This is a genomic window from Microbacterium sp. LCT-H2 (assembly GCF_001866135.1).
Classification (GTDB): domain Bacteria; phylum Actinomycetota; class Actinomycetes; order Actinomycetales; family Microbacteriaceae; genus Microbacterium.
Genome location: NZ_MODW01000002.1, coordinates 341405 through 397466 on the forward strand (window position 1 = coordinate 341405; position 56062 = coordinate 397466).

The window sequence follows — 56062 nt, forward strand, 5'->3', positions numbered from 1 at the left end:
CTTGCTCGTCGGCACGGGTCGCGGTGCCCAGATGGGCATCCTCATCAAGGGCCCTGAGGTGCTCGAGTCGACTCGGAAGGTCGACACGATCCTGCTCGACAAGACGGGGACCGTCACCGCCGGCCGCATGACGCTGACGGCGGTGCACACCGACGACGGCGTGGATGGCGAGGAGCTGCTGAGGCTCGCCGGTGCCCTCGAGGACGCCTCCGAGCACCCCATCGCGCAGGCCGTGGCGGCCGCGGCCACCCGGGAGCTCGGTGCCCTGCCGAGCGTCGAGGAGTTCGCGAACGTCGAGGGCAGGGGCGTCCAGGGCATCGTGGACGGCCACGCCGTCGTCGTGGGACGCGCCTCGTTGCTCGCCGACTGGTCGCAGCACCTGTCCCCGGGGCTGGCTGCGGCCAAGGCCGAGGCGGAGGCCCAGGGCAAGACCGCGATCGCGGTGGGCTGGGACGGTCGTGCCCGCGGGGTGCTCGTCGTCGCCGATGCGGTCAAGGCCACGAGCGCGGAGGCGGTGGCGCAGCTCCGGGCGCTGGGACTGACGCCTGTCCTGCTCACCGGCGACAACCGCGCAGTGGCAGAGCAGATCGCCCGCGAGGTGGGCATCGCCGAGGTGATCGCCGAGGTGCTGCCCCAGGACAAGGTGGACGTGGTGCGCCGGCTCCAGGACGAAGGCAAGGTCGTCGCGATGGTGGGAGACGGCGTGAACGACGCCGCGGCCCTCGCCCAGGCCGACCTGGGGATGGCGATGGGGACCGGGACAGACGCGGCGATCGAGGCGAGCGACATCACCCTCGTCCGCGGCGATCTGCGCAGTGCGGCGGACGCGATCCGCCTGGCCCGGCGCACGCTCGGCACGATCAAGGGCAACCTGTTCTGGGCCTTCGCCTACAACGTCGCAGCGATCCCGCTGGCGGCACTCGGCCTGCTCAACCCCATGCTCGCCGGTGCGGCGATGGCGTTCTCCAGCGTCTTCGTCGTCGGCAACAGCCTCCGCCTGCGGTCCTTCCGCAGCAGGGCGGTGGACACCCCGTGAACGAGAGACAGAGGAGTACCGACATGTCCGATTCCCCCGCAGGATCCTGCTGCAGCGTTCCGCGCCAGAGCGGCGTCTCCGCCGAAGGGCGCACCGACCTGCTCGCCGCGCCGGCCGAGGGCATGGCCGAATGCCCGGTGATGGCCGGCACACCGGTGGTGATCGCCACGGCCGAGGCCGCGGGGCTGTACCGCGACCACGAGGGCACGCGCTACTACTTCTGCTGCGCGGGCTGCGGGCCGGCGTTCGACGCCGATCCCGCGAAGTACACCAGGGCGGCCTGAGCCCCCACCCGTGCGGGGCCGCGACAGATCCGGCCCCGCACGGCATCATCGACGTTGGAGGGAAGACATGAGCACCTCGCATCACGACCATTCCGCGCACGGCCACCCCGTTGAAGCGGAGGCCGACACGCACGCGGACCACACCGGCCACGGCGGTCACGGGGGACATGGCGGTCACGGCGACCACGTCGCGCAGTTCCGGCGGCTGTTCTGGATCATGCTCGTCCTGGCCGTGCCGACCGTGCTGCTCTCGGGCATGTTCGCGATGATCGTGGGCTACCCGCTTCCCGACATCCCGGGCCTGGTCTGGGTGTCGCCGGTCCTCGGCACGGTCATGTACGTGTGGGGAGGCAAGCCGTTCCTCACCGGCGCCGTCAGCGAGATCCGTGCGCGGCAGCCCGGCATGATGCTGCTCATCGGGCTCGCGATCACCGTGGCATTCGTCGCGTCGTGGGGAGCGAGCCTCGGCCTGCTGCATCATGAGCTCGATTTCTGGTGGGAGCTCGCGCTCCTCATCGTGATCATGCTGCTCGGGCACTGGATCGAGATGCGGTCGCTGGCGCAGACCACCTCCGCCCTCGACTCGTTGGCCGCGCTGCTGCCGGACGAGGCCGAGCGCGTCGAGGGCGATCAGGTCGTGCGAGTCGCCCCGTCGGACCTCCGCGTGGGCGATGTCGTCGTGGTGCGTCCCGGCGGCAGCATCCCCGCCGACGGGCGGATCGTGGACGGCCGCGCCTCGATGGACGAGTCCATGGTGACGGGGGAGTCCCGCACCGTCACCCGGACGACCGGCGATCCGGTGACCGCGGGAACCGTCGCCACCGACTCCGGCCTCCGCGTGGAGATCACCGCGACCGGAGACGATACGACGCTCGCGGGCATCCAGCGGCTCGTGACGGAAGCGCAGAACTCCTCGTCCCGCGCACAGCGTCTGGCCGATACGGCCGCCGGCTGGCTGTTCTGGTTCGCGCTCGGTGCTGCCGCGATCACCGCGGTGGTGTGGAGCGCGGTCGGCCTGCCGGACGACGCCGTGATCCGCACGATCACCGTGCTCGTGATCGCCTGCCCGCACGCGTTGGGCCTGGCCATCCCGCTCGTCGTCTCGATCGCGACCGAGCGCGCGGCCCGTGGCGGCGTGCTGGTGAAGGACCGGCTGGCCCTGGAGAGCATGCGTACCGTCGACACCGTGCTGTTCGACAAGACCGGCACGCTGACCAAGGGCGAGCCCGTCGTCTCCGCGGTGTCGGTGGCCGGTGCGGAGACCGCGGAGGAGGTGCTGGCGCTCGCCGCGGCCGCCGAGGCCGACAGCGAGCATCCGCTGGCGAAGGCCATCGTCCGGGCCGCTCGCGACAGGGAGCTCCGCGTGCCGGCGAGCCGCGACTTCTCGTCCTCGCCGGCAGTGGGGGTGACCGCGACGGTGGACGGTGCCGTGATCCGCGTCGGCGGCCCGCACCTGCTCACGGAGGAGGATGCCCGCGAGCTGCCCGTCGCGGAAGGGTGGCGTGCGGACGGCGCGATCATCCTGCACGTGCTGCGGGACGGCCGCGTCATCGGGGCGCTCAAGCTCGCGGACGAGGTGCGTCCGGAGTCGCGGGACGCGGTCGATGCGCTGCATGCGCTCGGCGTCCAGGTCGTGATGATCACCGGCGACGCGGAAGCCGTCGCGCACACCGTCGCGGCCGACCTCGGCATCGACCGTGTGTTCGCCGGCGTCCGGCCGGAGGACAAGGCCGCGAAGGTGCAGGAGCTGCAGCGTGAGGGCCGCAAGGTCGCGATGGTGGGTGACGGCGTGAACGACGCCCCCGCGCTCGCTCAGGCCGACGTGGGCCTGGCGATCGGCGCCGGCACGGACGTGGCGATCGCCTCCGCCGGCGTGATCCTCGCCGGAGACGACCCGCGTGCGGTGCTGTCGGTGATCGAGCTCTCCCGCGCCTCGTACCGGAAGATGAGGCAGAACCTCTGGTGGGCGGCCGGGTACAACCTGCTCTCCGTCCCGCTCGCCGCGGGTGTGCTCGCTCCGATCGGGTTCGTGCTGCCGATGTCGGTCGGCGCGGTGCTCATGTCGCTGTCGACGATCGTGGTGGCGCTCAATGCGCAGCTGCTGCGGCGGCTCGATCTCCGTCCGGAGGTCGTCACCGCGGACATCCTGCAGCGCTGAGCGCCACCACGCCGCCGTCTCGGTCCCGGCTCAGCGCCGACGGCCGAGGCGGCGGAGAGCGCGGACGCTCAGGACCGCCGTCAGCACCCAGGGCCCCACGACGATGATCGGGTCGAGCCAGGTGTGCCGGAGATCGATGCGGCCGCGTCCGAACCGCGACGCGAGCGGACGATGCTGCGGTTCCGCGAGGACGCCGGTCTGCGTGATGGGGTCGTCCGGCCGCCGGGTGATAAGGGAGCGGGCGTGCGCGGTCACGGCATCGACGCGGTCGCCCAGCACGAGCAGCAGCCAGCGGGTGTTCTTCGTCTCGCTGAACCGGTCGTAGGCCACGCGCCGGATGGCGCCGGACAGGCCGTGCAGCGGCTGGGCGGTGCCCCAGACGGGAGGCAGCATCCCGTGCTCGATCGAGCGCTCGCGACCGCGGTCGGGGCCCTGACGCTCGGGGAGGTCCCAATGCGCGCCGGTGTCGCCGACATCCTCCAGCTGCTGCCAGGTGCGGCGGTGCTCGGGGGCGAGGTCGGCGCCCCAGCCCGGGATCCGGGCACGCAGCTCATCGGGGGTCGGTGCGGGGATGGGTCGGGATCCTTCGTACGGCATGGTCATTCCTCTCCGACGACGATGAGCGGTTTGATGCAGTCGTCGAGCTTGGACGAGAACACGTGGTAGGCCTCCGCGATGTGCTCCAGCGGGAAGCGGTGCGTCAGCAGCTCGGACGGACGGATGTGCCCCGCCTGGATGTGTTCGAGCAGTCGCGGCCACTGCCTCTTCACGGGAGCCTGGTTGCCGCGCACCGTGAGCCCCTTGTTCATGATGTCGCCGAGGCGCACCGAGGTCACCAGCGGGCCGTAGGCACCGAGGATCGACACGGTGCCGCCCTTGCGCACGCTGTCGATGGCCCAGTTCACCGCGACGGGGGAGCCGCCCTGCAGCTTGAGCTTCGCGGCGGTCACGTGCTGGACGACGCTGCCGTCCGCCTCCGCGCCGACCGCGTCGATCACCACGTCCGCGCCGAGGTAGCCGGTCGCCTTCTTCAGCGCGAGCACGATGTCACCGGCTTCGTGCAGGTGCATCGTCTCGGCGAAGGCGAAGTCCCGTGCCTTCTCGAGCCGGTAGTCGAGGTGGTCGACGACGATGACCCGTCCTGCGCCGAGGAACCAGGCCGAGCGGGCGGCGGCCAGACCGACGGGCCCGGCGCCGAACACGACCACCGTGTCCCCTTCGGCGATGTCCGCCTGCTGCGCGCCGAAGTAGCCGGTGGAGAACGCGTCGGTGAGCAGCAGCGCGTCCTCGGAGGCGAGCCACTCCGGGATCACCGAGGGGCCGACATCCGCGAACGGCACGCGCACGCGCTCCGCCTGCCCGCCGTCGTACCCGCCGGTCGTGTGCGAGTAGCCGTAGATCCCCCCGACCGCGGTCGCGTTGGGATTCACGTTGTGGCAGTTCGAGAAGAGGCCGCGGCGGCAGAAGTAGCACGAGCCGCAGTAGATGTTGAACGGCACCATCACCCGGTCACCCGGGCGCAGCGTCTCCACGGAGGGACCGACCTCCTCGACCACCCCGACGATCTCGTGACCGAAGGTGTGCCCGATGCGGGTGTCGGGCATCATGCCGTGGAAGAGGTGGAGATCCGACCCGCACACGGCGGCTCTCGTGACCCGGACGATCGCGTCGTTGGGGTGTTGGATCGTCGGGTCGGGTTTCTCCTCGACGCGGATCTTGTACGGTCCGCGGTAGGTCATCGCCTTCATCGGGTGCTCCTTCGCTACGTGGAGTGACCGACGCTAGGCACCGCCTCGGGGATGACTCAGGGCATTGACGGATGGCGCAGGGGAGCGTAGAGGACCGAGGTCAGGCCCCGGGCGGGAGCCCGATCTCGGCGCGTGCCCGACGGCTGCGGGCCGCGAGCACGAGTCCGCCGAGGACCGCGGCGAGGAGTGAGCCGACGAGCACGCCGATCTTCACGTGATCGTCCGCGACGCTGCTGCTGCCGTACGCGAGCTCACCCACCAGCAGCGAGACCGTGAATCCGATGCCCGCGAGGAGGGACATGCCGGCGAGATCCGGCCAGCGCAGCGTCTCGTCGAGGCGCAGCGCCGGCACCCGGCTCAACAGGAAGGTCGTGAGCAGGATGCCGACCGGCTTCCCGAGCACGAGGCCCACGATGATCCCGATCGTGATCGGATCGGTCAGGGCCGAGACGAGACCCTCCACGCCGCCGATCTCGACCCCGGCTGCGAAGAACGCGAACACCGGCACGGCGACGAGGGTCGCCACGATGCCCCAGCGATCCGCGAAGTGCGCGGCGAGACCGTCGTACACCGGGGCGCCGTCGGCGTCCGTCCCCGTGCGCACCCGCGCGCGGGCCGTCGGACGCACCGGCACCATGAAGCCGAGCAGCACGCCGGCCACCGTGGCGTGCACGCCGGACGCATGCACGAACGCCCAGACGGCCAGGGCGAGGGGAAGCAGGATCCACCAGGACCGGATGCCGTTCTGCACGGCGAGTGCGAAGCCGGCGAGGGGGAGGAGCGCGAGGATCAGCCAGGGGAAGCTGATGGTCTCGGTGTAGAAGGTGGCGATGATGGTGATGGCGATGAGGTCGTCGATGATCGCGAGGGTCAGCAGGAACACCCGCAGCGCCGGCGGCAGGAAGCGGCCGACGACGGCGAGCACCGCGATCGCGAACGCGATGTCCGTGGCCGTGGGGATCGCCCATCCGCGGAGGACCTCGGCGCCGGAGGACGCGTTGATCGCGACGAAGAACAGGGCGGGGACGATGACGCCGCCCACTGCGGCGGCGATCGGAAGCGCGGCACGGCGGGGGTCGCGGAGGCGGCCGGCGACGAACTCCTCCTTCAGCTCCAGTCCGACGACGAAGAAGAACACCGCGAGCAACCCGTCGGCGGCCCAGGCGCCGACACTGAGCTCGAGGTGCCACTCCGGGATCCCGAAGCGGAAGTCCCTGACGGCCTCGTACCAGGAGGCGGCGGGGGAGTTGGCGAGGATCAGGGCGGCGAGCGTGGCGGTCAGCAGGAGACCGCCGCCCAGCACGTCGCTGCGGGCGGTGGAGCGGATGCCGCGCCAGAGCTCATGCGGCGCGAGACGGAAACGGGCAGGGGACGACGAAGAAGACACAGGGATACCTCACGGCAGATGGATGGGTGACGCGATGTCGCCGCACCCGTCCGGGCGCGGCCTATCCCCGTGGCGGCGGGCAGCCCGCGATCTCGCCGTGCGAGAGGGTGCCCCAGACGCTCGTCCACCCGTTGGTGCCGGGGTGCAGGACCACGCGCATCCACTCCGTCATCGGCGTCGCGGACGACAGACGGCGCGGAGCGCGCGTCGAACCGGCGATGTGGAGGGTGGGCACGGATCCAGGCTACCGCGACGAGCGCACCCGGGCGATCGCAGTCGCAGAGGCTGGACCGCGCTCGGGGCGTTCGCTACGTTCGAGGCATGGCGTCCAAGAGAGTGCTCACCGTCGCGATCGCCGTTCTCCTCTGCAGCTCTGTCGGGATCCCGGCCGCGGCGCTCGGTGCCGTCCCCGCTCCCTCCGACGGGACCGCGGTGGTGACGGTCCGTGCTGGCGGCGACCGCATCTCCGATGACGAGGTGGGCCCGCTCGCGGATGTCCAGCTCGGACTCTTCGCGTCGCAGTCGGCGACGACGCCGGAGGCTCTCTGCACGTCGGATGCCGATGGCGACTGCAGCTTCGTCCTCAGCGGCGCCCAGCTCGGCCGCACCTACTGGGTGGGAACGGTCGGGGTGCCGGCCGGATGGTATGCCAACGACGCCCTGCGCACGGGCCCGGCGAGCGGATCGAGTTCGACGGCCTCGGCGTACCGTTTCCCGACGCCGGCCGTGGAAGCCGGCCAGACCTACCGTTCTACGCGCGAATTCATGATCTCCTCCTCGAACTCGCTGCCGACGCGGTCGAACGGCGTCTGGCAGCAGTCCCGGGTGAACCCCGCTCTCGACGCGAAGTGCGGGTCCGACATCGCCATCGTGATGGACCTCTCCGCCTCGGTGGGGTCGGCGCTCCCGCAGCTCAAACAGGCCGCCGATGCCTTCGCGAACGCGCTCGTCGGGACGCCGTCTCGCGGGTCGGTGTTCAGCTTCTCCCGTCAGTCCCCGAGCATCGAGTCCGCCACCGGGGAACCCAGCGAGAACCGTCCGGAGTTGGTCTCGCTGTCCACGCAAGCAGGGGCGGACGCGTTCACGGCGCAGTACGCCGGGTGGAGCCTCGGCTCGGGGACGAACTGGGACCGCGCGTTGCAAGAGGTCGCCGCGGCGTCTCCCCGCTACGACGTCGTCGTCGTGCTCACCGACGGCAATCCCGACCGCTGGGGAGCCACGCACGGGGATGGCTCGAACACCCACTTCACCGACGTCGAGGCTGCGGTGTTCTCGGCGAACGCGCTCAAGGCCGAGGGCTCGCGGATCGTCTCCTTCGGGGTCGGCGCCGGAGTGCAGGGGGTCAGCGCCCTCAATCTCGCCGCGATCTCGGGGCCGGTCGCTTTCGACGGGGACAACCTCGCCGAGGCCGACTTCTTCCAGACCCCCGACTACGCGGGCGCCGCAGAACAGCTGGGGCAACTCGCCTTGGCCGGGTGCGCAGGCTCCCTGTCGGTGGTGAAGCAGATCGTGCCCGGCAACACGACCGAGGAGGACGTCACAGGCGCCGTCCCCGCCGGGGCCGGGTGGACGTTCGACGCCCAGCCCGCGACGGCGGGCACGGTCATCGCCCCGGCATCCGCGACCACCGTCGCGGATGGCACGGGTACGGTGTCGTTCGAACTCACGCCGCCCGCCGGAGCCAGTGCCTCCAGGGTCACGGTGGCGGAGCGGCAGCAGGATGGTCACACGCTCGTGACGCAGGGAGGGCAGAACGCACGCTGTGTCGATCTGCGGACGGGCGAACGAGTCCCGGTCACGTCGTCCGGCGCCACAGGATTCACGGTGGACGTGCCGGCGGCCGCTGCCGTCAGCTGCACGATGTACAACCGTTCCCCTGTACCGACGTCGGTCGTCGTCGACAAGGAATGGGTCGTCGACGGAGGCCGCTATCCGGACGGCGCGCAGCCGGCCGGAATCACGGCGGCACTCGGTCTCACGGGACCGGGGAGCGCCGGCACCACCCCGCAGCCATTCGGCGCGGTTCGCGACGGGTATCGCGCGGGCGACGCCGTGACGATCTCGGAGGTGACGACGCTGGAACCCGAGGAGTGCTCCCTCGTGTCCAGCTCGGTGAGGTCGACCACCGGGGTGACGATCGCCGAGACGGTACCGGCCGCCGTGACCCTCGAGTCCGGTGCCAACGCCTTCGTCATCACGAATGTGGTGACGTGTTCGTCGGACCCGACGCCTGCCCCGACCGAGCCGGGGTCAGGTGCGGAACCGCCCGCCGACACGGGGCCGCTCCCGGCGACCGGGCTCGACGGCTCGCGGCTGGCGCCCACGATCGCGGGCGCCCTGACGGCGGTGGCCCTGGGACTGACGCTCGCGCTCGCAACCCGCCGTCGTCGTGTCTGAATCGGAGAACCCCCGCCCGGATCGGGCGGGGGTTCTCGCTGTACGTGCCCCCGACAGGAGTCGAACCTGCGACCTACGGTACCGGAAACCGGCGCTCTATCCACTGAGCTACGGAGGCGTACCGATCGACAATATCACTCGTCGGGGGTGGTCTCCGACCCACCGGCCTCCGTGACCGGCGCGGCGCGCAGTTCGTCGAGCGCCGCGGCGAGCTTTTCGGCGAGATAGCGGTGGCCGTCGGTGGACGGATGCTTGCGGCCGACCTCCACGTCGATGACGGCGAGATAGTTGTCGTCGGTGATCCAGTCCCGCTCGATCGGGGAGATGTACCACCAGCCGCGAGCCGAGGCGAGAGCCGCGAGATCCCGGTCGATCCGTGCCGTCTGCGCGCCCACCGGCAGCTCGTGCGGCGCGGGACCGAGCACGACGATGGCCGCCTCCGGGTACAGCGCCGTCAGCGCGTCCCAGGCGGCGGTCACGGCCTCGCGGTAGCCGGCCGCGCCCTGCGCCCGGTCGTTGATGGAGCCCTGGATGATGACGAGGTCCGGAGCGAGAGTCGGGTCCAGTGCCGCGATGCGGTCGCCGAAGGTGGGGCCGTCGATGCCGGGCTTGAGGTAGCCGCTGCCCCGGACGCCGTCCACGATGGTCGTGCCATGCAGGAGGTCGGCGAGCACGTACGCGTAGCCGAGCGTGGGGTCGGAGGCGGCCGAGCCGTAGGTCCAGGAATCGCCGAACACGAGGACGGTCGGCTCGTCGGGGAGCACGAGCGGCGCGGGGGCGATCACCGCGATGGACTCGTCTCCGGCGGCGGCACCGGCGGGGAGGGACGACGGCGCCGGAACCCAGGGCCGCCAGACCCCGAGAACGCCCGCGGCGACGGCGACGAGGAGGGCCGCGGCGATGCCCGCGATGCGCAGTCGACGAGGGGCGGCGGGGGCGTTCATGGTGTGAGAGTAGATCACGGACGGCGGATCGCAAACTCCCCGGGACACGGGGCGACGGAATGGGCCCGCGCGCCCCCGTAAACTGGGGGATCTATGAATCCTGAAACGCTCGCCCACGCCCTCCTCGCCGTCCTCGCCCCCATCGCCGAGGAACGACGTCCGGGCGAGCCGTTCGACCTCACCGCCGCTGACATCGTGCTGGAGCGCCCGCGCAACCGCGATCACGGCGACTGGGCCTCGAACATCGCCATGCGCCTGGCCAAGCCCTTCGGCACGAACCCGCGTGAGCTCGCGCAGCAGATCGCTGACGGACTGGCCGATGTGGACGGTATCGCGAGCGTCGAGGTCGCGGGCCCCGGGTTCCTCAACATCCGCCTCGACGCGGCGGCCGCCGGCGCGCTCGCGAAGGTCATCGTCGACGCCGGCCCCGCCTACGGGACGAACTCCTCGCAGGAGGGCGTCAGCGTGAACGTCGAGTTCGTCTCGGCCAACCCCACCGGTCCGCTGCACATCGCGCACACGCGCTGGGCGGCTCTCGGCGATGCGATCGTCCGACTGCTCCTCGCGAGCGGAGCCCGTGCGGTGCGCGAGTACTACATCAACGACGCGGGCGTGCAGATGGACCGCTTCGCGGCGTCCGTGCTGGCTGCGGCGAAGGGGGAGCCCACGCCGGAGGGCGGCTACCCGGGGGAGTACATCGCGACGCTGGCCGGCCGCGTGCTCGAGGCCCGTCCCGACCTGCTCGACCTCCCGGGGGAGGAGCAGCTCACGGTCGCCCGCGAGCTCGGCTACGAGTACCAGCTCGCCGAGATCAAGAACTCCCTGGAGCGCTTCAACGTGCCGTTCGACGTCTGGTTCTCCGAGCGCACCCTGCACGCGAAGGACGCCTCGGGGTCGAGCCTGATCGACCAGGCCGTCGACCGTCTGCGCGAGCAGGGCCACGTGTTCGACGAGGACGGCGCCGTCTGGGTGCGCACGACCGACTTCGGCGACGACAAGGACCGCGTGATCCGCCGCTCGAACGGCGAGTACACGTACTTCGCGGCCGACGCCGCCTACTACCTGAACAAGGGCGACCGCGGCTTCCGCGACAAGATCTACCTGCTCGGCGCCGACCACCACGGCTACGTGCACCGTCTCAAGGCGGTCGCGGGGGCGGCCGGCGACGACCCCGCGAAGAACATCCAGGTGCTGATCGGCCAGATGGTCTCGATCAACGGCGCCCGCCTCAGCAAGCGTGCCGGCAACATCATCGAGATGGACGACCTGCTCGACTGGCTCGGCACGGACGCGCTGCGCTACTCGCTGGAGCGCTCGCCCGCCGACTCGCCGCTCGACCTCGACCCGGAGCTGCTGCAGAAGCGCACGAACGACAACCCGGTGTTCTACGTGCAGTACGCACACGCCCGCACCCACAACGTCGCGCGCAACGCCGTCGACTCCGGCATCGACCGCTCGGTCTTCGCCCCGGAGACGCTCACGCATGAGACCGAGGCGGCCCTGCTGGGCGCACTCCAGGAGTTCCCGCGCATCGTCGCGTTCGCCGCCGAGGTGCGCGAGCCGCATCGCGTCGCGCGCTACCTGGAGGAGCTCGCCGGGCTGTACCACCGCTGGTACGACAACTGCCGTGTGATCCCTCTGAGCGATGCCCCGGTGGAGGACGTGCACCGCACGCGCCTGTGGCTGAACGATGCCGCCGGCCAGGTCTTCCGCAACGGGCTCGACCTGCTCGGCGTCTCCGCGCCCGAGCGCATGTAGGGAGCGGCATGAGCGACGACAACCCGACCCTGCCGTACCCGAAGCCCTCGGACGAGCACCCGACGCTCGTCGTCCCGGACCCGGCGGACGGTCGGGGCAGCGCCGGAAGCCGTCGCCGACGGTGGCCGTGGGTCGTGCTCATCGTCGTGGTGGTGCTCGCGGCCGTCGTGGTGGCGGCGGAGCTCGTCGCCCGGGCGGTGCTGCCCGGCGTCGTGCGTTCGATCGTCATCGAGCAGCTCGATCTGCCGGCCGATCAGCAGCTGGACGTCGAGACCGAGGGGATGCTCCTCCCACAGCTCCTCGCTGACCGTCTCGACACCCTGCGGCTGTCGACGGACGCCGTCACGCTGCAGGGCATCACCGGTGCGGCTGACGTCACGGCGACCGGCGTTCCGCTGCGGGGCGGCGACCTCGACGGCGCCGACGGCACCATCCGCATCGACCAGGAGCAGTTCACCGCTCTGCTCGCCGACTCGGATCTCCCGGTCGACACTGTGGAGTTCGCGGCACCGAACGCGACGCTCGGGGGCTCGTTCGACGTGCTCGGCGCCGCGGTCCCGGTCTCCGTCACCCTCACTCCCGGGGCTGTCGAGGGCGACCTCGAACTCACCCCGGTGGCGGCCAGCATCGGCGGCGTGGACATCGATCTCGACAGCGTCGGGTCGTCGCTCGGCTCCCTCGGTGACGGGATCACGCAGCCGCGGCGGGTGTGCATCGCGGACCAGCTCCCGGCCGGTCTGACGCTGACGGGGGTCGAGATCGTCGACGATCAGGCCGTGATCGACATCGACGTGGACGGGGCGATCGTCACGGATGAGGCGCTCCAGGAGAAGGGATCCTGCGACCGCTGACCGGACCCCGCTTCAACCGGGCAGGCGCTCCTGCAGCCGTGCGGCGAGCTCCACCGGCTGTTGCAGGGGGATGCCGTGTCCGCATCCACGGAGGACCTCGAGGGTGCTGTGGGGATGGACACGGTTCAGCAGCGCGGCGGAACGATGCATGAGCGGCTTCTCGTCGCCTCCGACGAGGACGAGTGCCGAGCCGGGGTGCGTACTCCACGCGGACGGCGGTGCGAAACGCAGGTTCTCCTCGACGGCACGCAGCAGGGTCGTGCGTGAGAGGGCGGCGGAGGTCTCCAGATAGCGGGGGAGCAGTGCGTCCGGGATGAACAGTTCGCGCGCCTGCAGACGCGCGAACCGCTCGTTCCTGGCGAGCCCGGCCGTGAGCCGCAGCAACGCGAGGGTCGGTCGGACGGCGCGCAGCGGTTCCGCCTGGGCGCTGATGACGACGGCGTCGGCGACGAGGTCCGGCCGTCGTGCCGCGAGCAGGACGGCGAGCTGCGCGCCGAGGGAGAAGCCGACGACAGTGGCCGGTCCGGTCTCCCGTTCCAGCAGGGGGATGAGCCTCGCCACCGTCTCCTCGTGCGACGCGTAGTCCTCGGCCGCACTGCGGCCGTGACCGGGAAGATCCGGGACGATGACCCGCCGCGCGGGATCGAGGTGCGCGCGCAGCGGTTCCCACATCCAGCCGGCGACGCCGCCGCCGTGCAGCAGGAGGAGCGGCGTGGCTCCTGGGGGACCCGATGTCTCGTGATGCATGTCACTCCGTCTCGAAGCTCGCGGCCATGCGGCCGACCGTGTCGATGGCGCTCTTCAGCGTTCCTCGGTCGAGCGGTCCCAGCGTGCGGGCCGCGGAGAGCAGTCCGAGGGTGGCGCTGGAGAGCGCGAGGGCGAGGGCTTCGGGCTCCACGTCCGGCACGATCCGGCCCTGACGCTGGAGGCCACGGATCCCGGCGACGACCTGCTCGTGACGTGTCCGGTACCGGGACATCGGTTGCGCGGCGACGTGGGCCCCGAGCACTCCCGCGTCGTCGAGGAACGCGGCCGTCATGAGCTCGTCGTCGAGCAGCGCCGTCGCCGTGGTGCGGTAGAGGGCGCTGAGCGAGGGCTGCAGTCCTGGGGTGCGGGCGACGGCGTCGGCGATCCGCGCGGTTCCGCGCTGGAGCAGGGCGTCGAGGATGTCGCGCTTCGCGGCGAACTCCAGATAGACGGCGCCTTTGCCGATGCCGGCCGCGCGGGCGATCGCCGCGACGCTCATCGAGTCGAACCCCTCCGCGAGGACCATCCGCTCCGCCGCGTCGAGGATGCGTGCCCGGCGGTCCGGGACGAGCGGCCTAGGCATCGGAGCCTCGGGCGAACCACTCGCACAGGGCGGGGATCACGAGGTCGGGACGGTCCCGCTGCACCCAGTGCCCGGCGCCGGGGGCCACGAGGAGCTGCCCGTCGGGCAGGATCTCCGCGGCCGCCTCGATCCGTCGGAGAGGGACGCCGGAGTCGCGGTCGCCGTGCACGAGGAGGACCGGGACGCGGATCTCGGCGAGCCGATCACGGTAGTCGGTGCGCAGTCGCAACGGCCACACCTGATCCCGCTGCCAGTCGCCGAACGTCGTGAGACCGGAGCCGGTCGCTGCCTCGGCGAGCACCGCATCGACGAGAGCCGGGGTACGGGCGTCGGGGGAGCGGACGAGATCCTGGAGGCCTCGCGTCATCGCCTTCCGGTCGCGTGCGTAGACGCGTGTCATCGCACCGAGCAGGCCCGAACGCAGGAGCAGGAAGGTCGACAGGTGCGAGAGGGTGCCGAGGGCGCCGTCCGCCAGGCGTGGCATCAGTCCGTAGCTGCCGAGGAGGGCGGCGGCGTGTGCTCCGTCCGGGCGGTCGAGCAGATGGCCCAGCGTCATGCCCGCGCCCATCGAAAGACCTCCGATGGCGTAGGCGTGCAGCCCGAGGGCGTCGACGAGGTCGCCGACGTATTGCACCAGGCGCTCCTGGGTGAGCGGCGCATCGAGGCGGGGGCTGCGTCCGAAGCCCGGGTGGTCCGGCGCGACGACGCGGTGTCCGGCCGCCGCCAGCGCCGGCCCGACCTCTCCCCAGGAGAGCTCCGCACTGTCGGCCCCGCCGCCGTGCAGCAGCAGCACGGGCGGTTGCGTCTCCACGGAGGGGTGCCATTCCAGGACCGACACCGCGGCGCCGGGAACGGTCACGGTGTGCCGTCGTGGTGCGGACATGCGCCCCCTCTCGTTGTGACCACCATATCGAATGCGGTCACAACGAGGATGGTCAGTCTTTCTTGGCCGCCTTCTCGGCCGTGCCGTTCTCCTCGGCCGCCGCGCGCTGGGCGTCGCGCAGCTCTGCCGTGGCGATCTTGACGTCGACCTCGGCGCGCTGCAGCCGACGCTGGACGAACGTCCGCGCGCCGAACCGCTCGTGCAGGCGGTCGCCGCGCTCCTCTTCGGCGGTGACGATGTAGGCGCACGCGACGAGGATGACCTGCGTGGACAGCTGGAGCCAGATCAGGAGCGCGAGGAGCGAGGCGAACGACGCGAGGAGGGGATTGCTCGTCGCTCCGCCCACGAACAGCCCGGAGAGCTGCTGCAGCACGATGAGGCCGAAGGCGCCGAGGAAGGCGCCGCTCCACAGGGAACGCGCGGCGGGCCGGACGCCGGAGAGCAGGAGGAAGGCGCCGACGATCAGGGCCGCGTCGAGGATGAAGACCACGAGCAGGGACAGGAGACGGACCGTCCAGGCGAGCAGTGGCGAATCCGACGGCACCCCGAGCAGATCGCCGATCCAGGTCACCCCGAGCTGTCCGATGAAGGTGATCCCGGCGGCGAGTACGAACGCGAGCCCGATGCCGACGGCGAGCAGGAGGTTGCGGACGATGACCCAGATCCACAGGATGTCCGCCTGGATCGTGCCGGCGATGGTCCGGATGGCCGTGCGGAGCGAGCCGATGGCGCCGAGCGCGGCACCGATCAGCGCGACGAGGGAGACGATGCCGGCGATCGAGAACGACGCCGGGGTCCGGAGGTCGTTGGTATTGATGACGCCGCCCTCGCCGATGAGCCCGGGGACCGCGGACTGCACGGCGTCGATGATCGCGCGCCACGCCTCCGGGTTCCCGGAGAGCCAGAGGGCCGCGAGGGAGAAGCCGAGGAGCACGCCCGCGAACACGCTGAACAGGGCGCGGTAGGTCACGCTGTCGGCGAGCATCGGACCGCGGCGTTCGGAGTACAGCAGCACCGCCCTCACCGGTCGCCGAGCCAGGGCCCAGGCGATCACCGGGCCCGTGACGCGGGCGACGAGTCCCGGGCGGGCCGGGGCTGCGGAGCGGTTCTCGGAGTCTCGGTTGTCGGTGTCTGCCACGTGCCCACCCTACGAGCCGGACGGTACCGCTCCCCAGGGGGTTGACGCGGCGTGTCACCATGACCAGGGCCCGACAGAGGGTGCCCTAGAATCGGGGCAACTCGATGTGCGCCTCCGCCCGAGATCCGTCCCACGATTGGTGTTCCGTGCTCGACTCTGCCGCCACGCTCGCTCCGGACTGGCTTGTCGTCCCCGAGGATCCGAACGATCTCGCGCCGGGTGTCTGGCCATCGTCGGCCACGCGCGACGAGGACGGCGGCCTCGTGCTCGCCGGAGTGCCAGCGCCCGAGCTCGCCCGTACCTACGGCACGCCGCTCCTCGTCCTCGACGAGGACGAGGTGCGTCGCCGCGCCCGGGCCTTCCGCGACGCGTTCGACCGCGCCGCGTCCACGCACGGCACCACCGCGCAGGTGTACTACGCCGGCAAGGCCTTCCTGTGCACGACGGTCGCCCGCTGGGTCGTCGACGAGGGGCTCCGCATCGACGTGTGCACCGGTGGCGAGCTCGAGGTCGCCCTCGCCGCGGGGGTCGCACCGGCGTCGCTGGGCTTCCACGGCAACAACAAGTCGGTCGCCGAGCTGGAGCGCGCGGTCGCTCTCGGTGTCGGCACGATCGTCGTCGACAGTGCGATCGAGATCGAGCGCCTCGCCGCCATCACGGCGCGCACGGACACCGTGCAGCGCGTGATGGTCCGGGTCATCAGCGGCGTCCACGCCGAGACCCACGACTTCCTCGCCACGGCCCACGAGGACCAGAAGTTCGGCTTCCCGCTCGCCGAGGCCGAGGCCGCGGTGGCGCGGATCCGCGAGATCCCGGGGCTGGAGTTCGCGGGCCTGCACTGCCACATCGGCTCGCAGATCTTCGGCGTGGCCGGCTTCCGCGAATCCGCGTCGCGCGTGCTCGAACTGCACGCCGCCCTCCTCGAAGGTGGCCCGGTGCCGCAGCTGAACCTCGGCGGCGGCTTCGGCATCGCCTACACCCGCGTCGACGACCCCACGCCGATCGACGAGCTCGCCGACGGCATCGTGGCGGCAGTGGCCGAGGGCTGCGCGGCGCGGGGCATCGCGGTGCCTGCGCTCTCGTTCGAGCCCGGGCGCGCAATCGTGGGCACGGCGGGCGTGACGCTCTACGAGGTAGGGACGACGAAGGACGTCACTGTCGCCTCCGGGGCCACGCGGCGGTATGTCAGCGTCGACGGCGGGATGAGCGACAACGCCCGCACAGCCCTCTACGGCGCCAGCTACTCGGCCCGCCTCGCCTCGCGGACGGGGACCGACGAGCCTCAGCTGAGCCGGGTCGTCGGCAAGCATTGCGAGTCCGGCGACATCGTCGTCGACCACGAGTACCTTCCCGGAGACGTCACGCCGGGCGATCTCCTGGCCGTCCCGGCGACCGGCGCCTACTGCGCCTCGCTCTCGAGCAACTACAACCACGTCCCGCGGCCGCCCATCGTCGCGGTGCGCGAGGGGCGCTCGCGGGTGATCGTCCGCGGCGAGACCGTCCACGACCTGCTGGCCCGCGACGCGGGCATCGACGGGGCGCACGCCCCCGAGGGAGCACGATGACCCACCATCGAAGGAGCATCCATGACTGACTACAGACGACTTCGCGTGGCGCTGCTGGGCGCCGGAGCCGTCGGCTCCCAGGTGGCGGCCCTCCTGCTCCGCCACGGCGACGAGCTGGCCGACCGTGCGGGTGCTGCGCTGGACCTGGCGGGCATCGCGGTGCGCAACCTCGACGCGCCCCGCGACGTCGACCTCCCGAAGGAGCTCTTCACGACCGACGCCGAGTCGCTCATCCTCGGCGCCGACATCGTGATCGAGCTCATCGGCGGCATCGAGCCCGCGCGCACGAACATCCTCCAGGCGATCGGCTCCGGAGCCGACGTGGTCACGGCCAACAAGGCACTGCTGGCCACCCACGGGCCGGAGCTGTTCGAGGCGGCGGATCGCGTCGGCGCCTCGGTGTACTACGAAGCGGCGGCCGCGGGCGCCATCCCGATCATCCGTCCGCTGCGCGATTCCCTCGCCGGCGACCGCGTCGTGCGGATCATGGGCATCGTCAACGGAACGACGAACTACATCCTCGACCGGATGGACACGGAGGGCGCCGACTTCGCCGACGTGCTGGCGGACGCGCAGCGCCTCGGATACGCGGAGGCCGACCCCACCGCGGACGTCGAAGGCTACGACGCCGCGCAGAAGGCCGCGATCCTCGCCAGCCTCGCCTTCCACACCGCGGTGCCGCTGGAGGCGGTGCACCGCGAGGGCATCACCGCGATCACGGCATCCATGATCGAGGAGGCCCGCGCGGCGGGCTTCGTGATCAAGCTGCTCGCCGTGTGCGAGCGCATCGAGGCCGACGGCGCCGAGTCCATCTCGGTGCGGGTCTACCCGGCCCTCGTGCCGGTCGCCCACCCGCTCGCCTCCGTGCACGGCGCCAACAACGCCGTCTTCGTCGAGGCCGAGGCGGCGGGCTCCCTCATGTTCTACGGCGCGGGCGCGGGTGGGATCCAGACGGCGTCCGCCGTGCTCGGCGACGTGGTCTCGGCCGCTCGTCGGCACATCGCCGGCGGCGTCGGGGTGGGCGAGTCCACGCGGGCGAACCTCCCCGTCGTGCCCATCGGCCATGTCACGACCCGGTACCAGATCACCCTCGAGGTCTCCGACGCCCCGGGCGTGCTGGCCACCGTCGCCGGGATCCTCAGCGACGGCGGCGTGTCCGTCGCGACCGTCGTGCAGACCGTCGAGGGGGAGGACGAGCCGACCGCGCGCCTCATCATCGGCACGCATCGCGCGACGGAGCAGGCCCTCAGTGACACGGTGGACGTGCTGGCGGGCAGCGACGTCGTCGCCCGCGTCGTGTCCGTCCTCCGGGTGGAAGGCGAGTGACCACGGTGACGGCCACGGCTCCCGCCCCCGAGGAGCACGGTGCGCGCGTGGGACGCACGGTCGAGGTGACGGTGCCGGCGACGAGCGCCAACCTGGGCCCCGGCTTCGACACGCTCGGCCTGGCGCTCAGCATCTACGACCGCCTCGAGGTGACGGCGCTGCCCGAGGGGCAGCTCGAGATCGAGGTCTCCGGTTCCGGCGCCGAGGAGATCCCGCGGGATGCGTCCAATCTCATCGTCCGCACGATCGCCTACGTGTTCGCCGACGCAGGCCGCGCGATGCCCGGCCTGCGCATCGTGGCCGAGAACGCCGTCCCGCACGGCCGCGGTCTCGGCTCCTCTGGTGCGGCCGTCGCCGCCGGCGTGCTCGCGGCGAAGGGGCTGCTGGCCGGCGACGTCGACATCTCCGACACCGATCTGCTGCGCCTCGCGACCGAGCTGGAGGGCCATCCGGACAACGTGGCGCCCGCACTGTTCGGCGGACTCACGATCGCGTGGATGGGGGAGCGGGGCCCGCAGCACAAGAAGCTCCTCGTGCACCGCGGCGTGTCGCCGCTCGTCCTCGTCCCGGCCTACACGATGTCCACCTCGCAGGCCCGTTCCCTGCAGCCGCCGCACGTCTCCACGGCCGACGCGGTGTTCAACGTGTCCCGGTCGGCGCTGCTCATCGCGGCGCTGATGCAGAGCCCGGAACTGTTGCTCGACGCGACCGCGGACCGGCTGCATCAGGATTACCGCGCCGGCGCCATGCCCGAGACGCAGCGCCTCGTGCAGGCGCTGCGCGCCGCGGGATTCGCGGCCGTCGTCTCCGGCGCCGGACCCAGCGTGCTCGTGCTCGCCGACGGGCCTGGCAGTCGTCTGGACGCCGTCGATGTGGCCAATCGGGTGACCGACACCCCGTGGGAGGCGCTCCTGCTCGCCGTCGACGTCCGTGGTGGTACAGTGGGGGATCGAGCGGAGGGCTCCACGTAGCATTCGTGAATCTGGCCCCATTGCATCTCTTGCAAGACCCGCACGCGAACCCCTGAGGCCCAAGTGCCGAGGCTGGCTGACGCCGAGCGTCAGCCCGTGCGATCGTGCGCAGCACCCGTTGTGCGCGTTCACGCTCATTTCCCATGACCTATAAGGGAGTACTCGTGGAGAACCTCTCCGAGACCCAGAACGATCAGGCGGCTCCGACCGCCGATGCCCCCGTCGCCGAGCAGGCGACCGAATCCGCTCCGGCCAAGAAGCGCGCACCGCGTCGGGCGAATACCGCCACGGCTGCGGCCAAGGCGGCCAAGGCCGCGGAGGAGTCCGGTTCGGCCGAGGCCCCTGCGGCTGCCGCCGCCTCCGCCGAGGCTGCGGAGGCGGCCCCGAAGGCGAAGGCTCCGCGCCGCACGCGGGCGAAGAAGGCCGACGCCGAGGCCCCCGCTGAAGCCGCACCGGCCGAAGCGGCCCCCGCTGCCGAGACCGTCGAGGCGCCGGCCGAGGCCCCCAAGTCCGCCCGCGGCCGTCGCACGAAGAAGGCGGACGACGAGGCTCCGGAGGCGAAGACCGAGAAGGCCGAGGCAGCACCCGCCGAAAGCGCGACGGAGACCGCCGAGGCGGGCACCGCTCAGGGCGGCCGCGCCAAGAACGACGCGGCGAAGAACGACGCAGCGAAGAGCGAGTCGAAGAACGACAGCGCCGCCGCGAAGAACGAGGCCGAGGCGGACGCTCCGGCGAAGGATGCGTCCGGCGAGGGAGACAGCGGTGAGGAGCAGGGCGGTCGAGGCCGCAACCGCAACCGCAACCGCAACCGTGGCCGGGGTCAGGGCGGCGGCCAGGAGCAGGCGCAGAACGCGCCGGCCGACGACGACCAGTCGGGTAACGGCAACGGCCGCAACCGTCAGCGCAACAAGCGTCGCAGCGGCGGCCAGGCCGACGAGTTCGAGACGGAGATCACCGAGGACGACGTCCTCATCCCGATCGCCGGTATCCTCGACGTGCTCGACAACTACGCTTTCGTGCGCACCACCGGCTACCTGGCCGGCCCCAGCGACGTCTACGTCTCGCTCGGCCAGGTCAAGAAGTACAACCTCCGCAAGGGCGACGCGGTCGTCGGGTCGATCAAGCAGCCGCGCGAGGGCGAGCAGCAGGGCCGCCAGAAGTACAACGCGCTCGTCAAGGTCGACTCGATCAACGGCCTCTCGGTCGACGACGCGGCCACCCGCGTGGAGTTCGGCAAGCTCACCCCGCTCTACCCGCAAGAGCGCCTGCGCCTGGAGACGGCTCCGGAGAAGCTGACGCAGCGGATCATCGACCTCGTCGCGCCGATCGGCAAGGGCCAGCGCGGCCTCATCGTGGCGCCGCCGAAGGCCGGGAAGACCATCGTCCTGCAGCAGATCGCCAACGCGATCGCGCAGAACAACCCCGAGGTGCACCTCATGGTCGTGCTCGTCGACGAGCGCCCCGAAGAGGTCACCGACATGGAGCGCACCGTGAAGGGCGAGGTCATCGCCTCGACCTTCGACCGTCCCGCGGAAGACCACACGACGGTCGCCGAGCTCGCGATCGAGCGGGCCAAGCGTCTCGTCGAGCTGGGCCGCGACGTGGTCGTGCTGCTCGACTCGATCACCCGTCTCGGTCGTGCGTACAACCTGGCCGCTCCGGCGTCCGGCCGCGTGCTCACCGGCGGCGTCGACGCGTCCGCGCTCTACCCGCCGAAGCGCTTCTTCGGTGCCGCCCGCAACATCGAGAACGGCGGATCCCTCACGATCCTCGCCACCGCGCTCGTCGAGACCGGCTCCAAGATGGACGAGGTCATCTTCGAGGAGTTCAAGGGCACCGGCAACAGCGAGCTGCGCCTTTCCCGTCAGCTCGCCGACAAGCGCATCTTCCCGGCGGTGGACGTGAACGCGTCCAGCACGCGCCGCGAGGAGATGCTGCTCTCGGCCGACGAGGTCAAGATCACCTGGAAGCTGCGTCGCGCTCTCGCCGGGCTCGACCCGCAGCAGGCCCTGGAGGTCGTGCTCGGCAAGCTCAAGGAGACCCACTCCAACGTGGAGTTCCTCGTGCAGATGCAGAAGTCCATCCCGACGCTGCCCTCGGGCGCCCACGGGCACGACAACAACATCCGCTGAGGTCCGACGTGTTCGAGTCCGTCCAGACTCTGATCGACGAGCATCGCCGGGTCCAGGAGGAGCTCTCCGACCCGGCGGTGCACGCCGACGCGGCACGCGCCAAGCGCGTCAACCGTCGGTATGCCGAGCTGTCGCGCATCGTCGCGGCGCATGAGGCGTGGACGGGGGCCGTCGACGATCTGGAGGCAGCGCGGGAACTGGCCCGCGAGGACGAGGCGTTCGCCGCGGAGATCCCCGCTCTCGAAGAGGGCGTGCAGGCGGCGCAGGAGCGGCTGCGGCGCCTGCTCATCCCGCGGGATCCGGATGACGCCCGCGACGTGATCATGGAGATCAAGGCGGGGGAGGGCGGCGCGGAGTCGGCCCTGTTCGCCGCGGATCTGCTGCGCATGTACGTGCAGTACGCCGCGTCGAAGGGGTGGAAGACCGAGCTGCTCGAGCGCAACGAGTCCGACCTCGGCGGCTACAAGGACGTGCAGGTCGCCATCAAGGGTTCCTCGTCCGACCCCGCGCAGGGCGTCTGGGCGCATCTGAAGTACGAGGGCGGCGTGCACCGCGTGCAGCGGGTTCCCGCCACGGAGTCGCAGGGCCGCATCCACACCTCCACGACCGGCGTGCTGGTGTTCCCCGAGGTGGACGAGCCCGAGGAGATCCAGATCGATCAGAACGATCTGAAGATCGACGTGTTCCGCTCGTCCGGCCCCGGTGGACAGTCGGTGAACACCACCGACTCCGCTGTCCGCATCACGCACGTGCCCACCGGCATCGTCGTGTCCATGCAGAACGAGAAGTCGCAGCTGCAGAACCGCGAGGCGGCGATGCGGGTGCTGCGTGCCCGGCTGCTGGCCAAGCAGCAGGAGGAGCTCGATGCGGCCGCCTCCGACGCGCGCAAGTCGCAGATCCGCGGCATGGACCGCTCGGAGCGCATCCGCACCTACAACTTCCCCGAGAACCGGATCGCGGATCACCGCACCGGGTTCAAGGCGTACAACCTCGATCAGGTCATGGACGGTGCGCTCGACCCCATCATCGAGAGCGCCATCGCCGCCGACGAAGAGGCCCGTCTGGCTGCCGTCGGCTCCGAGGGCTGAGCGGCTCCCGCGACGGCGTCAGGTGCGCGCGGCGTACCGGTGCTCGGGACGCCCGGTCGACCCGTAGCGCAAGCGCACCTCGACGATGGTCCGTGCGGCGAGAGCCGCGAGGTGCCGTTGCGCCGTGGCCCGGGAGATGCCGACCCGCTCGGCCACCTCCGCGGCGGAGGCCTCGCCGTCGCCGAGCGCCGCGAGCACGCGCTGCTCGGTGGCCGAGCGCGACAGGGAGACCGGCTCGCCGCCGCCGTGCAGGATCGCCAGCGCGCGGTCCACGTCTTCCTGCGTGACGGGCCGATCACCCGCGAGCAGGTTGCGGTAGCGGGTGTACCGGTCGAGGAGTCCCGTGAGAGCGCGTCGGTCGAAGGGCTTCACGAGGTAGCCCACGGCGCCGGCGCGCAGTGCGCGGCGCACGGTGGGCGCGTCGTCCGCGGCGGAGATGAGGATCGCGTCGACCCCGAGCTCGCGGACGAGTCCGATGCCGTCCCCGTCGGGGAGGTAGACGTCGGCGAGCAGGAGGTCGGGGCGTGTCGAGCGCACGAGGTCGCGCGCCTCGGCGCAGGACCGCGCGGTCCCGGTCACGGCGTATCCGGGCTGATCGTCCACGACCGTCCGGTGCAGGTCGGCCACCCGGAAGTCGTCGTCGAGGATGAGCGCGCGCAGCGGATCGGTCATGGGTCCTCCTTCGGGACACGCGGGGCGGGGTCGACGGCATCCCCGAGCCGGGCGGCGAACACCGCGCCGTTGCCGGGACTGCCGGGGTCGATGATCCAGAGGTCGCCTCCGCTCCGGCGGGCGATCTCCGTCGCGAGCGGCAGACCGATGCCGTGCCCGTGCACGGCGTCCTCGCTTCCGTCCTCGACGGCGCTCGTCCGTGGGTCGGGCTCGCGCAGACCGTCGCCGGAGTCGGCGACGGTGACGACGAGCGCGTCACCGTCGCTCAGCACGGAGACGTCCACCCACCGCGGCTCCCGCGTGCCTGCGACGGCGGCCACGACCGCGTTGTCGACGAGATTGCCCAGCACGCTCGCCACGTCCTCGGCCCGGCGGACGGTGCCGATCAGGTGAGTCTCGTCCCCGATCCGCAGGGCGACGCCCCGTTCGGCGGCCTCGACGCCCTTGGCTCCGAGGAAGGCGTGCAGGAACGGGTCGCCCACGAGGTCGAGTCCGGTGACGGGGAACGCCACCGGACCGCGACTCACCAGCTCGCCGAGGAATGCCCTGGCGTCGTCGACGCGACCGGCGTCGAGGAGGCCCGCGGCCACATGAAGGCGGTTCGCGAACTCGTGGCGCTGGACACGCAGCGCGGAGGTCATCGTCCGGACGGCCTCCAGCCGCTCGGTCAGGGCGATGAGGTCGGTGCGGTCGCGCACGATCAGCACATCGCCGAGCGCGCGCCCGTCGCGTCGCACCGCGCGCGATTCGAGGTACAGCATCCGGTCGCCCACGACGGCCTCCGCACGGTCGCGAGCCCCGATGGCGGTGTCCCGCACGATCGGGGGGAGCGGGAGCGTGTCCACGGTGTGGCCGACCGGATCGTGGAGCCCGAGGAGCCGGTCCGCCGCCGCATTGCTCACGCGCACGACACCGTCCTGATCGACGGCGAGCACGCCGTCGCCGACGCCGTCGAGCACCGCCGTCTGATTCTGCACGAGGGCGACCAGCTCCTCGGGCTGCACGCCGATGGTCAACCGTTCCCAGCGGCGGCGCAGGAGCAGGAAGGTCAGGAGGGCGAGGGTGAGCGCGCTGGCGGCGGTGAGAGCGAGAGCGGTGAGGAGGGGCGGCAGGTCGTCGAACACACCCGCGCGCTCGAACCCGACGCTGATCTCGCCGACCGGTGTGCCGGAGTCGTCGCGCACCGGCACCTTCGCGCGGGCGGACTCGCCGAGCGTGCCGGCCTGCCAGTCGACCACCTCGTGGCCCGCCAGCACCTCGGCGAAGGGGGTGCTCACCACCTCGCCGATCCGCGACGGCAGGGGATGGGCGAGGCGGATGCCCTGGTCGTCGGTGATGACGACGAACAGGGCTCCGGTGCGCGCCGTGACGGCGGCGGCGATCTGCTGCAGCTCCCCGTCGCGCAGCGCCTCCGCATCCGGCTCGTCGTCCGACGCGGAGATGGCGGCGACCGCCGCCCGCACCTGCGCGTCCTCCGCCAGGGTCCTCGCGATGCCGAGCGCGGTCGACTCCGCCTCGGCGCGCAGCTGCTGGACGGCGAGGGCGAGGTACACGCCCGTGCACAGCGCGACGACGAGGGCGACGGCGGCGAGGTGCAGCAGCAGCGCGCGGGTCGCGAACCGGACCCGTCTCCGCGGGGACATCGACACCTCCTCGACGCGCAATATGCGCAGAAGTCACGGTACGCGCACAAGGCCCGGGAATGCGGCATACCGCGCTCCGCGTCCCCGGATTCCCTAGCCTCGTCAGGATCCGTCAGCGATGACGGAGCGACGACGAAGGAGTCACGCATGTTCCACGCATCGACCGCGCTGATCGCTGCTGCCGAGGAGGAAGCCCCCACCTACGACGTGGCCTTCGTACCGCCGGAGGGCGTGCTCGTCATCCTCGGCTTCACGATGGTCCTCGTGTTCATGACGCTGATCATGACCAAACGCCTCACCCCCATGGTGGCCCTGATCCTGGTGCCGACCGCCTTCGGGCTCTTCGCGGGAGCGGGGCTCGGGCTCGGCGACATGATCCTCGACTCGATCGGCACCATGGCGCCCACGGCGGCGCTGCTGATGTTCGCGATCATGTTCTTCGGCATCATGATCGACGTCGGACTCTTCGACCCCCTCATCCGGCTGATCACGCGGGTGCTCGGCGACGACCCCGCGAAGGTGGTGCTCGGGACGGCGATCCTCGCCGGCGCGGTCTCCCTCGACGGCGACGGCTCGACGACGTTCATCATCACGACCTCCGCGATGCTGCCCATCTACCTGCGCCTCGGCATGAGCCCCGTCGTCCTCACCTGCGTCGCCGGTCTCATGAACGGCACGCTCAACATCGTCCCGTGGGGCGGCCCGACCGTGCGCGCCGCGACCGCGCTCGGTGTGCAGCCGACGGAGATCTTCGTTCCGATGCTCCCCGCTCTGGGCGCAGGCATCGTCGTGGCGCTCGGGTTCGCCTGGCTCCTCGGCCTGGGGGAGCGGCGCCGCCTGGGACGGATCGACGCGGACGGCCGGCTCACCGGAGCCGACGGCGGCGTCCTCTCCTCGGTGCCCCGGATCTTCCGCGGCGCCGAGCTCAAGCCGGGCGCTCGTGCCTCGCTGCGCACCGGCAACCTCGTCGTCGTCGCCGGCGGACACGCCCCGGTCGCCGCCGGGAGCGTCGACCCCGCGGACACGGCGATGGCCGACACCATGCTGGACCCCGCCCGGCCGACCCTGCGCCCGCGGCTGATCTGGTTCAACCTGCTGCTGACCGTCGCCGTCATGGTGCTCCTGGTGATCGACATCCTGCCGCTGCCCTACGTGTTCATGGTCGGCGCGGGAATCGCCCTCGTCGTCAACTTCCGCGGCATCAAGGAGCAGGCGGCCGAGATCGTCGCGCACGCCCCGAGCATCGTCGGCGTCGTGTCGATGGTCATCGCGGCCGGCGTCCTCGTGGGGGTCCTCTCCGGCACCGGCATGGTCGACGCCATGGCGACCTGGATCACGAACGTGCTGCCGCCCGCGCTCGGACCCTTCCTCGCTCCGATCACGGGCGTGCTGTCCATCCCGTTCACGTTCTTCATGTCGAACGACGCCTTCTACTTCGGGATCCTCCCGGTGCTCGCCCAGAGCGCGGCGAGCTTCGGCATCGATCCGGTCGAGATGGCCAGGGCCTCGATCACCGGGCAGCCGGTGCATCTGCAGAGCCCGCTCGTGCCCGCGATCCTGCTGCTCGTCTCCCTCGCCGGGGTGAACCTCGGAGACCACCATCGCAAGGTGCTGTGGCGCGCGGTCATCGTGTCGCTCGTGATGCTGGGGATCGGGATCCTGGTGGGCGCCGTCCCGTTCTTCGTCGCGTAGTGACCCCGCCCCGGTGCCGCGCTAGGCTCGCCCCGTGATCACACTCCTGTACCGCGGCCTGATGTATCTCGTGTCGGCCGGCCTCGGTCTGCTGGCGGCGGACCTGCTCCTCGACGGTTTCCAGATTCAGTGGGACCAGTGGTGGGGGTTCGTCGTGTGCATCGTGGTGTTCGCCGTGCTGCAGAGCGTCCTCTCGCCGTGGGTGAGCAGGCTCGCCGATCGCTACGCGCCCGTGCTCATGGGCGGCATCGGGATCTTCTCCACGCTCATCGCCCTCATGGTCGTCGTGCTCCTGCCCATCGGGGGCCTGCGCATCGTCGACCTGACCGGGTGGCTGCTGGGCGCCGTCATCGTCTGGCTGGTGACGGCGCTCGGCAGCGTGCTGCTTCCGCTCGTCTTCCTGCGTCGTCGGATGGAGGGCCGCAGCGAGCACCGCTCGGGTCGCCGGGCGGCGCGTCAGATGGAGTAGTCCGGGGCGGTCAGCAGGGCTCTGGTGTCCTCGCCGGCGGTCCGCTGGCGCGGCTTCGCCGGCACCCCCACGAGCACGCTGTCGGCGGGCGCGTCCTTCGTGACCACGGCGTTGGCGCCCACCACCGAGCGGGCGCCGACCGTGACGGGGCCGAGGATCTTCGCTCCCGCGCCCACGGCGACACCGTCGCGCAGGGTGGGGTGCCGCTTGCCCACGTCCCGTGTCCGACCGCCGAGGGTCACACCGTGGTACATGAGCACGTCATCGCCGATCTCCGCGGTCTCGCCGATCACGACGCCCATGCCGTGGTCGATGAAGAAGCGCCGTCCGATCCGGGCTCCCGGGTGGATCTCGACGCCGGTCAGCCAGCGGGACACCTGCGACCCGGCGCGGGCGAGGAGGCGGAAGCGTCGCCGCCACAGCGCGTGGGAGACGCGGTGCGCCCAGACAGCATGCAGGCCGGGGTAGAGCAGAGCCACCTCGATCGCGCTGCGCGCGGCCGGATCGCGAAGGCGCGCGGCGGCGATGTCCTCGCGCATTCGCCCGATCATGCCCATCGACGACCTCAGTCCTCCCGCAGATCCTCGAACAGGGCGGTGGAGAGGTACCGCTCGCCGGTGTCCGGGATGATCACGACGATGGTCTTGCCGACGTTCTCCGGGCGTGCGGCGACGGTCAGCGCGGCCGAGACGGCGGCACCGGAGGACATGCCGACCAGCAGTCCCTCCTTCGCCGCGAGCTCGCGGGCCACGCGCAGCGAGTCCTCGAACTCCGCGGTGATGATCTCGTCGAGCACCTCACGGTCGAGGATGTCGGGCACGAAGTTCGGGCCGATGCCCTGGATCTTGTGCGGTCCGGGGTGTCCCTCGGTCAGGACGGGGGAGTCCTTGGGCTCGACGGCGATGACCTGGACCTCGGGCTTGGCCGCCTTCAGCGCCTGTCCGGTGCCGGTGACGGTGCCGCCCGTGCCGACGCCGGCGATGAAGATGTCGACCGCGCCGTCGGTGTCCCGGAGGATCTCCTGCGCCGTAGTCTCGCGGTGGATCTGCGGGTTCGCCGCGTTCTCGAACTGGCGGATCCAGACGGCGCCGGGGGTCTCGTCGACGATCCGCCTGACCTCCTCGATGGCCCCCTTCATGCCCTTGGTGGGGTCGGTGAGGACGATCTCCGCGCCGAACGCCTTGAGCAGCACACGGCGCTCCTTCGACATCGAGGCGGGCATGGTGAGGATGACGCGGTAGCCGCGCGCGGCGCCGACCATGGCGAGGGCGATGCCGGTGTTGCCGCTCGTCGACTCCACGATGGTGCCGCCAGGGGAGAGCTCGCCGGCGGCCTCGGCTGCGTTGATCATGGCGATGCCGATGCGGTCCTTCACGCTCGACGCCGGGTTGTAGTACTCGAGCTTCGCGAGCACGGTGGCGCCGAGACCCTCGGTCACGCGGTTGAGGCGGACGAGCGGGGTGTTCCCGAAAGCGGTGGTGATGTCGGGGTGGATGCCGGACATGGGGGAGCCTTCCTGTGCGGGTGCGCTGCCGCTCCAGCCTAGGCGAGCGTGATGGGGCGCGGGGTATTGTGACGGCTGCGCACTCTACGCTGGAGCCATGCCCGACCTCTCTCTCGCCGCGGCCGTGCGCGCCGCCGCGCAGCGTCTCGCAGACGCCGGCGTGCCCGACCCCCTCGTTGACGCGGAGCTGCTCGCCGGGCACGTCCGTGGACAGCGTCGGGGAGAGGTGCAGGCAGCGGTGATCCGCGGTGACCGACTCGACGAGGAGGATGCGACCGTGCTGGACGCCCTCGTCGCCCGGCGAGCGGGCCGCGAGCCCCTGCAGCATCTCACCGGCACCGCGCCGTTCCGGCACCTGGAGCTCGCCGTCGGCCCCGGCGTCTTCGTCCCGCGTCCCGAGACGGAGACGGTGGTGCAGTACGCGATCGACGCTCTCCTGGGCTCGGGGGAGCCGTCGCCGATCGGGGTCGACCTCGGCACGGGCAGTGGCGCGATCGCGCTCGCGATGGCCACGGAGGTGCCGCACGCCCGGGTGTACGCCGCTGAGCTCTCTCCGGAGGCGCACGCCTGGGCGCGACGCAACGTCGAGGGCGTCGAGAACCTCACCCTCGTGCTGTCCGATCTCGCAGACGCGTTCCCCGAGCTCGACGGCACCGCGAGCGTCGTCATCTCCAACCCGCCGTACGTGCCGGCGCAGGCGATCCCCCGCGACCCGGAGGTGCGCCTGTTCGACCCGGCACTGGCGCTCTACGGCGGAGAGGACGGCCTCGACGTCGTCCGGGTGCTCAGCACCAGAGCTCTCCGCCTGCTGCGATCCGGCGGAACCCTTGTGATCGAGCACGGAGAGCTGCAGGGCGCTCCGATCCGCGAGCTGCTCGCGGCGGACGGCTGGCGGGCCGCGGCCACCCATCGCGACCTGACGCTGCGCGATCGCACCACCACCGCCGTGCGTCCCTGATCAGCAGACGTCGAGCTCGTCCCGAACCCGCCCCGCGTAGAATCGAACCGTCATGTCCCCCATCTTCGACTGCAGCGACGAGGCGCAGCTGCTCGCTGGGATGCGCAACGCGCGTCAGGCGATCGGCCGCGGCGACCTCATCGTCATCCCCACCGACACCGTCTACGGCGTCGCCGCCGACGCCTTCTCGCCGCCCGCGGTGCAGCGCCTCCTGGATGCCAAGGGGCGCGGCCGCAATCAGCCGCCGCCTGTGCTCGTCGGCACGAAGGAGACACTGACGGCCCTCGCGGAGGCTGTTCCGGAGCCGGTCCAGCGCCTGGTCGACGCGTTCTGGCCGGGCGGACTCACGATCGTCCTTCCTGCGCAGCCCTCTCTGGTGTGGGATCTCGGGGAGACCCAGGGCACGGTCGCCGTCCGCATGCCCGAGGGGCGCGTGGTTCTCGAACTGCTGGCCGAGACCGGGCCGCTCGCGGTGTCCAGCGCCAACCTCACCGGCAAGGCGGCGGCGATCTCCGTGCTCGACGCGGAGAAGATGCTGGGCGACAGCGTCGCGGTGTACCTGGACGACGGCATGAGCAGGAACGGCGTCGCCTCCACGATCGTCGACGCGACCTCTCTCGTGCGCCGCGGCCCCGATGCCGAGGAGGGCGTCGTCCGGATCCTGCGGGACGGCGTCGTGACCAGGGAGCAGCTGCGCGAGGTACTGGGCGATCTGCTGGAGCCGGAGCCGCAGGACGGGGATTCGTGAAGCAGTACCTCTTCACGATCATCGTCACCGCCGCGATCACCTTCGTGCTGACGTGGGCGGTGTGGCGGTTGAGCCTGCGCTTCAAGCTGTATCCCGGCATCCGCGAGCGGGATGTGCACACCACGCCGACGCCCCGCCTCGGCGGCGTCGCGATCTTCCTCGGCATCGTCGCCGCCTTCGCGGTATCGGCGGCCAACCCCTTCTTCCAGAGCATCTGGACGCCCCCGCAGACCATGTGGTCCATCCTCGCCGCCGCACTCCTCATCGCCGTGATCGGGGTGATGGACGATCTCTGGGACATCGACTGGATGATCAAGCTCGGCGCGCAGTTCCTCGCCGCGGGCATCATCACGGTCGGCGGCGGTCTGCAGATCCTCTCCCTGCCGTTCGGCGACCTCATCGTGGTGTCGAGCTGGCTGAGCATCACGATCACGATGTTCGCGATCGTGATCGTCATGAACGCCGTGAACTTCATCGACGGGCTGGACGGCCTCGTCGCCGGTGTCTGCCTGATCTCCAACGGGGTCTTCTTCGCCTATTCGTACATCTTCACGCGCGACTCCGGTGCGTCGAGCTACTTCAACCTCTCCACCTTCCTCGCGGCGGTCCTCATCGGCGCGTGCCTCGGCTTCCTGCCGTTGAACTGGAGTCCGGCGAAGCTGTTCATGGGCGACTCGGGGGCACTCGTGATCGGTCTGCTCATGGCGACCTCGGCCATCGCGATCACCGGGCAGATGGATCCGTCCGCCCTGGACCCGGAGCGCCTCGGGCGCTCGCAGCTCATCGGCGCCTTCCTGCCCATCCTGCTCCCGCTGCTCGTCGTGCTCCTCCCGCTGCTCGACTTCGGGCTCGCCGTGCTGCGTCGGATGAGCGCCGGCCGCTCGCCGTTCTCCCCGGACCGGAAGCACCTGCACCACCGGATGCTCGACCTCGGGCACCGCGACCGCGACGCGGTCCTCATCTTCTACGCCTGGACGGCCGTCATCTCCCTCGCCGTCCTCCTGATGTACGTCGGCGCCCGGGAGGACTGGCCTGGCCAGTACCTTCCCGGCGTCGCCTTCGGGGTCGTCGGCATCGCCGCGTGCCTCGTCATCACCCTGAGCCCCACCCGCCGACGCAAGACCGCCGCGGGCGCTGCGCCCGACCCGATCCCTCTGGAGCCCCGATGAGTCCCAGCCCCGTTTCCAGCACCCCGATCCTGCGTCGCACGCTCGTCTGGTCGGCGGTGGCCACCGTCGTGCTGGCTCTCGTCGCCGGCGGGATCGGCTTCGTGGTCGCGCAGCGGGAGGGGCTCGTGAGCGGCCTCCTCGGCGTGCTCCTGGCCGCCCTGTTCCTCGGCATCACCGGGCTGAGCATCCTGATCGCCAACCGCTGGTACGGTGACCCGCTCTACGTGCAGCTGTTCTTCGCGATCGTGCTGGGTGGCTGGCTTCTGAAGCTCGGGGTCTTCGTCGTCGTGATGATCATGCTCGCCGGACAGCCGTGGATCGAGCCGATGGTGTTCTTCCTGTCGATCGTCGCCGGGGTGCTGATGTCCCTCATCATCGATGTCGTCGTCCTCACCCAGATGCGGCTGCCGAACGTCAGCGACACCACACTGCCCACCGAGGTGCCCGAGGACCGCGCGCCGGGGGCGGCGAACGATCCCTCGGACGGCCCGGCGGACACCGCCCCGCGGTCTTAGGGCACCCTTGGATTCTGATAGTGTTGAGGAGTGCCCGCCGCTCGCCCGCGAGCGCTTGCGCTGTGTAGCACACCGACCATCGTCGCCCCGGTTCTGACCGGTGCCCCGAAGCTGGAGCCCGCGCTGTTTAATCTTGCTGCGACCCTGACCCCCCGACTCGCGTCCTCGGATGGCGAGTTCCACGGCCCTTCGATCGATGAGTTCTTCCCGGAGATCCTCTTCCACGTCGGACCCATCCCGGTCAACCGGATCCACCTGATCCAGTTGCTCTCGGTGATCGCCGTCGTCCTGATCCTCTGGCTCGGCACCCGCCGCATGAAGGTCGTGCCCGGCCGGTTCCAGAGCCTCGTCGAGATGGGCCTCGGCTTCGTCCGCGGCGGCATCGCTCACGACCTGCTGGGCCGCAAGGACGGCGATCGCTTCCTGCCGATCCTCACCACGATCTTCTTCATGGTGCTGTTCATGAACATCACGGGCATCATCCCGTTCCTGAACATGCCGGGAACGGCGATCATCGCGGTTCCGCTCACGCTCGCCGTGGTCAGCTACGTCACGTTCATCTATGCCGGCATCAAGAAGAGCCCGAAGAACTTCTTCAAGAACGCGCTCTTCCCGTCGGGCGTGCCGTGGCCGGTCTACTTCATCGTCACGCCGATCGAGCTCATCTCGACGTTCATCATCCGCCCGGTGACCCTCACCCTGCGATTGCTGATGAACCTCGTCGTCGGCCACATGATCCTGGTCCTCTGCTTCGCAGCGACCCAGTTCTTCTTCTTCACCGCGGGCGGCGGCTGGGCTGCCCTCGGTATCGGAACCCTCGCCTTCGGCGGCGCCTTCACTCTCTTCGAGATCCTGGTCGCCGTCCTGCAGGCCTACGTCTTCACCGTCCTCACCGCGGTCTACATCCAGCTCGCGGTCGCAGAAGAGCACTGAGCGGGCGGGCAACAGCCCACCCACCCAACGAAAGGAAAAACCCGTGGACGCAACTACGGTTCTCGCTGAAATCAACGGCCACCTCGCGGCGGTCGGCTACGGCCTCGCGGCCATCGGCCCGGCCATCGGTGTGGGCATCGTGGTCGGCAAGACCATCGAGGGCGTCGCCCGTCAGCCCGAGCTGGCCGGTCGCCTGCAGGTCCTCATGTGGATCGGTATCGCCTTCACCGAGGCGCTTGCGTTCGTCGGCATCGCCGTCGGATTCATCCCCTTCCCGTAATCCCCACCGACTTCTGAAGGAGACAGGATGCTGAACGCTCTTGTCACGAACCTCGCGGCAGAGGGTGAGGCGGCGAACAACCCGCTGATCCCCGCGTGGTACGACATCATCTGGTCGGGCTTCTGGTTCCTCATCATCCTCGCCGTCGTGTGGAAGGTCGCCCTTCCCCGTCTCACGAAGATGCTCGACGAGCGGTCCGCCGCCATCGAGGGCAACATCGCCAAGGCCGATGAGGCGCAGAAGCAGGCGGAAGCGGCTCTCGAGGAGTACACCCGGCAGCTCGCCGAGGCACGCACCGAGGCCGGTGAGATCCGTGAGGCCGCCCGTGAGGACGGCAAGAAGATCATCGCCGAGGCGAAGGAGACCGCAGCCAGTGAGGCCGCGCGTCTGACCGCCACCGCGCACACGCAGATCGAGGCCGAGCGCCAGACGGCTCTCGTCTCCCTGCGCAGCGAGGTCGGCTCGCTCGCTCTCGACCTCGCCGGCGGCGTGGTCGGCGAGACGCTCTCCGACGACGCTCGCGCGGCCGCCGTGGTCGACCGCTTCCTCGCCGATCTCGAAGCATCCGAGAAGGCGGCTCAGTAATGGGCAGCGCGACCGCTCAGGCACTCGCGGCATCCACTCAGACGCTTGCCGCAGCGAAGGACGTCACCCTCGAGACCGCGCGCGAGCTGTTCGCGGCCGCGCGGGCCGTGGGCGAATCGTCTCAGCTGAGCGGCGCGCTGGCTGACCCCTCGGCTCCGACCTCGGCCCGGCAGAACGTCGTGTCCGCGGTGTTCGGGCAGTACGGCTCCGCTGCGCAGGACGTCCTGCGCACCGCGGTCGCCGAACGCTGGTCGAACGCGTCGGAGCTGATCGACGGTCTCGAGGAGCTCGCGATCCGGGCGGCGACCGTCGCCGAGCCCGGCGCGGACATCGAGGGAGAGCTCTTCGGCTTCTCGCGGGTGATCGCGGCGAACCCGGAGCTCGAGCTCGCTCTCGGCAGCCGGCTCGGGGGAGAGGACGCGAAGGCCGCCCTGGTCGAGCGCCTCCTCGGCGATGCCTCTGCCAGCGCTCCGACGGCCCTCATCGTCACGTCCCTCGTGCGTCAGCCGCGCGAGCGTCGGGTGCGGCAGCTGCTGAGCCGGGCGATGCGCATCGTCTCGAGCCAGCGCGGCCGCCTCGTGGCCACGGTGCACACGGCGACCGAGCTCAGCGACGCCCAGCGCACGCGACTCGGCCAGACGCTCTCGCAGCGATACGGCGGCCAGGTGTCCCTCAACGTCGTCATCGACCCCAGCGTCGTCGGAGGCCTGCGTGTGCAGATCGCCGATGACGTCATCGACGGCAGCATCTCCGCACGACTCGCCGACCTTCGCCAGAAGCTCGCGGGCTAACACGACTTCGCGCGGGGAACCGCGCACCCAGATACAAAGGGAAGACAATGGCAGAACTATCGATCAGCCCCGACGTCATCCGTGACGCGCTGAAGGATTTCGCCGCCGCGTACGAGCCCACCGGGGCCGCGGCGACCGAGGTCGGCACCGTCATCGACGCCGCCGACGGCATCGCTCACGTCGAGGGACTTCCCGGCGTCATGGCGAACGAGCTCGTGACCTTCGCCGACGGCACCAAGGGTCTCGCGCTGAACCTCGACGAGCACGAGATCGGCGTCGTCGTCCTCGGCGACTTCACCGGCATCGAGGCCGGTCAGGAAGTCACCCGCACGGGTGAGGTCCTCTCCGTCCCGGTCGGTGACGGCTACCTCGGCCGCGTGGTCGACCCGCTCGGCAACCCGATCGACGGCCTCGGCGCGATCGCGACCGAGGGTGTCCGCGAGCTCGAGCTCCAGGCCCCCGGCGTCATGCAGCGCAAGTCGGTCCACGAGCCCATGCAGACCGGCATCAAGGCCATCGACGCGATGATCCCGGTCGGTCGCGGCCAGCGCCAGCTCATCATCGGCGACCGCCAGACCGGCAAGACGGCCATCGCGATCGACACGATCATCAACCAGAAGGCCAACTGGGAGTCCGGCGACGTCAACAAGCAGGTCCGCTGCATCTACGTCGCCATCGGTCAGAAGGGCTCGACCATCGCTTCGGTGAAGGGCGCGCTCGAGGAGGCCGGCGCTCTGGAGTACACCACCATCGTGGCGGCTCCGGCGTCCGACCCCGCCGGCTTCAAGTACCTCGCTCCGTACACCGGATCGGCGATCGGCCAGCACTGGATGTACGGCGGCAAGCACGTCCTGATCATCTTCGACGACCTGTCGAAGCAGGCCGAGGCCTACCGTGCCGTCTCGCTGCTGCTCCGCCGCCCGCCGGGCCGCGAGGCCTACCCGGGTGACGTCTTCTACCTGCACTCGCGTCTGCTCGAGCGGTGCGCGAAGCTGTCCGACGAGCTCGGCGCCGGCTCGATGACGGGTCTCCCCATCATCGAGACCAAGGCGAACGACGTCTCGGCATACATCCCGACCAACGTGATCTCGATCACCGACGGCCAGATCTTCCTGCAGTCCGACCTCTTCAACGCCAACCAGCGTCCTGCGGTCGACGTGGGCATCTCGGTGTCGCGTGTCGGCGGTGACGCCCAGGTGAAGTCGATCAAGAAGGTCTCCGGAACGTTGAAGCTGGAGCTGGCGCAGTACCGCTCGCTCGAGGCGTTCGCGATGTTCGCGTCGGACCTCGACGCCGCGTCGCGCCGTCAGCTCTCGCGCGGTGCCCGTCTGACCGAGCTGCTCAAGCAGCCGCAGTACTCGCCGTACCCGGTGGAGGAGCAGGTCGTCTCGATCTGGGCCGGCACCAACGGCAAGCTCGACTCGATCGAGGTCGAGGACGTGCTGCGCTTCGAGCGCGAGCTGCTCGACTACCTGCGTCGCAACACCAAGGTGCTCGACACGCTGCGGGAGACGAACGTGCTGGACGACGCGACCGTCGCCGAGCTCGACAAGCAGACCGACAACTTCCTCCTGGAGTTCCAGGGCGGCAAGGGCCACGCCATCGGCGCCCCTGGTCACGAGGAGCACGCTGCGGCCGAGGCCGAGGACGTCAACCAGGAGAAGATCGTCAAGGGTCGTCGCGCGTAATCGCGTGAGGTACTGATTCATGGGCGCTCAACTCAGGGTCTACAAGCAGAAGATCTCTTCTGCTCAGACGACCAAGAAGATCACGAAGGCGATGGAACTCATCGCGGCTTCGCGCATCCAGAAGGCGATGGCACGCGTCAAGGCGTCCACCCCCTTCGCGCGAGCCGTGACGAGGGCCGTGTCCGCCGTCGCGACGCACTCGAACGTCGACCACCCGCTCACCCGCGAGCCCGAGACGATCCGCCGTTCCGCGGTCGTGATCTTCTCGTCGGACCGCGGTCTCGCCGGAGCCTTCAACTCGCAGATCCTCCGTGAGGGTCTCGAGGTGGCGGAGCTCCTGCGCGAGCAGGGCAAGGAGCCGGTGTTCTACCTCGTGGGCCGCAAGGCCGTCGGGTACTTCCAGTTCCGTCGTATCGAGGCCGCTGCAGAGTGGACCGGCGACACCGACACCCCCTCGTTCCACACGGCAGAGGAGATCTCGCAGACGCTTCTCGAGGCCTTCAACCGTGGGGGAGAGGACGGCGGCGTCGACGAGATCCATCTCGTGTACAACCGCTTCGTCAGCATGATGACGCAGTCGCCGGAGTCCGTGCGCCTGCTGCCGCTGGAGATCGCGGAGGCCGACGACTCGGAGGCGGGCAGCACCGTCTACCCGCTGTACGAGTTCGAGCCCGACGCCGAGACGGTGCTCGACGCGATCCTGCCGGTGTACATCCAGAGCCGCGTCTTCAACGCCCTCCTGCAGTCGTCCGCCGCCAAGCAGGCCGCGACGCAGAAGGCGATGAAGTCGGCCAGCGACAACGCCGACAAGCTCATCACCGACTACACCCGCCTGCGCAACAACGCGCGTCAGGCCGAGATCACCCAGCAGATCGCCGAGATCGTCGGTGGCGCCGACGCTCTCGCATCGAGCTGACAGACCCTCAGGAAAGAGACGAAGAAATGACCACCACCGCCACGGCTGAGCAGCCGGCGACCGCGGTCGTCGGGCGCGTCGCCCGCGTCAACGGTCCGGTTGTCGACATCGAGTTCCCGCACGACTCGATCCCCGACATCTACAACGCGCTGAAGACGACGATCACGATCGGCGAGGAGTCCACCGAGATCACGCTCGAGGTCGCGCAGCACCTCGGCGACGACCTGGTCCGCGCCATCGCCCTGAAGCCGACCGACGGCATCGTCCGCGGTCAGGAGGTGCGTGACACCGGTGAGGCCATCTCGGTCCCCGTCGGTGACATCACCAAGGGCAAGGTCTTCAACGTGATCGGCGAGGTCCTCAACGGCGAGCCCGGTGAGACCATCGAGGTCACGGAGCGCTGGCCCATCCACCGCAAGGCCCCGAACTTCGACCAGCTCGAGTCGAAGACCACGATGTTCGAGACGGGCATCAAGTCGATCGACCTCCTCACCCCGTACGTGCAGGGTGGAAAGATCGGTCTCTTCGGTGGTGCCGGTGTCGGCAAGACCGTCCTCATCCAGGAGATGATCCAGCGCGTCGCGCAGGACCACGGTGGTGTGTCGGTGTTCGCCGGTGTCGGTGAGCGCACCCGTGAGGGCAACGACCTCATCCACGAGATGGAGGAGGCGGGCGTCTTCGACAAGACCGCCCTCGTCTTCGGTCAGATGGACGAGCCGCCGGGGACGCGTCTTCGCGTCGCCCTGTCGGCTCTGACGATGGCGGAGTACTTCCGTGACGTGCAGAAGCAGGACGTGCTGCTCTTCATCGACAACATCTTCCGCTTCACGCAGGCCGGTTCCGAGGTCTCCACGCTGCTGGGCCGCATGCCTTCCGCCGTGGGCTACCAGCCGAACCTCGCCGACGAGATGGGCCTCCTCCAGGAGCGCATCACCTCGACGCGTGGTCACTCGATCACCTCGCTGCAGGCGATCTACGTGCCGGCCGATGACTACACCGACCCGGCTCCGGCCACCACCTTCGCGCACCTCGACGCGACGACCGAGCTCTCGCGTGAGATCGCGTCGAAGGGTCTGTACCCGGCCATCGACCCGCTGACCTCGACGTCGCGCATCATGGATCCCCGCTACTTGGGCGAGGACCACTACCGCGTGGCCACCACGGTCAAGCAGATCCTCCAGAAGAACAAGGAGCTGCAGGAGATCATCGCCATCCTCGGTGTCGACGAGCTCTCCGAGGAAGACAAGATCGTCGTGTCGCGTGCACGCCGCATCCAGCAGTTCCTTTCGCAGAACACCTACATGGCGAAGAAGTTCACGGGCGTCGAGGGTTCGACCGTGCCGCTGAAGGAGACCATCGAGTCGTTCGATGCGATCACCCGCGGTGACTTCGACCACGTCGCCGAGCAGGCCTTCTTCAACGTCGGTGGCATCTCCGACGTGGAGGAGCGCTGGGCGCAGATCCAGAAGGAGAACGCCTGACCATGGCGCTGCACGTCAGCCTCGTCTCCGCCGACGCGGAGGTCTGGACGGGAGAGGCGAGCCTCGTGGTCGCCAAGACCGTCGAGGGCGAGATCGGCTTCATGTCCGGTCACGAGCCGGTGCTGGCCATCCTCGCCGAGGGCCAGGTCCGGATCACCCAGACGGATGGCGCCAAGGTGCTGGCGAACGCGCAGGACGGATTCCTCTCGATGGAGGGCGACGTCCTGACGATCGTGGCCGGCAACGCGGCACTCATCTCCTGACAGTCCTGTACATCGCGTCCGCCTCGACACCCGCCCGGGTGCCGAGGCGGACGCGTCTCTTTTCCCCGAGGTCCCATGAAGATCCTGCTCCCGCCGTCCGAGACCAAGCGCGAGGGCGGTGACGGCGGCCCCCTGGACGTGTCGGTGCTCGCGCTTCCCGATCTCGCTCCGCAACGGGATGCCGTGATCGATGCCCTCGTCGCTCTCGCGGACGACGAGGACGCCGCCCGGCGGGTGCTCAAGCTCAGCGAGCGGCAGCGGGGAGACGTCGCGCACAACCGGGCCCTGCGGACCTCGGCCACGATGCCCGCGGTGGACCGCTACACCGGGGTGCTGTTCGACGCCCTCGATGCGGCGTCGCTGTCGGCTGCCTCCCGCCGTTGGCTGGATGCCCATGTGTGGATCCACAGCGCCCCGTTCGGCCCCGTCGCCGCTCTGGACGCGATTCCGACGTATCGCCTCGCGGCCGGCACGGCGGTGCCCGGGATGGCGCCGCTCCGCCGTCACTGGGCCGAGCCGACGACGGCGGCGATCGCGGCCGACGCCCCCGCGTTCGTCCTCGATCTGCGCAGCGAGGCGTACGCGGCGCTCGGTCCCGTGCCTGACGCGGTGTCGTCGGCGTATGTGCGGGTCGTCACGGCGCAAGGGAGAGCCCTGAACCACTTCAACAAGAAGAGCAAGGGGCTGCTCGTGCGCGCGCTGGCGGAGGATCGTCCGCGGCTGGGCTCGCTCCGCGCCCTGCAGCGGTGGGCCCAGGCGCATGACTTCGTGCTCCGGAACGGTGCGGTGGGCGGCGAGGTCGAGCTGGTCGTCGCCGACTGACGGTCACTCGAGCCCGGCGAATCGCCTCCGGCGGTCGTTGCCGCCCCCTGGGTGCACCGCTACCATGTCCAATGCGAGGCGGGGAGTCTCGTGGTGGGGGACGAAAGCCGTCTCCCCTGACCAGAGAATGTGAGCCTCATGGGTTACGACGACTACGGAGCGGGCTATCTCGGCCTGCTCTTCGCCTACTTCTTCGTCATCCTGCTGATCGCGGTCGCCGGATACGTCCTGGTGTCGCTCTTCTACATGAAGATCTTCCAGAAGGCCGGGGTGCAGGGGAACTGGCGCGCCTGGGTGCCGGTCTACAACTCCATGATCTTCTTCAAGCTCGGCGATCTGAGCCCGTGGCTCGTCCTCTACGGCATCGCGGGTGCCGCCCTGCTGAGCTGGATCGGCATCGGCTTCCTCTTCTCGCTCGCCCTCGGGGTGCTCTCGGTCATCGCGGCGTGGCGCGTGGGCCTCAAGCTCCAGAAGGACGCCGTCTGGGTGGTCCTCTACGTCTTCCTCTCCATCGTGTGGCTCGGCATCAACGCCTTCGACAAGTCGCGCTGGAACCCCAACATCCAGCCGGCTTCCTGGGCGGGCAACGCTTTCCTCGGCGACCGCACGGTCTGGGACGGGGTTCCCGTCCAGCCGGCAGCGGTCGCGCCGCAGCAGGGCTACGGCGCTCCGCAGGGGTACGGCACTCCGCCGCAGGGGTATGCACCGCCCACACAGGCGTTCACGCCGCCCGCTGCGCCCGGCTATGCGCCGCCGGCTGCTCCCGCCGCCCCGGCGACGGGCGCGCCGGTCCCTCCGGTGCCGCCGACCACTCCTCCGGCACCTCCCGCAGCTCCGCCCACGACGCCTCCGGCTCCGCCCGCGGCTCCGCCCGCGGCTCCTCCGGCTCCGCCGACCACGCCGAACGACCCCACGCAGCCGCCTGCGTGACGACAGAAGAAGAACCCCCGGTCTCCGGACCGGGGGTTCTTCGCGTCCGTGGTCCCGGCGCGTCCCGGCATGCCGCTAACGTGGAGGCATGAACTCGTCGCACCGGAGGGTCGTTCACGCTCCGCCCTTCGCTCCGCGCCCCGATCACCGCGACCCCGGTGCGGACCAGGAGAGCGAGTTCCATTACGATGTGTGAGTATCCTGCGCCCGCCCCATTCGCCGCAGGTCCATCGGAGGCAGTTCGTGGCTGAGACCAAGACGCACACCGTCACGGTTGCGCATCGTCCGTTGCTGCTGTCCTGGGCCGGGGTGACCGACCAGGGGCGGCGCCGAGAGACCAATCAGGATGCTCTGCTCGCCGAGTACCCGCTGTTCATCGTCGCGGACGGCATGGGCGGCCACGCCGGTGGCGAGATCGCCAGCCAGAGCACGGTCACCCGACTGCGCGCGGTGGTGGACGCCGACGAGGTCTCTCCGTCCTCGATCGAGAAGGCGCTCGCTCTCGCCGTGGACGACATCGCCGGGCACCCCGACACCACCGATGAGGGCACGGGCACCACGCTCACCGGTGTGTACCTGGAAGAGCACGACGGCGAACCTCACTGGGTGGCGCTGAACATCGGCGATTCCCGCGTCTATCTCCTGCGCGACGATCGGCTCCTGCAGGTCACGACCGATCACTCCGTCGTGCAGGAGCTCATCGCCGCCGGCAAGCTCAGCCCGGAAGAGGCCGAGGGACACCCCTACAGCAATGTGATCACCCGTGCAGTGGGCGCGAGTGAGCTCACGGCGCCGGACTACATCACCATCGACGTGCGCCCGGGAGACCGGTTCGTCATCTGCTCCGACGGTCTCACGAAAGAGCTCACGGACTATGGCATCCAGCACTTCCTCCGGGCCCACGCCGACCCGGCCGAGAGCGTCGATGCGATGCTCGCCGCGGCACTCGACAACGGCGGCCGTGACAACGTCACGGTGATCGTCCTGCAGGTCGACGACCCCGACGACTCCTCCTCCCCATCAGCGGAGTCGGGGGAGTAGCGCTCCGCACCCTGTGGAAGGGCCGTAGCCGCCCGGAGGATGAGCTCCACTGGAGTCATGGACTCCTCGCCTCTGCTCCTCCCGTCCGCGATACCGCCCGCCCGGCGCCGCGCGCTCCCCCTCGTCGCCGCCATCGTCCCGGTGGGCGTGGGCCTGGCTCTCTGGGGCACGACCGGCGCCGTGCATGCACTGTGGTTCGCAGCGCTGGGGCCGCTGATGCTGGGAGCCTCTCTCGTCGACTCGGCCCGCGGCCGACGGCGGGAGCGACGGCTCGATGCCGACCGGGTGAGCGCCGCTTGGAGCGAGCTCGAGGCGGAACTGCACCGTCGCCACGCACGCGAGCGGGCGCAGGAGGAACGACGCCATCCGGACGCCGCCTCCTGTGTGCGGGATCGCCCGCTGCGCGATGCGCGGCCGCCGGGCGAAGACACCTCGCTCGTCGTGGGACGCGGGTCCCGGGTCAGCACCGTGCGCTGCGAGGGCGGAGACGACGAACGCGCCGACGACTTCCGCCGTCGATGCGGCGTGCTGGATGACGTGCCTCAGGTCGTCCCCCTCGGACGAGGGGTGTGTCTTCGCGGGCCCATTCCTCTCGTACAGGCCGCGGCACGCGGCTTCGTCGTCCAGCTCTGCCTGCGCTTCTCGCCCAGTGTGCTCTCTCTCGTCGTCGGCCCCGACGTGGGCGAGCCGGCCGCGGCGGCGTTTCCGCACGTGCAGCGGGCGCGACGCGGTGGGTTCCGCCTCGCTCTCGCTGCCGAGGCATCGTCGGAGCCGAGTGCTGACGCGGTGATCTGGGTCCTGCCGGCCGGCAGCGACGTGCCGGAGGGGATCACGACCGTGCTCGACATCGAGGAACCCGGTGCGGCGGTGCTGCGCACTCCGGACGGCGTCGTCGAGCTCGACGTCGAGTTCCTGTCGTCCGCGCAGGCGGAGGCGGTCGCGGAGCTGTGCGGCGGGCAGGCGGACGCGGCTCGGGCGGAGGCGTCAGTGGTGGTGCTGCGAGAGCTGCCGCAACCGCCGATGGGCACGGGTCTCCTCGTCGCCCTCGGTCGCGGAGCACACGGTGAGCCGATGACCGCCGACATCGTCGACGACGGTCCGCACGCGATCGTCACGGGGATGACGGGCACGGGGAAGAGTGAACTCCTCGTCACCTGGGTCGCGGCTATCTGCGCCGGGTACGGCCCGGACCGGGTGAACTTCCTCCTTGCGGATTTCAAAGGGGGAACCGCCTTCGAGCGCCTGCGGGACCTGCCGCAGGTCGTCGGCGTTCTCACGGACCTCGACGAGACGGAGGCACGGCGTGGCGTCGCGAGCCTGGCCGCGGAGATGCGTCGCCGCGAGAGCGCGCTCGCTGCGGCGCGGGCGCGCGACGTGCAGGAGACCGATCTTCCGCGGCTCCTGATCGTCGTCGACGAGTTCGCCGCGCTGCTGCAGGAGCATGCGGAGCTGGCCGCGGTGTTCACCGACGTCGCGGCGCGGGGCAGAGCCCTGGGGATGCACCTGGTCCTCGGCACCCAGCGTGCCGCCGGGGTCATCCGCGATGCCCTCGCCACGAACTGTCCGCTGCGGTTGAGTCTGCGCGTCGCCGAAGCCGCCGACAGCAGGGCCATGCTCGGCACCTCCGGCGCGGCCGAGCTTCCCGGCGGACCGGACGGCCGAGGTCGCGCGCTGCTACGACGTCCGCAGGACGACGCGCCGCTGGCGGTGCGCATCGCCCTCACCGACGACGACGTCATCCGAGGCATCGGGAAGCGATGGGCCGGAGCGCAGGCATGCCCACCGCCCTGGCAGCCTGCTCTCCCGGCACGCCTGCCGCTCCCCACGCTGATCGAGCACGCAGGGGCCGCGGGGCTGTCCGGCGCCGACTCCCGAGTCGTGCTCGGGCGTGCCGACGACCCCGAGCACCAGAAGCAGCCGCTCGAACTCCTGCGCCCTGGCCGTGAACGTGGCCTGGTCGTCCTGGGCGCCCCGGGAACGGGAAGGACGACGGTCTTGCGGGTGATCGCGGCGCAGCATCCGGACAGCACATGGTTCCCCGACGACCCCGAGGCGGCGGTGGACCTGCTCGCCGCGTGGGCCGAGGGCGAGGTGGCACCACCCGACCTCCTACTCGCCGACGATCTCGACCAGCTCCACGCGGTCCTCCCGCTCGAGGTCGGCCACGAGTTCGTCCAGCGTTGGGAGCAGCTGGTGCGCTCAGCGACCGGCACCACCTGGGTGCTCACGGCCGGCCGGATGACGGGGCCGCTGGCACGGGTGCTGGAGGCGCTTCCGCGGCGCGCACTCCTGCGGATGCCGACACGCGTGGAGCATATCGCGGCGGGCGGTGAGGTGGCGCACTTCCGGCGCGACCGTCCGGCGGGGCGGGCCATGCTCGGCGACCGGGAGATGCAGTTCGCCTGGGTGGAGGCCTCCGGCGCGCTCCGCCGCAGCGGAGTGCCGGGGCGAAGCACCGCCGCGTGGGTGCCGCAGACGGAGATGGCAGCGTTGGTCACCCCCGGCGCGCCGGCCGTCGTCGCTGCGCTGAAGACGGCACACCCGGAGTGGGACGTGCGTGGGGTGGGTCCGGAGGTATGCGGGACAGGGAAGCCACTCGTGCTGGTGGCGGATGCGGAGACCTGGCAGCGTCACGTGGCCTTATGGCAGCAGGTGCGCTCGCGCGGGGAAGTGCTCATCCGCGCCGAGCGGCCGAGCGAGCTCCGTCAGCTCGTCGGCGTCCGAGCTCTGCCGCCCTACGCGCGGCCGGACGCCGGGCGCGCCTGGTCCGTGATCGGGGACCGCCCGCCACGACGGGTTGTCCTTCCGGCGCTGGGGCGTCGGTGACCCCTCCGTCGGCCGCGGCAGCGTTCGAGGCGGTCTGGTCAGATCCCTGCGCCCGGACGGATGGTGCCGACGCTCGCTCCGCCTCCGTGCACCGTGAGCGGCAGGGCATCACTCAAGGCAGCCACCTCAGCGTCACGGAGCCCGCCCGCGCGAGCCAGCAGAGTCGCGGCGACGATGGTCGACGCGCGAGCGCCGCCGTCCAGCATCTTGAGCGCGACCGTCGTCCCGTTCGGAGCCACCATCACCATGACGCCCTCCGCGCCGCCCTTGGCGAAGACGCCGAGGCGTTCGATCGCGATGGTGTCGGGGCGCCCGGGGCCGTCGATGGTCCAGGGGTTCTCGCGAACCGCCTTCACCAGCGATCCGGCCACGCGGTGCAGGGCGAAGGGGGAGCGCTCGGAAGCGGTTCCGATGCGATGGATCGCGCGGGCCAGGCCCGTGAGGGTGAGGGCGTACACCGGGGCGCCGCAGCCGTCGATCGCGGTGTGGGCCATCTTCTCGCCGGTCAGCCGCTCGACGACGTCGCGGATGTGGGCCTGGAGCGGGTGCGCGGGGTCGAGATAGCCGTCGGTCGGCCAACCGGTCGCGATGCAGGCGCGGAGCATGGCGGCGTGCTTGCCGGAGCAGTTCATCCGGACGCGCGCCTCCTGGCCGTGCTCGCGCACCATCTCGTCGCGGGTCGCGGAGTCGCTCGGCCACGCCGGGGGACACGCGAGGTCGTCCTCGTTGAGGCCGCCGGCGGTGAGCATCTCGCGCACGACCTCGGCGTGCCGGTCGGTTCCGGAATGGCTGGCTGTGGACAGAGCCAACTGCTCGCCCTCGAGCACGGCGCCCGCCGTGAGACAGGCGACCGCCTGCACCGGCTTGAGGCTGGAACGCGGGAGGATCAGCGCCTCCGTGTTGCCGTGCCGCGCGACCACCTCGCCCTCGGGGGAGAGCACCACGGCCGCCCCGGCGTGACGCGACTCGATGAAGCCGCTCCGCTCCACGACGGCGAGTTCGACGGAATCCTGAACGGTGAGAGTCTCCAGCACCCGACAACTCTACCGGCGGGTGCGGCTCGCCTCCGTCGAGGACGGAGCCCGGGTGTCGGCGCCGCCTGACAGACTGGGATCATGCCAGAGCAGACGACTCCGCGGCCCCTCGGCGAGCACCGGTACGCCCTCACCTCCACCTGGACGGGCAACACCGGAACCGGCACGAGCGGCTATCGCGACTACCGCCGTGATGTCACGATCGAGGTCGAGGGGAAGCCGGAACTGCTCGCGTCGTCCGATAAGCCCTTCCGTGGCGATCCGTCGCGCTGGAACCCGGAGGACCTCCTGCTGGCTTCCCTCTCCGAGTGCCACCTGCTGTCCTATCTGCATGCGTGCGTGACGGCCGGCGTCGTGGTCGTGTCCTACCGCGACACCGCGAGCGGCGTGATGCGCGAGAACGGCGCAGGCGGCGGGTCCTTCGCCGAGGTGCTGCTGCGGCCGGAGGTCGTCGTCGCCGAGGCGTCGATGATCGAGGCGGCCGAGCGGGCGCACGCCCAGGCGAACGAGTGGTGCTTCATCGCCAACTCGGTCAACTTCCCCGTCCGGCACGAGGCGACGGTGACGGCCGCCGGCTGAGCGAACCGTTCAGCGGCGCTCGTGCGGGAGCGCCTGCTTGATCTTCTCGATCGTGTTCTGTGCGGGCGCCTCGTTGTAGGTGCCCGCGAGCTCCTGTCCGGAGAGGGCGTGGATCGCGGCCATGATCTCGTCGGTCGCGAGTCGGCGTGCGCGGCCGCTCGTGGCCGGTCCGTGCGGGGACAGATCCAGGGGCTCCCCGAAGCGCACGGTGATCCGCTCGGAGAGCGTGGGCATCGTGGCTCCTACCGGCATGACCTTGTCGGTGCCGATGAGTCCCACGGGGACCACGGGGGCTCCCGTCTGCAGGGCGAGGAACGCCACGCCCGTGCGGCCCTTGTACAGCCGGCCGTCGGTGGAGCGGGTGCCCTCGGGGTACAGCGCGACGGCGAGGCCCTCGTCGAGGAGCTGACGCTGCAGGTCGAGGGCGTCGAGAGCCGCCTGGCCGGCGCCGCGGCGGACCGGGATCGCACCGATCGACTCGAAGAACGTCTTGGAGGCCCAGCCCTTCAGGCCGGTGCCCTCGAAGTAGCTCGACTTGGCGAGGAAATGCACGGGACGCGGGGCTGCCACGGGGATGGCGATGGAGTCGATGAACGACAGGTGGTTGCTGGCGAAGATCACCGGGCCGGTGGTGGGGACGTGTTCGCGTCCTTCGATGTGCGGCCGGTAGACGAGCCGGGCGAGCGGGGCAATGAGGCTGCGGCCCAGGGCGTAGGTGAAGCCGGCGTGCCGGGGCTTCGGGGAGTCCTCTGAGGGGGTTTCGGGGTCCACGGACTGCTCAGAGCTCATCAGAGCAGGCTACTCCCGGATCCATGCCGACGTGGGAATGAAGACTCGCGCCGCCGCTTCCCAGCGCGAGCAAAGGGCGATGAGGCAGGATGGAAGCTCCCGCCCGCGATCGTGAGGTCTTCCTGTGCGCACCCGTCCGCTGCTCGTCCTGTCCACCGTCGCTGCGGCGACCCTGCTGCTGGCGGGCTGCTCCGGGAACGGCGATCCGCAGAGCACCTCCTCTCCGGACGCCTCCGGGTCGAGCCAGTGCCTCGTGAACGCGAAGGCCGGCGACACCTCGGACGCCATCGAGGTCGACGGCGAAGGCCTCGACGCCAAGATCACGGTTCCCGCCGATGCGGAGTTCGCGAACGTCGAGCGGACCGTCGTGTCCGAGGGCGACGGGGACGACCTCGCGGCGAACGACCTCGTCTCCGTCCAGTACCAGATCGTCGATGCCGCCAGCGGCGACGTGGTCGACTCCTCGGCGCGTGGCGAGGACGGCACGCTCCCCGTGCTCCTCGACCCGAACCAGTCGTCGCTGTTCGTCGCCGCGCTGGAGTGCGAGCCGGTCGGATCCCGCGTCGTCCTCGCGATCCCCGGCAGCGCGCTCGGTGAGGGCCAGAGCAACATCGTCGTCTACGCGGAGGCCGTCGACCGACTCCCCGAGGTCGCGACGGGTGAGCCGGTCGAGCCGACCGCCGGCATGCCCGAGGTCGAGCTCGACGACGACGGCAAGCCGACCGTCACGATCCCGGACGGCGACGCGCCGGCCGAGACGAAGGTCTCCGTCCTCAAGCAGGGCGACGGTGCGACGGTCGCGTCCGGCGACCTCGTGGTCGTGCAGTACCTCGGCGTGAAGTGGTCCGACGGCGAGGAGTTCGACTCCAGCTGGAGCCGTGACGCCGCCCCGGCGCAGTTCCAGACCACGGGGGTCGTCGCCGGCTTCCAGAAGGCGCTCGAGGGGCAGAAGGTCGGTTCGCAGGTTCTCGTCGTCATGCCGCCGTCCGACGGCTACGGCGCGAGCGAGGGCCACGAGCTGCAGGACGAGAGCCTCGTGTTCGTCGTCGACATCCTCGCGACGACTCCGGTCCAGCCGCAGCAGTAGCCGCCGTCTCGGACGGCGCAGACACGTGTCCTAGGCTGGCGTCATGCGTCGCGTCATCATCCTCGGCTCCACCGGTTCCATCGGCACCCAGGCGCTGGATGTGATCCGCGCCAACCCTCGACGCTTCGAGCTCGTCGGTCTCGCCGCGGGGTCGAACGCCGCGATGGTGTCCGAACAGGCGGCGCAGTTCCAGGTGGAGCACACCGCTCTCGGCGCGGCGGAGGCGGAGCAGCTGGTCCGCGACGTCGAAGCCGATGTGGTGCTGAACGCCATCACCGGCTCGATCGGTCTGGGCTCGACGCTGGCTGCGCTGGAGGAGGGGCGGACGCTCGCCCTGGCGAACAAGGAGTCGCTGATCGTCGGCGGCGATCTCGTGCTGGCCGCAGCAGCCCCCGGCCAGATCGTGCCGGTGGACTCCGAGCACTCCGCTCTCGCGCAGGCCCTGCGCTCCGGCACACACGACGAGATCCGTCGGCTGGTGGTCACGGCCTCAGGCGGGCCCTTCCGCGGGAAGTCGCGCGACGAGCTCACCGCCGTCACGCCGCAGGATGCGCTCGCGCACCCGACGTGGAACATGGGACGCACGGTCACCACGAACTCCGCCACGCTGGTCAACAAGGGCCTCGAGGTCATCGAGGCGCACCTGCTGTTCGACGTGCCCTACGACGACATCGACGTCGTCGTGCACCCGCAGTCGGTCGTGCACTCCATGGTGGAGTTCATCGACGGATCCACCATCGCCCAGGCCTCTCCGCCGGACATGCGGCTGCCGATCTCGCTGGGCCTGGACTGGCCGCACCGGGTGGGTGGGGTCGGTCGGCCGTTGGACTGGACCACCGCCACGTCGTGGACGTTCGAGCCGCTCGACGACGCCGCCTTCCCCGCGGTGGCGCTCGCGAAGGCGGTCGGACGTGTCGGAGGCACGTTCCCCGCGGTCTACAACGCCGCCAACGAGCAGGCCGTGGACGCGTTCCACGAGGGACGCCTGCCGTTCCTCGGCATCGTCGACACCGTCCAGCGCGTCGTGGACGCGCACGACGCGCCGGATGCGCTGACCGTGGAGTCGCTCGCAGCGGCGGAGGACTGGGCGCGGCGGAAGGCCGATCAGCTCATCGCCGCCGCCTGACGCGACGCGGGCTCAGTCCTCGTCCGGGTACGGCACGGGCCAGCGCGGCTCCGGCACCGGCCAGCCGGCGGCCTTCAGTGCACGCCGGGAGAGCTCGCGGGCGGAGTATGGCGTCCGCACCCCGCGGATGTCGCGGTAGTCCTGGTGCCCGGGGCCGGCCCAGAGGATCGCGTCGCCGTCGCCGACGAGTCCGACGGCGGCCACGATCGCGGCCTCCGGCGGGGAGTACTCGTGGATCTCGGCGTCAGGCCGGGCGCGACGCGCGCCCTCGACGAGGGTCGCGCGGATCGACGCCGGGTCCTCGAACCGCGGGTGATGATCGGTCACGACGAGGATGTCGCTGCCCTCCACCGCGGTGCGGGCCATGTCGAAGCGCTTGCTGGCGTCCCGGTCTCCGTCGGCGCCGAACAGCATGAGCACCTTGCCGGGGGTCACCCGTCGCACGGCCGCCAGGGTCTTCTCGAAGGCGTCGGGCGAGTGGCCGAAGTCGACGAAGACCGCCGGTCCTCGCGCGCCCGAGACGAGCTGGGTGCGGCCGGGCAGATAGGCGTGGATGCCGCCGTCACGCTGCAGGGCTTCGACGATGCGATCCCACGCATAGCCGCCCTCGAGCAGCATGACGATCGCGAGCGCCGCGTTCGCCGCCATGTGCGGACCGATCACCGGCACCGTCGTGGTGAGGGTGCCGGCCGGTCCCGTCATCGTGAACGTCGTGCCGGTCGTCCGCTCGTCGTCGATGACGACCACCCAGTCGGCCTGCGTCGCCGCGTCGGCGTCGGCCGCGATGGAGGGTGTCCCGACGGTGACGACGGGGATCTCGGAGCGTTCGACGACCAGGGCGCCGGAGGAGGAGTCGAGGCAGACGACGCCGCGCACGGCACGATCGGGGCGGAAGAGAGGCAGCTTCGCCTCGAAGTACTCCTCCATGTCCGCGTAGTCGTCGAGGTGGTCGTGGCTGAGGTTGGTGAACCCCGCGACGTCGAATCGGATGCCGTCGACGCGGTGCCGGGACAGGGCCTGGGCGCTGACCTCGACCGCGACGGCCTCGACCTCGCGCTCGCGCATGAGCGCGAGGAGGGCGTGCATCTCGGAGGCCTCGGGGGTGGTGAGCCGCGAGACGATGACCTCACCCGCGATGTGCCGTTCGGCGGTGGAGGAGAGCCCGGTGACGACGCCCATCTGGTCGAGGATGCCCTCGAGGAGGTGGGAGACGCTCGTCTTGCCGTTCGTTCCGGTGGTCGCGAACAGGAGGGGGAGCGGATCCTCCGCGCCCGTGCCGTACACCCAGGCGCTCAGCGCGCCGAGCACGCCGCGGGGATCGTCGACGATGAGGATCGGGAGACCGGCGTCCGCGGCGATGTCGGCACCCGCCTGGTCCGTGATGACCGCGACGGCTCCCTTCTCGGCGGCGGTCTTCGCGAAGTCCGCGCCGTGGCGGTTCACGCCGCGGATCGCGACGAACGCCTCGCCGGGACGCAGGTCGGCCGTGGCGAGGGTGATGCCACTGAGAGCGACGCCCTCCACGTCGCCACGCACGGAGCGGGCGAACAGCGAGGCGAGTTCGGACAGCTCGCGCCGGGGCGGGTTCGCCGGGCGGAGCACGGGGGGCAGGGTCGGCTGTTGTTCCATCGACATGTCGTCTCCATGTTCTCACGACGGCGGTGTCAGCTCGGGCGGGTCGGTCCGCCGCGCGCCGGAGTCGGGCGCGGCGGACCGGGGATCAGGCGCGGCGGCGGAACGCGAGCACCGCGACCACGAGCGCCGCGACACCGGCGAGGAGGCCGCCGGCGCCCAGGGCGATGCCCAGCGCGTCGTCGCCGTCGTCCGCCGTCGCGGGCTGCGGCGCGGCGCTCGAGCCGTGACCGTCCGCGGCGCCGTCCGTGACCGTCACGACAGGCGCAGGCGAGTCGAGGTCGTGGGGGTCCTCACCCTTCTCGGCGAGCTGCGTCCACTCGGTCGCGCCGTCCACGCACTGCTGGACCACCGGGAAGGCGAGCGACTCGGGCGTGTCCTCGTCCAGGCCCACCGACATGCTCACGGCACCGCGCAGGTCAGTCGGCACCGGGGTGAGGGCGGTGTACGTGACGGCGCTCACGAGACCGTCGTCGCCGCGCTCGACCTGGATCGTCCAGTCGCCGTCGAGCGTCGGGGCGACCGAGGCGAGGCCGTCCGGCATGGTGATGCGCAGGGCCGTGGTGGGCGAGGTGCCGCAGCCGTGCGAGAACGAGAAGGTCAGCACGCCGTGGTCGCCCGCGGCGAGCTCGTCGGGGCTGACGCTGACGTGCGCCCCGGCCATCGCGGGCACGGCGAGGGCGAGGGCGAGTCCGCCGACGATGCCGGTGGCTCCGAGGAAGGCGCGGCGCGGACGACGGGGACGGATGGTGGTGTTCGACATAGGGTCTCCAGATGCTCGTGTGCGGGCGCGCCGGAACTGCGCAGCCCGGAAGAAAGGGCCGTCGAACGGGGACGGCCGGATCGAGGGACGGCTCAGCCGCCGACGAGCACCGGAGGACCGCGTCGCGAGACCACGGCGGTCGTCGCGACGTCGAGCGGAGGGAGAAGAGCGGAGCGCAGCGGACGCGGGGGTGCCGGAGGCGTGGTGGCGGGTGCCGTCCCGCGTCGGAGAGCGGCCAGGAACCAGCGGGCGATCGTACGCAGCACGCTCTCGCCATGCCACAGCAGCACCGTCGTCAGCAGGGCGGCTGCGAGGTGGGCCGACAGCATCAGCGCTCCCGGCCCTGGGGTCGGTGACAGCGGGCCGAGCGCGCTCAGGTCGAGGTGGTGGGAGTGGGCGCCGAGGCCGGGGGCGTCTCCGGCGGTGGGAGCACCCAGAAGCTGGAAGAGCAGGTGGAACGCGCCCTGCGCCAGGATCACGGCCACCGCGACCCGCGCGCGCGACGACCGCTCGCCGACCACGGCGGCGGAGAAGGGCACGAAGAGCGCGGCGACGGCGGCGATGAGCAGCGGGTGCGGGGCGGCGCCGCCGGCGAGCGTGTGCGAGACGGCCGCGAGGAGTGTGGCGATCGCGGACACGGCGGCGGCGCGGAGGAAGCGCAGCTGCCGGGACGTCATCGTGCCAGCCTAGCGACGCTGCGCGAGCCGGGCGGATTCCTAGGCTGCGGGCAGTAGCGTGGGCCTGTGGAATTCCTGCTCTATCTGGGCGGCATCGTGTTCATGCTGATCGGCCTCGGCCTCTCGATCGGTCTGCACGAGGTCGGCCACCTCGTCCCCGCCAAGCTCTTCGGCGTGCGTGTCGGCCAGTACATGATCGGCTTCGGGCCGCGCCTGTGGTCGAAGCGGATCGGCGAGACGGAGTACGGCTTCAAGCTGCTGCCCCTCGGCGGGTTCATCTCGATGTCGGGCATGTATCCGTCGTCGAAGGACAGCGGGCCGGCGTCCGGGGCGTTCCGCACGCTCATCCAGGACGCGCGCTCGGCCAACGACGAGACGATCGCGGAGGGCGCGGAGGACCGGGTCTTCTACAAGCTGCCGGTGTGGAAGCGCGTGATCGTGATGCTCGGTGGACCGCTCATGAATCTCCTGCTGGCCGTGGTCATCTTCACCGTCCTCGTCAGCGGGATCGGTGTGCAGCAGGGCACCACGACGGTCGCGGCGGTGAACGAGTGCGTGGTCCCCGCATCGTCGACGGCGACCGAGTGCGGGGCCGACGATCCGGAGTCACCCGCCGCGGCGGCCGATGTGCAGCCCGGCGACGTCCTCGTGTCCATCGACGGGAAGCCGGTGTCGACCTTCGCCGAGGCCACCGCCATCGTCCAGGCCTCACCGGGCGAGCCCCTCGCCCTCGTGGTGCGCCGGGACGGCACCGAGCGGACGCTCACCCTCACACCCATCGCCGCGGAGCGCACCCTCACGGATGCGAGCGGGCAGCCGGTGCTCGACGACGACGGCGAGCCCGTCGTGAAGGAGGTCGGCTACGCGGGGATGATCGCGCAGATGGGCTACGTGCAGCAGCCGCTGACCGCCGGCCCGCAGCTGGCGGCGGATACCGTCGCGCGGGTCGGCTCGCTGATCGTGACGCTGCCGGTGCGGCTGTGGGACGTCGGGGTCTCGCTGGTGACGGGTGGCGAACGCGATCCGAACGGTCCGCTGAGCGTCGTCGGCGTCGGACGCCTCGCGGGCGAGGTGGCCGCGACGGACGCTCCGGTGCTGAACCGCTTCGCCGTGCTGCTCGGCCTTCTCGGCTCGCTCAACGTCGCGCTCTTCGTCTTCAACCTCATCCCGCTGCTGCCGCTCGACGGCGGACACATCGTCGTCGCGCTGTGGGAGGGGGTCAAGCGGGCGTGGGCGAAGCTCTTCCGACGGCCGCCGCCGACGCCGGTCGACGCCACCAAGCTCGTGCCGCTGACCGTCGTCGTCGCGACGCTGCTGATCGCGATGGGCGCGCTCCTGCTCGTGGCCGACCTGTTCAACCCGGTCAAGCTCCTGGGCTGAGCGGCCGGAGCGCGCTCAGCGCAGGGCGTGCGCCGCCAGGCGCTCCAGCGTGCGGATGCCGTCGCGGGACAGGATCGATTCGAGGTGACCCTGCACCGAGGCGAAGCCGTCGCCGCGCAGCGCGTAGACGTCTCCGGTCACCGGATCGGCGGAGACCTCGGCCGCGCCCACCGTCGTCACTCCCGGGTCGACCCGCGCCGTGAAGGTGTTGTAGAACCCGATCGAGGCGTCCTCGCCGAACACCGGCACGGCCTTCTGCAGCCCCTGGTGCGGAGCGTCGAGGGGCGTCAGCGCGATCCCCATCCGGTCCGCCAGGATCTGGTGGCTCAGGCACACCGCGAGCAGCGGCGACTGCGCCTGCAGGCGGGCCGCCACCACCTCCCGCATCCGTGCGATGCGCGGGCTCGCGTCGTCTCGGGGGTCGCCGGGGCCGGGGCCGGCGACGACGAGATCGGCCGTCTCGACCGCCTCGTCGTCGACCGTGTCCCAGGAGGCGATCGTCACGTCGAGCCCGAGATGGCGGAGCTGATGCGCGAGCATCGTCGTGAAGCGGTCCTCGGCGTCGACCACGAGGGCGGAGCGGCCGGAGAACGGACCCGTGAAGTCCTCGCCCTGCGGGTTCAGCCAGAATTCGGCGAGGCGGGCGTTGCGCGAGGAGAGGAGCGCGGCGACGTCCGGGTCGTCGGCGAGACGCCGGGGCTCACCGGGGGCGTCGGCGTCGCTCCGCGCCTCCGCCACACGGTCCCGGTCGATCGCGCCGATGGCTCCCAGCACGCCCGCGGCCTTGCCGTGTGTCTCGGAGACCTCGCCGTGCGGGTCCGAGTGCCGGACGAGGGTGGCGCCGACGGGCACGCTCAGCGCGCCGTCCTGCAGGTACACCGTGCGGATGAGGATCGGGGCGTCGAGGTCGTGCCCGCCGTCGCCGTGGGGGGTGAACAGCGCGGCCACCCCGGAGTAGTACCCCCGGGGCTTGCGCTCGTGCCGCCGGATCACGGCACAGGCGTTCTGCATGGGCGAGCCGGTCACGGTCGGGGCGAACATCGTCTCGCGGAGGATGTCCCGCGGGTCCAGTCCGCTCCGGCCGCGCAGCATGTACTCCGTGTGCGTCAGCCGCGACATCTCCTTGAGATGCGGGCCCGTGATGCGTCCGCCGTCGGCGCAGACGGCGCTCATCATCTTGAGCTCCTCGTCGACGACCATGAACAGTTCCTCGGTCTCCTTGGTCGACGTGAGGAAGTCGGTGAGCGTCTCCTTCGTCGCGCCGCCCGCCGGATGCCGGAAGGTGCCCGAGATGGGGTTCATGGTGACGACGCCGCCGCGGGCCACGACATGCGCCTCGGGGCTCGCGCCCACCGCGATGTGACCGGGGGTGACGACCGCGAACGTCCAGTAGGCGCCGCGCTCGTGAGTGAGGAGCGCTCGGAACCAGGTGAGCGCCGCGGTGCGCTCATCGGCGTCGACGGTCGCGGTGAAGTCGCGGCGGATGACGAAGTTCGCGCCCTCGCCGCGGCCGATCTCATCGGCGATCACCGTCTCCACGATCGCGGCGTACTCCTCGTCGGCGATGTCGAAGCCCTCGTCACGCAGGGGGACAGGGGAAGAGGGGAGCGCGTCGAGCACGGCGGCGGTCGGCAGGTGGAGGTGCTCCGCCACGACGAGACAGCGCAGCGGGGCGCCGTCGTCCTGAGCCACGAAGCCGCGCTCGCGGACCTGTCGATACGGGACGAGGGCGAAGACCTCCCGCGGCTCTCCGTCGACGGTCAGCGGGATGTCGGCGAGCAGCTCGACGTCGGTCACGTCGCCGGTGAGCAGCTCCACGGTGTCTGTGCCGTCCCGCGCGATCAGCACGAAGGACGCGGTGGGATCGGCGCTGAGCTCGTCGAGGCGAGAGAGGGTCATCGATGTCTCCTGTGCGAGGGCTCCGGCTCGGCGCAACGAAAAGACCGCCCCGGAGGCGGTCTGGATTCGAGGGAACGCGAACACACCGCCTAGGAGGCGGGCCACCAGGTGATGTGCGCGATCATTGGGGCGAAACTACCACACCCCGCCCTGCCGGCCGGGCGGCGTGACGTC

Annotated in this window: 53 protein-coding genes and 1 tRNA gene (2 of these 54 cut by a window edge); 33 read left to right on the forward strand and 21 right to left on the reverse strand. The window is 70.8% G+C overall.

The window, feature by feature from the left end; genetic code table 11:
* The 3 genes from BK819_RS06025 to BK819_RS06035 form a co-directional block, all read left to right on the forward strand.
* Positions 1 to 1036: the 3' portion of a cation-translocating P-type ATPase gene (locus BK819_RS06025; protein WP_071328345.1), read on the forward strand. It extends 1220 nt beyond the left edge of the window; the window shows 1036 of its 2256 coding nt (coding positions 1221-2256); the start codon falls outside the window, past its left edge; its stop codon occupies positions 1034 to 1036.
* Positions 1037 to 1059: 23 nt separating this feature from the next.
* Positions 1060 to 1320 (forward strand): YHS domain-containing protein, encoded by a 261-nt coding sequence (locus BK819_RS06030; RefSeq protein ID WP_071328346.1) that lies wholly within the window; start codon positions 1060 to 1062, stop codon positions 1318 to 1320.
* A gap of 67 nt (positions 1321 to 1387) precedes the next feature.
* Positions 1388 to 3478, forward strand: coding sequence for a heavy metal translocating P-type ATPase (locus tag BK819_RS06035; protein ID WP_071328347.1), 2091 nt, complete (start codon positions 1388 to 1390; stop codon positions 3476 to 3478).
* 30 nt (positions 3479 to 3508) lie between these two features.
* Here BK819_RS06035 and BK819_RS06040 read toward each other — a convergent pair whose 3' ends face one another.
* From BK819_RS06040 to BK819_RS16770, 4 genes are all read right to left on the reverse strand, one after another.
* Positions 3509 to 4075 carry a hypothetical protein gene (locus BK819_RS06040; protein WP_071328348.1) on the reverse strand — a complete coding sequence of 189 codons (567 nt, stop codon included), beginning with the start codon at positions 4073 to 4075 and terminating at the stop codon, positions 3509 to 3511.
* A 2-nt stretch (positions 4076 to 4077) separates the two neighbouring features.
* A complete protein-coding gene (locus tag BK819_RS06045; RefSeq protein ID WP_071328349.1) occupies positions 4078 to 5226 on the reverse strand; it encodes a zinc-dependent alcohol dehydrogenase in 1149 nt (382 codons plus the stop codon).
* 100 nt (positions 5227 to 5326) lie between these two features.
* Positions 5327 to 6613 (reverse strand): Na+/H+ antiporter NhaA, encoded by a 1287-nt coding sequence (gene nhaA / locus BK819_RS06050; RefSeq protein ID WP_071328350.1) that lies wholly within the window; start codon positions 6611 to 6613, stop codon positions 5327 to 5329.
* Positions 6614 to 6674: 61 nt separating this feature from the next.
* A complete protein-coding gene (locus BK819_RS16770; protein ID WP_177173799.1) occupies positions 6675 to 6848 on the reverse strand; it encodes a hypothetical protein in 174 nt (57 codons plus the stop codon).
* Between the two features lie 86 nt (positions 6849 to 6934).
* Here BK819_RS16770 and BK819_RS06055 point away from each other — a divergent pair, with 86 nt between their 5' ends.
* Positions 6935 to 9010: a vWA domain-containing protein gene (locus tag BK819_RS06055; RefSeq protein ID WP_071328351.1), complete on the forward strand. Its 2076-nt coding sequence runs from the start codon at positions 6935 to 6937 to the stop codon at positions 9008 to 9010.
* 45 nt (positions 9011 to 9055) lie between these two features.
* Here BK819_RS06055 and BK819_RS06060 read toward each other — a convergent pair.
* Together BK819_RS06060 and BK819_RS06065 are read right to left on the reverse strand one after the other, a co-directional pair.
* Positions 9056 to 9128 (reverse strand) — tRNA-Arg (locus BK819_RS06060).
* A 16-nt stretch (positions 9129 to 9144) separates the two neighbouring features.
* Positions 9145 to 9954, reverse strand: coding sequence for an SGNH/GDSL hydrolase family protein (locus tag BK819_RS06065; protein WP_083391714.1), 810 nt, complete (start codon positions 9952 to 9954; stop codon positions 9145 to 9147).
* A 93-nt stretch (positions 9955 to 10047) separates the two neighbouring features.
* Here BK819_RS06065 and argS point away from each other — a divergent pair, with 93 nt between their 5' ends.
* On the forward strand, positions 10048 to 11712 hold the full coding sequence (gene argS / locus BK819_RS06070) for an arginine--tRNA ligase (protein WP_071328353.1): 1665 nt from the start codon (positions 10048 to 10050) through the stop codon (positions 11710 to 11712).
* Between the two features lie 8 nt (positions 11713 to 11720).
* A complete protein-coding gene (locus BK819_RS06075) occupies positions 11721 to 12563 on the forward strand; it encodes an LmeA family phospholipid-binding protein (protein ID WP_071328354.1) in 843 nt (280 codons plus the stop codon).
* 12 nt (positions 12564 to 12575) lie between these two features.
* On the opposite strand, the gene BK819_RS06080 is transcribed toward BK819_RS06075, so the two are convergent.
* The 4 genes from BK819_RS06080 to BK819_RS06095 are packed head-to-tail and all read right to left on the reverse strand — an operon-like array spanning position 12576 to position 15914.
* A complete protein-coding gene (locus tag BK819_RS06080; RefSeq protein ID WP_071328355.1) occupies positions 12576 to 13310 on the reverse strand; it encodes an alpha/beta fold hydrolase in 735 nt (244 codons plus the stop codon).
* Between the two features lies 1 nt (position 13311).
* On the reverse strand, positions 13312 to 13893 hold the full coding sequence (locus BK819_RS06085) for a TetR/AcrR family transcriptional regulator (RefSeq protein ID WP_071328356.1): 582 nt from the start codon (positions 13891 to 13893) through the stop codon (positions 13312 to 13314).
* On the reverse strand, positions 13886 to 14776 hold the full coding sequence (locus BK819_RS06090) for an alpha/beta fold hydrolase (protein WP_071328357.1): 891 nt from the start codon (positions 14774 to 14776) through the stop codon (positions 13886 to 13888). Before BK819_RS06090 ends, BK819_RS06085 begins: the two co-directional genes overlap by 8 nt.
* 52 nt (positions 14777 to 14828) lie before the next feature.
* Complete coding sequence (locus tag BK819_RS06095; protein ID WP_177173800.1) at positions 14829 to 15914, reverse strand: YihY/virulence factor BrkB family protein; 1086 nt, start codon at positions 15912 to 15914, stop codon at positions 14829 to 14831.
* A 146-nt stretch (positions 15915 to 16060) separates the two neighbouring features.
* Between BK819_RS06095 and lysA the strand changes: the two genes are divergently transcribed.
* From lysA to prfA, 5 genes are all read left to right on the forward strand, one after another.
* Complete coding sequence (gene lysA, locus BK819_RS06100) at positions 16061 to 17479, forward strand: diaminopimelate decarboxylase (RefSeq protein ID WP_256209404.1); 1419 nt, start codon at positions 16061 to 16063, stop codon at positions 17477 to 17479.
* 21 nt (positions 17480 to 17500) lie between these two features.
* On the forward strand, positions 17501 to 18805 hold the full coding sequence (locus BK819_RS06105) for a homoserine dehydrogenase (RefSeq protein WP_071328359.1): 1305 nt from the start codon (positions 17501 to 17503) through the stop codon (positions 18803 to 18805).
* 5 nt (positions 18806 to 18810) lie between these two features.
* A complete protein-coding gene (thrB, locus tag BK819_RS06110) occupies positions 18811 to 19776 on the forward strand; it encodes a homoserine kinase (protein ID WP_256209417.1) in 966 nt (321 codons plus the stop codon).
* Positions 19777 to 19919: 143 nt separating this feature from the next.
* Complete coding sequence (rho, locus tag BK819_RS06115; protein WP_177173801.1) at positions 19920 to 21908, forward strand: transcription termination factor Rho; 1989 nt, start codon at positions 19920 to 19922, stop codon at positions 21906 to 21908.
* Between the two features lie 8 nt (positions 21909 to 21916).
* Positions 21917 to 22996: a peptide chain release factor 1 gene (gene prfA, locus BK819_RS06120; RefSeq protein ID WP_071328361.1), complete on the forward strand. Its 1080-nt coding sequence runs from the start codon at positions 21917 to 21919 to the stop codon at positions 22994 to 22996.
* An 18-nt stretch (positions 22997 to 23014) separates the two neighbouring features.
* Here the strand turns inward: prfA and BK819_RS06125 are convergent, their stop codons facing one another.
* Positions 23015 to 23668 (reverse strand): response regulator, encoded by a 654-nt coding sequence (locus BK819_RS06125; RefSeq protein ID WP_071328362.1) that lies wholly within the window; start codon positions 23666 to 23668, stop codon positions 23015 to 23017.
* On the reverse strand, positions 23665 to 25311 hold the full coding sequence (locus tag BK819_RS06130; RefSeq protein WP_071328363.1) for a sensor histidine kinase: 1647 nt from the start codon (positions 25309 to 25311) through the stop codon (positions 23665 to 23667). The genes BK819_RS06125 and BK819_RS06130 overlap by 4 nt, the downstream gene beginning before the upstream one ends.
* 147 nt (positions 25312 to 25458) lie before the next feature.
* On the opposite strand from BK819_RS06130, the gene BK819_RS06135 reads away from it, so the two are divergent.
* Positions 25459 to 27003 carry a CitMHS family transporter gene (locus tag BK819_RS06135; protein WP_071328364.1) on the forward strand — a complete coding sequence of 515 codons (1545 nt, stop codon included), beginning with the start codon at positions 25459 to 25461 and terminating at the stop codon, positions 27001 to 27003.
* A 34-nt stretch (positions 27004 to 27037) separates the two neighbouring features.
* Positions 27038 to 27472, forward strand: a complete 435-nt coding sequence (locus BK819_RS06140; protein WP_071328365.1) for a phage holin family protein — start codon at positions 27038 to 27040, stop codon at positions 27470 to 27472.
* On the opposite strand, the gene epsC is transcribed toward BK819_RS06140, so the two are convergent.
* Together epsC and cysK are read right to left on the reverse strand one after the other, a co-directional pair.
* Entirely contained in the window at positions 27460 to 28029 is a 570-nt protein-coding gene (epsC, locus tag BK819_RS06145) for a serine O-acetyltransferase EpsC (protein ID WP_071328366.1), read from the reverse strand. The genes BK819_RS06140 and epsC overlap by 13 nt on opposite strands.
* An 8-nt stretch (positions 28030 to 28037) precedes the next feature.
* Entirely contained in the window at positions 28038 to 28976 is a 939-nt protein-coding gene (gene cysK, locus BK819_RS06150) for a cysteine synthase A (RefSeq protein WP_071328367.1), read from the reverse strand.
* Between the two features lie 97 nt (positions 28977 to 29073).
* On the opposite strand from cysK, the gene prmC reads away from it, so the two are divergent.
* The 16 genes from prmC to BK819_RS06230 all read left to right on the forward strand — a co-directional run bounded on the left by prmC (position 29074) and on the right by BK819_RS06230 (position 44922).
* Positions 29074 to 29934, forward strand: a complete 861-nt coding sequence (prmC, locus tag BK819_RS06155; protein ID WP_071328368.1) for a peptide chain release factor N(5)-glutamine methyltransferase — start codon at positions 29074 to 29076, stop codon at positions 29932 to 29934.
* A gap of 52 nt (positions 29935 to 29986) precedes the next feature.
* Positions 29987 to 30682 carry an L-threonylcarbamoyladenylate synthase gene (locus BK819_RS06160; RefSeq protein ID WP_071328369.1) on the forward strand — a complete coding sequence of 232 codons (696 nt, stop codon included), beginning with the start codon at positions 29987 to 29989 and terminating at the stop codon, positions 30680 to 30682.
* The gene (locus BK819_RS06165) at positions 30679 to 31851 is read left to right on the forward strand and encodes an MraY family glycosyltransferase (RefSeq protein WP_071328370.1); all 1173 of its coding nucleotides are present in this window, start codon (positions 30679 to 30681) and stop codon (positions 31849 to 31851) included. The genes BK819_RS06160 and BK819_RS06165 overlap by 4 nt, the downstream gene beginning before the upstream one ends.
* On the forward strand, positions 31848 to 32366 hold the full coding sequence (locus BK819_RS06170) for a hypothetical protein (protein WP_071328371.1): 519 nt from the start codon (positions 31848 to 31850) through the stop codon (positions 32364 to 32366). Before BK819_RS06165 ends, BK819_RS06170 begins: the two co-directional genes overlap by 4 nt.
* 144 nt (positions 32367 to 32510) lie before the next feature.
* Entirely contained in the window at positions 32511 to 33299 is a 789-nt protein-coding gene (gene atpB, locus BK819_RS06175) for a F0F1 ATP synthase subunit A (protein ID WP_036292497.1), read from the forward strand.
* 43 nt (positions 33300 to 33342) lie between these two features.
* Positions 33343 to 33579: an ATP synthase F0 subunit C gene (gene atpE / locus BK819_RS06180; RefSeq protein ID WP_025103147.1), complete on the forward strand. Its 237-nt coding sequence runs from the start codon at positions 33343 to 33345 to the stop codon at positions 33577 to 33579.
* A 27-nt stretch (positions 33580 to 33606) separates the two neighbouring features.
* A complete protein-coding gene (locus BK819_RS06185; RefSeq protein WP_025103148.1) occupies positions 33607 to 34164 on the forward strand; it encodes a F0F1 ATP synthase subunit B in 558 nt (185 codons plus the stop codon).
* Positions 34164 to 34955, forward strand: a complete 792-nt coding sequence (locus tag BK819_RS06190) for a F0F1 ATP synthase subunit delta (protein WP_071328372.1) — start codon at positions 34164 to 34166, stop codon at positions 34953 to 34955. The genes BK819_RS06185 and BK819_RS06190 overlap by 1 nt, the downstream gene beginning before the upstream one ends.
* 47 nt (positions 34956 to 35002) lie before the next feature.
* A complete protein-coding gene (atpA, locus tag BK819_RS06195) occupies positions 35003 to 36643 on the forward strand; it encodes a F0F1 ATP synthase subunit alpha (protein WP_062634989.1) in 1641 nt (546 codons plus the stop codon).
* Positions 36644 to 36662: 19 nt separating this feature from the next.
* Entirely contained in the window at positions 36663 to 37559 is an 897-nt protein-coding gene (locus BK819_RS06200; protein WP_025103151.1) for a F0F1 ATP synthase subunit gamma, read from the forward strand.
* A gap of 26 nt (positions 37560 to 37585) precedes the next feature.
* Positions 37586 to 39040 carry a F0F1 ATP synthase subunit beta gene (atpD, locus tag BK819_RS06205; RefSeq protein WP_025103152.1) on the forward strand — a complete coding sequence of 485 codons (1455 nt, stop codon included), beginning with the start codon at positions 37586 to 37588 and terminating at the stop codon, positions 39038 to 39040.
* Between the two features lie 2 nt (positions 39041 to 39042).
* Positions 39043 to 39303 (forward strand): F0F1 ATP synthase subunit epsilon, encoded by a 261-nt coding sequence (locus tag BK819_RS06210; RefSeq protein ID WP_025103153.1) that lies wholly within the window; start codon positions 39043 to 39045, stop codon positions 39301 to 39303.
* A gap of 75 nt (positions 39304 to 39378) precedes the next feature.
* Positions 39379 to 40125: a YaaA family protein gene (locus BK819_RS06215; RefSeq protein WP_071328373.1), complete on the forward strand. Its 747-nt coding sequence runs from the start codon at positions 39379 to 39381 to the stop codon at positions 40123 to 40125.
* Between the two features lie 138 nt (positions 40126 to 40263).
* Positions 40264 to 41055 (forward strand): hypothetical protein, encoded by a 792-nt coding sequence (locus tag BK819_RS06220; RefSeq protein WP_071328374.1) that lies wholly within the window; start codon positions 40264 to 40266, stop codon positions 41053 to 41055.
* A 243-nt stretch (positions 41056 to 41298) separates the two neighbouring features.
* Positions 41299 to 42096, forward strand: a complete 798-nt coding sequence (locus BK819_RS06225; protein ID WP_071328375.1) for a PP2C family serine/threonine-protein phosphatase — start codon at positions 41299 to 41301, stop codon at positions 42094 to 42096.
* Positions 42097 to 42153: 57 nt separating this feature from the next.
* A complete protein-coding gene (locus BK819_RS06230) occupies positions 42154 to 44922 on the forward strand; it encodes an FtsK/SpoIIIE domain-containing protein (RefSeq protein ID WP_083391683.1) in 2769 nt (922 codons plus the stop codon).
* A gap of 38 nt (positions 44923 to 44960) precedes the next feature.
* Here BK819_RS06230 and BK819_RS06235 read toward each other — a convergent pair whose 3' ends face one another.
* Positions 44961 to 45956: an asparaginase gene (locus BK819_RS06235; protein ID WP_071328377.1), complete on the reverse strand. Its 996-nt coding sequence runs from the start codon at positions 45954 to 45956 to the stop codon at positions 44961 to 44963.
* 81 nt (positions 45957 to 46037) lie between these two features.
* Between BK819_RS06235 and BK819_RS06240 the strand changes: the two genes are divergently transcribed.
* Positions 46038 to 46535, forward strand: a complete 498-nt coding sequence (locus BK819_RS06240; protein WP_071328378.1) for an OsmC family protein — start codon at positions 46038 to 46040, stop codon at positions 46533 to 46535.
* Between the two features lie 9 nt (positions 46536 to 46544).
* On the opposite strand, the gene BK819_RS06245 is transcribed toward BK819_RS06240, so the two are convergent.
* Complete coding sequence (locus tag BK819_RS06245; RefSeq protein ID WP_071328379.1) at positions 46545 to 47324, reverse strand: 1-acyl-sn-glycerol-3-phosphate acyltransferase; 780 nt, start codon at positions 47322 to 47324, stop codon at positions 46545 to 46547.
* Positions 47325 to 47448: 124 nt separating this feature from the next.
* Between BK819_RS06245 and BK819_RS06250 the strand changes: the two genes are divergently transcribed.
* Positions 47449 to 48411, forward strand: a complete 963-nt coding sequence (locus BK819_RS06250) for an FKBP-type peptidyl-prolyl cis-trans isomerase (protein WP_071328380.1) — start codon at positions 47449 to 47451, stop codon at positions 48409 to 48411.
* 43 nt (positions 48412 to 48454) lie between these two features.
* On the forward strand, positions 48455 to 49537 hold the full coding sequence (gene dxr, locus BK819_RS06255) for a 1-deoxy-D-xylulose-5-phosphate reductoisomerase (protein ID WP_071328381.1): 1083 nt from the start codon (positions 48455 to 48457) through the stop codon (positions 49535 to 49537).
* Between the two features lie 12 nt (positions 49538 to 49549).
* Here the strand turns inward: dxr and BK819_RS06260 are convergent, their stop codons facing one another.
* The 3 genes from BK819_RS06260 to BK819_RS06270 form a co-directional block, all read right to left on the reverse strand.
* The gene (locus BK819_RS06260; protein ID WP_071328740.1) at positions 49550 to 51166 is read right to left on the reverse strand and encodes a Mur ligase family protein; all 1617 of its coding nucleotides are present in this window, start codon (positions 51164 to 51166) and stop codon (positions 49550 to 49552) included.
* A 91-nt stretch (positions 51167 to 51257) separates the two neighbouring features.
* Entirely contained in the window at positions 51258 to 51932 is a 675-nt protein-coding gene (locus BK819_RS06265; protein ID WP_071328382.1) for a YcnI family protein, read from the reverse strand.
* 92 nt (positions 51933 to 52024) lie between these two features.
* A complete protein-coding gene (locus BK819_RS06270) occupies positions 52025 to 52609 on the reverse strand; it encodes a hypothetical protein (RefSeq protein ID WP_071328383.1) in 585 nt (194 codons plus the stop codon).
* A 66-nt stretch (positions 52610 to 52675) separates the two neighbouring features.
* Between BK819_RS06270 and BK819_RS06275 the strand changes: the two genes are divergently transcribed.
* Positions 52676 to 53989, forward strand: coding sequence for an RIP metalloprotease (locus BK819_RS06275; RefSeq protein ID WP_143049256.1), 1314 nt, complete (start codon positions 52676 to 52678; stop codon positions 53987 to 53989).
* 15 nt (positions 53990 to 54004) lie between these two features.
* On the opposite strand, the gene BK819_RS06280 is transcribed toward BK819_RS06275, so the two are convergent.
* Complete coding sequence (locus tag BK819_RS06280; RefSeq protein WP_071328384.1) at positions 54005 to 55888, reverse strand: chorismate-binding protein; 1884 nt, start codon at positions 55886 to 55888, stop codon at positions 54005 to 54007.
* A gap of 172 nt (positions 55889 to 56060) precedes the next feature.
* Positions 56061 to 56062 carry a 2-nt sliver of a hypothetical protein gene (locus BK819_RS06285; RefSeq protein WP_083391684.1) on the reverse strand. Its footprint extends 625 nt past the window's final position, so a 2-nt sliver of its 627-nt coding sequence is all that appears in the window; its start codon lies off the right edge, out of view — the gene reads right to left on this strand; the stop codon is cut by the window's right edge — 2 of its three bases fall inside, at positions 56061 to 56062.

What these genes read in the sequence shown, in the direction of transcription:
- BK819_RS06270 (WP_071328383.1), bottom strand. Translation starts at nt 52,609, where the DNA reads ATGACGTCCCGGCAGCTGCGCTTCCTCCGCGCCGCCGCCGTGTCCGCG.
- BK819_RS06240 (WP_071328378.1), top strand. Translation starts at nt 46,038, where the DNA reads ATGCCAGAGCAGACGACTCCGCGGCCCCTCGGCGAGCACCGGTACGCC.
- BK819_RS06065 (WP_083391714.1), bottom strand. Translation starts at nt 9,954, where the DNA reads ATGAACGCCCCCGCCGCCCCTCGTCGACTGCGCATCGCGGGCATCGCC.
- BK819_RS06085 (WP_071328356.1), bottom strand. Translation starts at nt 13,893, where the DNA reads ATGCCTAGGCCGCTCGTCCCGGACCGCCGGGCACGCATCCTCGACGCG.
- BK819_RS06040 (WP_071328348.1), bottom strand. Translation starts at nt 4,075, where the DNA reads ATGCCGTACGAAGGATCCCGACCCATCCCCGCACCGACCCCCGATGAG.
- BK819_RS06130 (WP_071328363.1), bottom strand. Translation starts at nt 25,311, where the DNA reads ATGTCCCCGCGGAGACGGGTCCGGTTCGCGACCCGCGCGCTGCTGCTG.
- BK819_RS06215 (WP_071328373.1), top strand. Translation starts at nt 39,379, where the DNA reads ATGAAGATCCTGCTCCCGCCGTCCGAGACCAAGCGCGAGGGCGGTGAC.
- BK819_RS06160 (WP_071328369.1), top strand. Translation starts at nt 29,987, where the DNA reads ATGTCCCCCATCTTCGACTGCAGCGACGAGGCGCAGCTGCTCGCTGGG.
- BK819_RS06265 (WP_071328382.1), bottom strand. Translation starts at nt 51,932, where the DNA reads ATGTCGAACACCACCATCCGTCCCCGTCGTCCGCGCCGCGCCTTCCTC.
- BK819_RS06045 (WP_071328349.1), bottom strand. Translation starts at nt 5,226, where the DNA reads ATGAAGGCGATGACCTACCGCGGACCGTACAAGATCCGCGTCGAGGAG.
- BK819_RS06210 (WP_025103153.1), top strand. Translation starts at nt 39,043, where the DNA reads ATGGCGCTGCACGTCAGCCTCGTCTCCGCCGACGCGGAGGTCTGGACG.
- BK819_RS06170 (WP_071328371.1), top strand. Translation starts at nt 31,848, where the DNA reads ATGAGTCCCAGCCCCGTTTCCAGCACCCCGATCCTGCGTCGCACGCTC.
- BK819_RS06220 (WP_071328374.1), top strand. Translation starts at nt 40,264, where the DNA reads ATGGGTTACGACGACTACGGAGCGGGCTATCTCGGCCTGCTCTTCGCC.
- BK819_RS06230 (WP_083391683.1), top strand. Translation starts at nt 42,154, where the DNA reads ATGGACTCCTCGCCTCTGCTCCTCCCGTCCGCGATACCGCCCGCCCGG.
- argS (WP_071328353.1), top strand. Translation starts at nt 10,048, where the DNA reads ATGAATCCTGAAACGCTCGCCCACGCCCTCCTCGCCGTCCTCGCCCCC.
- cysK (WP_071328367.1), bottom strand. Translation starts at nt 28,976, where the DNA reads ATGTCCGGCATCCACCCCGACATCACCACCGCTTTCGGGAACACCCCG.
- BK819_RS06030 (WP_071328346.1), top strand. Translation starts at nt 1,060, where the DNA reads ATGTCCGATTCCCCCGCAGGATCCTGCTGCAGCGTTCCGCGCCAGAGC.
- BK819_RS06125 (WP_071328362.1), bottom strand. Translation starts at nt 23,668, where the DNA reads ATGACCGATCCGCTGCGCGCGCTCATCCTCGACGACGACTTCCGGGTG.
- prmC (WP_071328368.1), top strand. Translation starts at nt 29,074, where the DNA reads ATGCCCGACCTCTCTCTCGCCGCGGCCGTGCGCGCCGCCGCGCAGCGT.
- BK819_RS06080 (WP_071328355.1), bottom strand. Translation starts at nt 13,310, where the DNA reads ATGCATCACGAGACATCGGGTCCCCCAGGAGCCACGCCGCTCCTCCTG.
- BK819_RS06035 (WP_071328347.1), top strand. Translation starts at nt 1,388, where the DNA reads ATGAGCACCTCGCATCACGACCATTCCGCGCACGGCCACCCCGTTGAA.
- BK819_RS06090 (WP_071328357.1), bottom strand. Translation starts at nt 14,776, where the DNA reads ATGTCCGCACCACGACGGCACACCGTGACCGTTCCCGGCGCCGCGGTG.
- BK819_RS06260 (WP_071328740.1), bottom strand. Translation starts at nt 51,166, where the DNA reads ATGGAACAACAGCCGACCCTGCCCCCCGTGCTCCGCCCGGCGAACCCG.
- rho (WP_177173801.1), top strand. Translation starts at nt 19,920, where the DNA reads ATGACCTATAAGGGAGTACTCGTGGAGAACCTCTCCGAGACCCAGAAC.
- BK819_RS06190 (WP_071328372.1), top strand. Translation starts at nt 34,164, where the DNA reads ATGGGCAGCGCGACCGCTCAGGCACTCGCGGCATCCACTCAGACGCTT.
- BK819_RS06135 (WP_071328364.1), top strand. Translation starts at nt 25,459, where the DNA reads ATGTTCCACGCATCGACCGCGCTGATCGCTGCTGCCGAGGAGGAAGCC.
- atpD (WP_025103152.1), top strand. Translation starts at nt 37,586, where the DNA reads ATGACCACCACCGCCACGGCTGAGCAGCCGGCGACCGCGGTCGTCGGG.
- BK819_RS06055 (WP_071328351.1), top strand. Translation starts at nt 6,935, where the DNA reads ATGGCGTCCAAGAGAGTGCTCACCGTCGCGATCGCCGTTCTCCTCTGC.
- BK819_RS06200 (WP_025103151.1), top strand. Translation starts at nt 36,663, where the DNA reads ATGGGCGCTCAACTCAGGGTCTACAAGCAGAAGATCTCTTCTGCTCAG.
- BK819_RS06105 (WP_071328359.1), top strand. Translation starts at nt 17,501, where the DNA reads ATGACTGACTACAGACGACTTCGCGTGGCGCTGCTGGGCGCCGGAGCC.
- BK819_RS06185 (WP_025103148.1), top strand. Translation starts at nt 33,607, where the DNA reads ATGCTGAACGCTCTTGTCACGAACCTCGCGGCAGAGGGTGAGGCGGCG.
- dxr (WP_071328381.1), top strand. Translation starts at nt 48,455, where the DNA reads ATGCGTCGCGTCATCATCCTCGGCTCCACCGGTTCCATCGGCACCCAG.
- BK819_RS06280 (WP_071328384.1), bottom strand. Translation starts at nt 55,888, where the DNA reads ATGACCCTCTCTCGCCTCGACGAGCTCAGCGCCGATCCCACCGCGTCC.
- BK819_RS06075 (WP_071328354.1), top strand. Translation starts at nt 11,721, where the DNA reads ATGAGCGACGACAACCCGACCCTGCCGTACCCGAAGCCCTCGGACGAG.
- epsC (WP_071328366.1), bottom strand. Translation starts at nt 28,029, where the DNA reads ATGGGCATGATCGGGCGAATGCGCGAGGACATCGCCGCCGCGCGCCTT.
- BK819_RS06245 (WP_071328379.1), bottom strand. Translation starts at nt 47,324, where the DNA reads ATGAGCTCTGAGCAGTCCGTGGACCCCGAAACCCCCTCAGAGGACTCC.
- atpA (WP_062634989.1), top strand. Translation starts at nt 35,003, where the DNA reads ATGGCAGAACTATCGATCAGCCCCGACGTCATCCGTGACGCGCTGAAG.